The sequence below is a fragment of the Yersinia sp. IP36721 genome (genome assembly GCF_003634395.1).
In the GTDB taxonomy this organism is placed as follows: Bacteria; Pseudomonadota; Gammaproteobacteria; order Enterobacterales; family Enterobacteriaceae; genus Yersinia; species Yersinia entomophaga.
In genome coordinates this window covers 230,687-288,357 of sequence record NZ_QCZL01000004.1, presented here as the reverse complement: position 1 = coordinate 288,357, position 57,671 = coordinate 230,687, and the positions used below count along the sequence as shown (strand labels likewise).

Genomic DNA, 57,671 nt, shown 5'->3' with positions numbered 1-57,671 from the left:
ATCATCCCATCGCGCACGGCTTCATATAGCCCAACTTTGACCTTCGCCACTTTGTCACCGGGCAACGCCATCAGTACGTCAAAAAGCTCATCGGGATCGCCGTTACACAACGGGGCTTTACGATAATCCGCCTGTATCGGCAACGTCTGATTCAGCTCAGCCAGCGCACAGCTCAGGCCAAAAGCCACTGAAGGCAAAGGACTTTCCGCCGGTTGCTCTCCGCCCAGCCAAGCCTGTAACCATCGCTGTGTCACCGCTTCGGCTTCGGCCAGCGTTTCCTGACTGAATTCCGGCAGTGGGGAGATTTCCCCCCAGCCGCTGTTTTCACCTTCGCTCAATTCCACCAATAGCCCATCGCGACTTTTCAGCCGTTGGTTGCGCAGAATCACGCCCGCCTCCATAGGCAGACTAAAGCGATATAAACTCGCCCGACGCATTACGGATTACGCTTGAATTTGCTGAAGTCCGGCTGGCGTTTTTCGTTGAACGCGTTACGCCCTTCCTGACCTTCATCTGTCATGTAGAACAGCATGGTGGCGTTACCCGCCAGCTCTTGCAGACCAGCCTGACCGTCGCAGTCAGCATTCAGCGCCGCTTTGAGGCAGCGCAGCGCCATTGGGCTGTTTTCCAGCATCTCACGACACCAACGTACGGTTTCTTTTTCCAGATCGGCCAAAGGCACCACGGTGTTAACCAGCCCCATGTCCAACGCCTGTTTAGCATCGTACTGGCGGCACAGGAACCAGATTTCACGCGCTTTTTTCTGCCCTACGATACGTGCCATATAGGCCGCGCCCCAGCCGCCGTCGAAAGAACCGACTTTCGGGCCAGTCTGACCAAAAATGGCGTTGTCTGCGGCTATGGTCAAATCACACATCATATGCAATACATGTCCACCGCCAATGGAATAGCCTGCAACCATGGCCACAACTGGTTTTGGACAGGTGCGGATCTGGCGCTGGAAATCGAGCACATTCAGATGATGCACACCGCTGTTATCCTGATAGCCGCCGTAGTCACCGCGCACTTTCTGATCGCCACCGGAACAGAAGGCTTTATCCCCTTCGCCTGTCAGAATAATCACGCCGATATGATCGTCATAACGGGCATCGGCCAGCGCCTGAATCATCTCTTTGACCGTCTGAGGACGGAACGCATTGCGTACCTGAGGGCGGTTAATGGTGATCTTGGCGATACCATCACGGGATTTATGATAACGAATATCTTCAAACCCGGCTGAGCAGTCCTGCCATTCAATGGCGGCGTACAATTGTTCTTCGCTCGGATACAGCATATTAAGCATTCCTTTAACGGGAGAGTGATAAGAATAAACGCACCTGCTCGGCAAAAGCATCGGGATTGGCCCGATGGGCATTATGGCCAGCTCCGGCAAGGGTGTGTAACGGCAACCGGTTCTGGCGCGCCAGTTGCTGAAATTTAAGGTCTCGCTCACCGCACAGGTAGGCAAAAGGTATAGCCAACTGGTGCAGTGCAGGCAGCAGATAAGGCTGGCGACCCAAAGAGGTGGATTCAAGCATAGCAGCTACTGTGAAACCCTGATTGACCGAGCGCAAATCTATGAACTCTTGCCGCTGACTGGCGGTTAAATCAGCGAAAATCGGCTGTAAATACCAGTCAGCCAGAACCTGCGTCATGGGTTCCTGACGAAAACGCTGCGCCCAATGGGTATCACGTAGCAGACGCGCTCGCCGCAGTTCTTCGTTTTCCAGGCCGGGATTTCCCCCTTCGACCAACAAACCACGCAGCCCGGTATGTTCACCGCAGCAAGCGTGATACATGGCAATGCGCCCACCCAGCGAGTAGCCTATCAACCAATAATCCTGAATATTTTGCGCCGCCAATGTCGCATTTAGCTGACGGCTGACCTCGGCAAAATCACCGGGCGCTTGAGCAACCGAACCGCCGTGGCCCGGAAGATCGACAAACAGCGAGGGAAATTCGGTACAGCGCCCGGCTACCTCTGACCAATCTTCGCCATTGCCCAACAGACCGTGCAGCCAGACCAGCCAGGGTTTCGTGCCAGTGTGCGAATTGACGGTGCGGCAGGCCAGCGTCACAGTTCCGCCACCCGCTGCGCCAGATATTGCAACGTTTCCGCCCCTTCACTAGCCGGAACCTTTAGCTCAATCAGCGTCATACCGCCCTGTTGCCAGCTTTGCTGCACCTCTTCGTGCAGTTTCTCCCAACTGGACAAACAGGCATATCGCAGGCCAAACATAGCGGCAGCATGATCAAAACTGACGTTCTGCGGCATGCAGTAGAAGCGCTGGCGATCTTCTTCCGGCGTTGGCAACAGGGAGAAAATCTGTCCGCCGTTATTGTTCACCACTAACAGTACCGTCGGAGCCGAGCATTGGCGCAGTAACGCCAGGGCGTTCAGATCGTAGAGCGCAGAAAGATCGCCGACGATAGCCAGAGTCGGTTTGGCGGTAGCGCGCTGCACACCGGCGGCGGTGGAAAGCAGGCCGTCGATGCCGCTGGCGCCGCGATTGCTGTAAACCGGATAGCCAGCGGGAAGCTGGCCTAGCGCATCCACTAAACGCACGATCAGGCTATTACCGACAAAAAGCTGCCCGTTTTCCGGCAGTAATTCCGCCAGTCGATGGGCCACCGTGGCTTCACCAAATTTGTCGTTCAGATATTCTGCCACGCAGCCTTCGGCGCTGTCGGACCACAAAGCCAGCTCTCCGGCCCAAGGGGCTCGCGGCTGCGCCGGATGTAGCTCCAACCATTCGTCGATATTGGCTAACAACCGCCGCCCGCGGTGGTTAGCCGGATCGAGGCGACCCGCTAAATGATCCACCAGCCAGTATTCTTCCGGTTGACACTGAGCCTGCCATTGCAATAACTGTTTGCCCGTCAGGCTGCTGCCGAATTGCACCACCACCTGCGTCTGCTGTAACAGTTTTTGCGCCTGCGGATGCCCTAGCCATAAATCCGCACAGGGCAGCGGCTGGCCGGTTTGAGATAGCACATCCCCCAATAGCGGCCAGCCCAATTGCTGCGCCCACTCAGCAACCTGAATACCTTCTTCTGCGCTCATGCGTCCGGCAATAACAACGCCGCGTTTTTGGCGCCAGAAATACCAATCAGACTGAACGGCATGGCTAACAGGATATGAGGATTTTAACCAAGGCTCGCGGCGTTCCCACCAGTCTCCCAGCGCCGCGGACCATTCGGCATATTGGCTATCATCACCGCCGTACAATGGCTCGGCAAAAGGACAATTGATATGCAATGCCCCTTGCTGTAACTGCGCCATCGCGTTATCCAGGCTGGAAACCAGCCAACTTGCGGGAATATCCGGCGTAGGGCGTGGCAGATTGAGACTCGCATTGGGATGGCTGGCGAACATACCGGGCTGACGAATCGCCTGATTTGCGCCGCAGTCAATTAGTTCTGGCGGGCGATCCGCCGTCAGAAAGACCAGACGCTCGCCGGTCAGCCCGGCTTCTATCAGCGCGGGATACAAATTGGCCGCCGCCGTACCGGAAGTGACAATCACCGCCACCGGCTGAGCCGAAGCCTTAGCCAGCCCTAGCGCCAAATGCCCCAAACCGCGTTCATCAAAATGGGTATGGCAAACCAGCGACGGATTCGCCGCCGCAGCCAGCGTTAAGGGCGTAGAGCGAGACCCTGGGGCAATGCAGATATGACGCACACCGTGGCGGGTCAATGCCTCCAGTAGCAAGGCCGCCCAACGGCGGTTAAAGACGCTTGTCGACATGGTTCGCTCAACAGTCAGTTAACAGGCTGATAGCCTAAATAAATATTTTTACTCGGCAGCGAAGGAAAAGCCCTGCGCTAGGCCAAAGTTTTACCGATGAATAACGGCGATATAGTTTACACCTGCCGAATCAACGCCACAATCCGCCCTCATAGGCGGTAGGGGTAATTACCCACTATTAGTTAGTGGTTATCGACTAAGGGCTTATTTTTCCAACAGACTGCGTAATCCAGCGGATTTATTTTCGATTTCCTGCCATTCCATTAATGGGTCAGAACCGGCGACGATGCCAGCGCCAGCATAAATCTGAACCTGATCGCCCTCGATTTGCGCCGAGCGCAGCGCCACCGCGAATTCCGATTGCGCCAATGAAAAATAGCCTGAGGAACCGGCGTACCAGCCGCGAGAAAACGGCTCTGCATCGAGGATAAACAACCGCGCTGGTTCACGTGGCAATCCCGCCACTGCTGCCGTGGGCTGCAAACGCTGTAGACAATCGGCATCAGTGACATTCGGCTGTAATTGCGCCCGAATCCGACGGCGCAAATGCTGCACTTTGCGCAGACGAATCACCTCGGCAGGCATCACATCCACCGCTGAAACCCCGCCTTGCAGGCGCTGGCAGATATCGTCTACCACCAGCAGGTTTTCCCGCTGATTCTTATCGTCACCGGCTAACCAATGGGCTAAGCACGCGGCTTTGGCATCATCCTTATCATTCGCCACGGTTCCCGCCAGCGCCTCGGTTTCCAACTGTGATTGCTGACGGCGATACAGACGTTCCGGACTGGAGCCCAGAAACGCCCGCCGATCGTCAAAACGCAGCATAAAGTGGAAACACTGGTGATTAACCTGACGACTGGCGGCCATAAATGCCGGGCTGAATAAGGTTTCCCGCAGGGTCAGATGAGTCATGCGCGCCAGTACCACTTTTTCCATCTGCTGGTTGGCAATGGCCCGTAATGCCTGTTCCAGCAGTTGGCACCAGCCTTTTTGATCGGGCTGGTGAACAAGAGTTTCAACGCTGACCGTCAGTTCAGGAATTGGCCGCGGAGCGAGTAATTGCTCGATGAAATCCAGCGCCAGACAAACATCCTGTTGCAGGGAGGTTTCACTGGCTAAATTGAGCGTCAGGCTAATTTCTCCACCGCGACGCAGCAATTGCAATCGCGGTAGAAAAAAGAAAGCGGAGGAAATGTCTGTTTCATTGGCGATAGCCGGAAAGGGTTCAAAGGCATTCAGCCCCCAAATACGTAATCCGGCATGATTTTTATATTGCCGGATAAATTCATCGGCGGCAGACATATCACGGAATAAACGCACCTGACCACATACCGCAGCCTCTTCATGTCCATCGCGGTGACGCCAGTAAAACTGCGGAAAAACAGGCTGCGTTGCCAACCATTCCAGCAATTGACTGCCAAGCACGGCAGGGGCTGGCAAAGCGATCTGTCGGACACCGGCCCGATCGGGAAAGTCAGCATCCAAAAGGTGCCGTAATTCTTCCAGCAAATCAGAGAGTTGTGTCACGCGCACCTCGGTATATCAACATAAAGAATGTGATTATACGGAGTGAACATCAGAAAAGAAGTTCTATTACACACTTAGCACCGGATACCGCGGATGCCATAAACAACATTGGCCTACATTAAGCTAAGATTATCCCTAAAAAAATACCCGCCAGAAGCGGGTATTCAGTGATTTTCAATATCCATTACGTTATTTCACTGCCTCGGCATTCAGAGACGCTAACTGTTTTAGTTTTACACTGTTCATTCCTGGCAATACAAATGGCTGCATTGCCGTATCCGCAGGAATTTGAGTTAAAGGTACAGTCGGTGAACCTACAGATAAGTCCCATTCGCCCATTAAAACATTATATTCAATGTTGGCCACATTATTGCTGGTAAGATCCAATAATACCGATGGCCCGGTCGCTTTAACAATCGCAGTACCAACGCCAAAGGCTGATCCGATTAGCGAAATCGTTACGGTCTGTAAGGGCTCCAGGAATAAATTAACATTCGGATTACACACAAAGGCTGCAATAGGTACGCCATTATCCCCTGCCAGACCGGCCACAATATTCACCCCGGGAGTTTGGTTGATGATACGGATCCCCGTAGGAATACCACCACCGGACAGTTTTGTTAGCTGTTTGGCCACAATACCAAAGCTGTCGCTTAGTTTCGCCGACATGGATTGCCCTACGGTAACACTGCCATCAGGAATTACCTGATCCACCAAAGAGTCATAAACCTGATAAGAAGGATCAAAAGTAACGTTTATCGGATTATTCGGAACAATATTGGTATTAGCCACGTTAAACCAAACAACCGGAACCCCATTAGTATTACTGGCACTTGCTCCACGGAATGCAGCAAGTGAGAAATTATTGCTTTTACAGAAATCGCTAAATTCCTGAGACACTTTAATTAATATTTGTTTCGGCATAATATATATCCTTCCAACATTAGTTTTTCGCTTTAGATAAAGCGCTGTGTGTAAAATAAAAAAATAAAACAAACTGCATTGCTACGTCTCGATATCGGCAATCAACACCGACCCAAGATTTAAAGTCAAAAATAAAATCTCTATTTTAATTACAAGAATAAATAAGAGTGAAAACGTCAACAAAACAAAAGAAAATATTATGGGTGAAAAAAAATTAGCGAAGACCAGCCCCTGAACCACATGAGAAAGTAAAGAAAAAATCAATATTTACATAGAGATAATAAAATTAATTCAACATTTCCAGTGAATACATTAATTGCCATTTCATTAGTATTCCGGAAGTAAGATTAAGGTTAGTTTATATACTCAAGCCTTCAAATACGTTTTTTTGTTTTTTCCATTTAGCGTGACGCTCATCACACTTTTAAAATCGCAAAATAATTGACGATTCCGAATTCCTCCAACTGATCAGTAGGTTATGAGCCAATAAAAATATCTATTAATTTTAAAGAAAACAAAACGGCTCATCCGCTAGAAAAAAATAATACATTTTAAAAATAAACTCATACCTATGAATTACAGCGTCTTAATAAATTACAATATTTAGTTTATATAATCGCCACAAACCTATTAATCATTGTTATAGATGAAATTAAACAAACCTAAATACATAAGATGATAATAGTAATATGATTTATGTTGCCCTGGTAAAAATAACACATGAAAAACTAATCATTAGTCGCACACGTAACTATTTCCGTGGATTTCTGACTGAAAAAACGCAATATGCTGGCCAAAAAAAACGGCTCATACATAAATGAGCCGTTGAGTCACTCCATCAGATTTATCGCTAGCGACGAGCCAATAACAATCCGACGATCAGGCCAACGGTAGCGCCGATACCCACGCCGTGCCAGGGTTTTTCGCGCACGTATTCATTGGTACGACAGGCCGCCTGCTTGGCGCGTTCCATATAGCAATCAGTGGTGCCATTCAGGCGATCTCTTACTGCTTTCAGCGCATTTTCAGCCCGGGCTTTCACAATCTGATAACCATCGTCACCCATATCGCCGGATGACCGCAACACCTCTTCCAGCGTGTCGGTCAACATGCTCAAGTCGTCATCTAACGAGGTTTGTTGAGGGTCATTTACTCTGCTCATGTGACTTCTCCGTGATTAAAAAATCAATTACACCCTATAACCTTTCCCTACTAACCATAGCTTATAATCGGGCTTACCATTTTGATCCTGATGAAGATTGGCACTAAATTCCCTCACCGACGCGCCACGAATTAGGATTGTTAAAAACCGTGCAAATTATCAACAAATAGTTAGACACCTAATCAATCTTATTGAAAATTGTTTAATAGCTTGTTAATTTACCGCTCATTGAAGAGTGATGATTTCCTTGGTGAATGACACTCTCACACTGTATTTGCCCACTCTGCGGCCATATAACCTCTAAAAAACGCTACATAAAATAACAATAATTCATTTTCAAAGCTGACGTTCAGCACCACACCCGATCCAAGAGAGACTCTCGATGGAAAAGATTTCATCTCGCAATGTTATTGAGCCGGAAAAAAATGGAACCGGTTTCACCCGCCGGGAACTGCTGTTTGGCGTGGCCTCCGCGATGGTGGCAACCTCACTTTTAGGTTACCCATTTTTGACTAAAGCCGAACAGGCCACCGCCGCTGCCAACCCACTGGCTTTCGCTCGCTTCTTCAAATTGTCTCAGGCACTGACCGAACATAAAGATATCGATCAAGGTATGTCGGCACGGATTTTTACCGCACTACACAACAGTGACGCCCAGTTTGCCGACCAAATAATCCAGCTCACCACATTGATGCAGCCAGAACAACGCGCCCAGCAACTGTTGGCTGCGGCTAGTGGCCATAATCTGCAAAAAGTGGTCAGTAACATCATGGCAGCCTGGTACACCGGCACCGTAGGACACGGCCAGCAGGCGGTGTTAATCGCCTACAAAGATGCGCTGATGTACCGCCCTGCCAGCGATAGCCTGATCGTGCCAACCTACTGCGGTAACGGTCCGCTGTGGTGGACCGCCGCCCCACCTGATATCAATTTGCCTAAGCCTGACAATGTGAGCCATTCCTAATGAAAAAACCTATTTTTAGCGCCAATGGTGACGCCTCTGCCGACGTTATCATCGTTGGCTCCGGTATTGTCGGTGGCATGATGGCCGACCAATTAGTCAGCCAAGGCTACTCGGTATTAGTATTGGAAGCCGGTCTGCGCATCAGCCGCGGTCAGGCCGTAGAAAACTGGCGTAATATGCCGTTTGATAACCGTGCTGGCTCGGATTATCAAGGGCTTTATCCGCAGTCAAAATATGCCACCGCGCCGCTGTATTTCCCGGAAAATAATTACGTCGAACTCAGCGGCCCAAGCGCCGGTAGCTTTAAACAAGGCTATTTACGCACCGTGGGCGGCACCACTTGGCATTGGGCCGCATCTTGCTGGCGTCACGTTCCCAACGATTTCCAGATGAAAACGCTATACGGCGTGGGGCGCGATTGGCCGATTTCTTATGACGAACTGGAACCCTACTATTGCCGTGCAGAAGACGAAATTGGCGTAGCCGGGCCGAACGATCCGGCTAAACAATCTCCGTCTGAACGCAGTAAACCTTATCCGATGGATAGTGTGCCTTGGGCTTACGGCGATACTCGCTTTGCCGAAGTGGTTAACCCTCACGGCTATAATTCGGTGCCCATTCCGCAGGGACGCAGTACCCGCCCGTGGGAAGGCCGCCCGACCTGCTGCGGTAACAATAACTGCCAACCGATCTGCCCAATTGGTGCCATGTATAACGGTATCCATCACATCGAACGCGCAGAAATGAAAGGCGCGGCGGTACTGGCGGAAGCGGTGGTCTACAAAATTGATACCGATGAGGATAATCAGGTTACCGCCGTACACTGGCTGGATAACCAGAAACAATCTCATAAAGCCACGGGGAAAACCTTCGCATTAGCCTGTAACGGGATTGAAACGCCCCGACTACTGCTGATCGCGGCGAATGAGAAAAACCCGAACGGTATCGCCAACTCTTCCGATCAGGTCGGCCGCAACATGATGGACCACTCCGGTTTTCACTGTACGTTTTTGGCCAAAGAACCGCTGTGGCTAGGCCGCGGCCCGGCGCAAAGCAGTTGCCTGGTTGGCCCACGGGACGGCGAGTTCCGTAAAGATTATTCGGCCAACAAGATGATTCTCAACAATATCAACCGGGTTTTGCCTGCGACTCAGCAAGCGCTGGAGATGGGCCTAGTCGGCAAGGAACTGGATGAGGAAATCCGCCGCCGAGCGGCTTACGGCGCTGATTTGTCGATCAGCCTGGAACCGCTGCCCGATCCGGAAAACCGTCTGACACTGAGCAAAACCCGCACAGATGCCCACGGCTTGCCGTGCCCGGATATTTATTACGATGTCGGTGACTACGTACGTCAGGGTGCCGAGGCTGCGCACAAACAGCTGGAGCATATCGGCCAACTGTTTGAAGCCGATGAATTCAAAATCACCACCAGTCTGAATGCCAACAACCATATTATGGGTGGAACAATTATGGGCAGCGATCCGAAGGATTCGGTAGTGGATGGAAACTGTCGAACCTTCGATCACGCCAACCTATGGTTACCGGGCGGTGGCGCCATTCCCTCTGCCAGCGTGGTAAATAGCACCCTGACTATGGCGGCGCTGGGTTTGAAAGCAGCCGACGATATGGCTCGTTCAATGGCGGGCAAATGATGAAAAAACGAATCGGCGCTTTCTTGCTTTCTCTCTCTTTCATCAGCGCAGCGGCGCTGGCAGCGGACAATGCTTCTCTCAGCCAGCAGGAATGGATTCACAAGGGCGAGCAAGTCGCCATTGCCTCTGACTGTCAGGCTTGCCACACCAAGCCCGAAGGCGGTACACCTTACGCCGGCGGCTACGGTATCAGCTCGCCGATGGGCGTGATTTACTCCACCAATATCACGCCGTCCAAAGCTGCCGGTATTGGCAACTACACCGAAGAACAGTTCGCCCGAGCAGTACGCGACGGCATTCGGTCTGACGGTAGTCATTTGTATCCCGCCATGCCTTATACCTCCTACACACGCCTGAGCGGCGAGGATATTAAGGCGCTGTACGCCTACTTTATGCACGGCGTTGCAGCGGTGGATGAGGAAAATATCCCGACGGAATTGCCTTTCCCGTTCAATATGCGCTTTGCCATGATCGGCTGGAACATGATGTTCCTCGACAAAGGCCGTTTTGAACCTGACGCTAGCCAAAGTGAACAATGGAATCGCGGCGCTTATCTGGTGAACGGCCCCGGCCACTGTGACACCTGCCATACGCCTCGTAATCTGCTGATGGGCGAAAACCACGGCAAAGCTTTCGCCGGTGGCATGGTTGGGCCTTGGTATGCGCCAAATATTACTTCAGATCCAGTGAGTGGTATTGGCGGCTGGAGCAATGAGCAGCTCGTGGAATATTTGGCTACCGGTCGCACCAAGGGTAAAAATCAGGCGGCGGGTGGCATGGCGGAAGCGGTACAAAACAGCCTGCAATATTTACCCAAAGAAGACCTGCTGGCGATTGCGGTTTACCTGAAAAGTACCAAGCCGGTACGCGACCCGCTGGATAAGCAGGCGGCAGACCAGTTTGGCCAACCGGTTAATGTGGAGGAAGGATTGCGCGGCCTGCATCCGGCGACCGCCAATCATACGCAGGATACCGGTGCGACATTATTTAGCGGTAACTGCGCCAGTTGTCATCAACCGGACGGTAGCGGCAGCAAAAATCAGGCTTATCCATCCCTGTTCAATAACACCGCTACCGGTTCCAGCAATCCGGCGAACCTGATTTCTGCCATGTTATTCGGTGTCGATCGAAAAGTGGGAAATGAACATGTGTTGATGCCTAACTTTGGCCCGGAATCCTACGTCAATTATTTGAATGACAAAGAGATTGCGTTGATTGCCAATTACGTTTTACAGAATTACGGCAATCCGCAGGTGAGCGTTAGCGAGGCTGATGTCGCTGAGTTGCGCGCCGGTGGGCCGGTTCCGCTGCTGGCGAAACTACAGCCTTATATGGCCCCGGCTATGGTTGTGGGCGTATTGGTGTTAATCGCGCTGATTTTTGTATTAGGCCGAAAACGCAAAATCACAAAATAACCGCATCAGGACAGAGATAAAGCTGTTTCGCATTGAATAACAATCCGTTAACGCTCGCCATGCGTGACGGGCAATCAGCTGCGACCACGGCAAAACGGCGAAGGTGATAACGCGCACTCGCCGTTTTTTATTGCTAAAACCGAATACAACAGGCTCCCTGCTCGGCACCGGATAAGCTTTCCCGTAACGCACCGAACAGCTCGCGCCCGCAGCCAAGATGAAAGCGGGATAAATCTGGCTCCTCGGGTTGGCGTCTCTCCAACTCGGATTCATCGACCAACAGCGTTAGCTCACCGGTATGCCCGTTCACTCGTACTCGATCGCCGCTGCGGATTTTTGCCAACAGTCCGCCACAGTAGGCCTCCGGCGTAACGTGAATCGCCGCAGGGACTTTCCCGGATGCGCCAGACAATCGACCATCGGTCACCAAAGCCACTTTAAAGCCGCGATCCAATAACACGCCCAGCGGTGGCATCAATTTATGTAATTCCGGCATTCCTACCGCTTTTGGCCCTTGATAACGCACCACCACCACGCAATCCTGATTGAGCAATCCCGCATCAAAGGCAGGCTGTACCTGATGCTGACTATCAAATACTAGCGCTGGCCCTTCAATAACCTGATATTCCGCAGGAACCGCCGAGGTTTTCATCACCCCTCTTCCCAGATTACCGCTCATCACCTTGGTACCACCGTGAATGGCGAAAGGCTGCAATAAGTCAGCAATCACCGCTCGATCCAGAGATTTTGCCACACCTTCACGCCAAAACAGTTCTCCCGCGGAGAGATAAGGCTCTTGGGTATAACGCCGTAGGCCAAAGCCCGCCACGGTTTCAACGTCAGGATGCAGCAAACCGCCCTGCAGTAGTTCCCGCACTAAAAGCGCGACGCCACCTGCAGCCTGAAAATGATTAATATCCGCCGGGCCATTGGGATAAATTCGGCAAAGCTGAGGAATACAGTTCGACAAATCGGAGAAATCATCCCAATTAATGATGATCCCCGCCGCCCGCGCCATAGCCACCAAATGCAAGGTGTGGTTTGTCGACCCGCCGGTCGCTAACAAAGCCACAATGCCGTTGACGATAACCTTTTCATCCACCAATTTTCCCAATGGTAAATACTGCCCGCTGACTTCGGTTAGTCGCGTAATTTGCCGTGCCGCCGCTGCGGTCAAGGCTTCGCGCAAAGGATCGTCCGGCTGGATAAAAGACGCCCCAGGCAAATGCAGCCCCATAACCTCCATCACCATCTGATTGGAATTAGCAGTACCATAAAAGGTACAGGTACCGGCACCGTGATAAGACGCCGCCTCAACTTCCAACAGAGCCTGCCTATCCGTTTTCCCCTCGGCGTAGAGCTGGCGAATACGCACTTTCTCTTTATTCGGTAAACCGCTTCCCATCGGCCCCGCCGGGACAAAAATCGCTGGCAGATGACCAAAAGACAACGCCGCCATCAGCAGGCCAGGCACAATTTTATCGCACACCCCCAGATACAGTGCGCCATCGAACATATTGTGAGAAAGCCCCACGGCAGCAGACATGGCAATCACATCCCGGCTCATCAGGGAAAGCTCCATGCCATCCTGCCCTTGAGTGACGCCATCACACATCGCCGGTACGCCACCCGCCACCTGCCCCACCGCACCCACCTGATGCAAAGCAGCTTTGATCTGACTCGGGTAATCGGCATAAGGTTGATGGGCGGACAACATATCGTTATAAGACGTAATAATGGCGATATCGCTGCTTAGCTGATTTTTTAGCGCAGTTTTATCCTCCGGCTGGCAGGCTGCAAAACCGTGAGCCAGATTGCCACAGCCCAGCAGAGAACGGCGTACTCGGCACTCCTTTGCCGCCGCTATGCGCTGCAAATAGGCGCTTCGGGTAGCCAGAGAGCGAGCGGCAATTCGCTGAGTAACTCGTTCCACCGTTGGATTTATCGTCATAGCGTATTCTCCAGCTCGCGAAGAAATTCCACGCTGCCCGCAGGCAAACCGATAAACTCAGATAGCGTCAGCAGGAGGAACTCATGATCATCCAGATGCGGGGCGCCCGATACATTGATGCTGCCAATCACGCCCGATTGCCTAATCTGCAAGGGAAAACCACCACCCAGTGCGGCATAATCCCGTGGATTAACGCCGTAGCGCTCGCTAAGCGTGGTTTGCCGCTGTTGCAACATCAGCCCGGCCTCGTAAGAGCTGATATTCAGTAACTCCACCACATTCCGTTTCCGGCGCAGCCAGTCCTGATTTTCCGGCGTGGTTCCTGCCATGGCATAACTGAAAATACACTGATGATTCACATTGATTTCTATCGCCAGCGCAAGATGTTGCCGCTCGGCGCGTTGCCTGATGCTTTCGCCTAGCGACCAGGCTAGCTGATGGTTGAAATGGGAAAACTGCAGTACCTGTAAGTGTTGCTGACATAAGGCAATTTGTTGGGATAAGTTCATAGTCATCTCCGGCAGCAGGTTGGGCACTCTCAGCGCCCAATCCGCCTGATTCAAACGGTTTTCACTTTAGCTAACGCGCTATCGACAGGTTTTTTTTCCTTGGGAGCCACATTCAAATCGCAGTCTTTTGGCAGGGATAGCGTAATCAAACCGGCAATGACCAGCGACCCCGCCAGCATGCAAACCGCCGCGCTTTGACCGTAGAAAAACATCATGACGCCCACCAGATACGGGCCGCAGAATCCCCCCAAATTACCTAAACCATTAATCACTCCACGCGCCCCACCGGCCACTTCCGGAATAGCAATTCGGCCGGGGATAGACCAGAACGGGCTGGTCGCGGCTTTAAGGAAGAAACCGCAGAACACCAGGGACAGATAGGACACCATCACGTTATGGCGGAATATGACCGACGTGATTAATCCAGCGGCAAAACAGAACAGGGAAAGCATAATAAACAAACGGCGCTTACCGGTTTTATCCGATAGATAGGAAATAGCGTAAATACCTAAAGTTGTCGCAATAAAAGGCAATATGGCTAATACGCCAACCGACGCCATATTTCCACCGGTCAGATTTTTTAATATGGTAGGTAACCACAGGGTATAACCATAATCACCGGTTTGGTAAAAGAAATTAAGTGCCACCAGTTTCATTAGACCTTTATTCTGAAATACGGCTTTCAGCGGCGCATGGGTGACCAGTTTATTATGCATCTTTTCGGCGCGTTCACGGGCTAATTCAGTCACCAGATAATCGCGCTCTTTTTCAGAGAGCCACTTAGCCTCTTCCGGGCGATCGCTAATCACAAACCACCACATCACTAATACAATAGCGGATAGCGTGCCTTCCAGAATAAATAACCAGCGCCAGTCCAATATATTAATGATATAGCCAGAAAGCGGCGCGGTGAACATGCCGCCGATAGGTGCAAACATCATCACAAAAGCGTTAGCTCGGCCAATTTCACGCTCGGGAAACCAATTACTCACCATGGTCAGTACCACTGGCAACATGCCGCCTTCAGAGACGCCCAGAACAAAGCGTAGGAATAATAACTGATAATGATTGGTCACAAATCCGGTCAGAATGGATACGACCGCCCAGGCGCACAGGGAATAAGCGATAAATTTACGCCCGCTGCCGTGTACCGCAATACGCCCTCCAGGGACTTGCAGAAATAAATAACCAATAAAGAAGATGCCGCCGGCTAAACCAGCCATCTGGCTGGTAATACCCAGGTCGCTTTCCATTCCACCGGGTAATGCGAAGCTGATATTAACCCGGTCCATAAAGGAAATAATACAGGCAATCATGATGGGAACAATAATGCGGAACCAACGGGCATTAGGAATCTTACTGTCCATATTGAACACGCCTCTTCTATAGCAATATTTACTCTGCGATTCGGATGGCTGGCGCAGAGAATACCGTCAGCAAATTAGAATTAATTTGCCAGTTATTTTAAAATGCACGATGTGATAATTTATTTTTATTATTATTTCGAGAGGGCTAAATTAATTAACCCTGATACGAATCAACTCAAACTAATGAATACTTAATCGCCGTCGGTACCGGTTGCTCAGAGAAATAAGCAGAGATATTAGAAAATACCATGTCGCTCATTTGCATACGCGTTTCAACGGTGGCGCTGGCAATATGTGGCAATAGCACCACGTTTTCCAACTCGATTAATGCCTGCGGCACATGAGGTTCGTTAGCGAACACATCCAATCCGGCTCCGCCGATAGTTTTTTGCTGTAGCGCCGCAATCAGATCATCCTGATTCACCATATTGCCACGGGCAATATTAATCAGAATGGCATGTTCCGGCATGGCGGCAAACACTTTGGCATCAATCAGACCGCCGCTGTCTTTCCCTCCGGAAATGGCAATCACCAAAATATCGCTTTGACGCGCTAAATCGATCAGGTCGGGCACAAACTGATAAGGCAATTCACGATCGTGAGTATTATCGGTATAGGCAATTTGCATGTCGAAACCGGCGGCACGGCGCGCAATAGCGCGGCCTATGCGTCCCATGCCAAAAATCCCCAGGCGCTTGCCGGTTACTTTTGTCGACAGCGGCAAACTGCTTTTCGGCCACTGCCCAGCACGCAGGAATTTATCGGCCTGACAGAAACGGCGGCAGGTGGTGATAATCAGCCCCAAAGCGGTGTCTGCGACGTCATCAGTCAGCACGCCTGGCGTATTGGTCACAATAATATTTCGCTCGCGAGTATATTCCAAATCGACGGCATCAGTACCGACGCCAAAGATTGAGATAATCTCTAAATTAATCAGTTGCGCCATAACTTCATTGCTTATTCCAATATCACCGCGGGTTACCACACCTTTGATATTCCCTCCCTGTTCACGCAGAAAACTGGCGGCATCATCCAATAGATACAGTTTATGAACGGTAAAGTTAGCGTCCAGTTTATCGGTCAGATAATCCATTACTGGAGCAATAATCAGCACGGCCGGTTGTTTTTTTTTCATCATTGAGCACCTGACAGTAAAATAAAATAAAAAATAACCGAAGCAGTTAGCCATTATTAAACAATGATTGGATGATTTAATTACATCGCTGTTCTTAATGTTTTTAATCATCCACGGCTAATTTCTTTCTGTTCCGTTTATTTTGTCGATGCCGTTATAAAACCTTTTTTCAATACTTTATTTTGTGATACTGGTCACTGTAAATCATGTTAAGAAAACGTGTTACCTGCAACGTGAGCTGGCTATCATTGCGTCGGTATAATATTTCCATTCAACGAATTCCTTTAACCATAAATCAATTTATTCGCTTGCAATATTATCAATTGCCAGATAATCAGTAGCCAATAACCAACGTGGCGATACCACTACATACCCACGGTTATCGGACATGATTCGGACTGAAAGCATTTAACGGGTTCAGGCAGCAATGATTATCGCGGATATCAAATAGTCCCACCCAGAGAAATGCGATAATGAAGATCCACCTGTTCGATAGTAGGAATACTTTTGATTTTCTTGATTAAGATTTCTGCGGCTACTTTACCCATTTCATAGCGCGGAGTAGTCACGCTGGCCAAAACGGGCGTAGTTGCCTGACCAATATCCAACCCGTGAAAGCCGGAAATCGCCATTTCAGCCGGTATCGCGATACCCAGCTTCAGGCATTCCTGTAACACGCCAACCGCCATATCATCGTTAGTACAAAAGATCGCATCCATCTGCGGATACATTTGTCGCGCCAATGCCAACATGCCAGAACCTATAGATACCGATGACACTTTGTTAGGAGTGATATGCAAAGGTGATAGCTGCGCGTCTTCCATCGCCTGGCTGTATCCCTGATAACGTTTACGATCACGTACATCCGACATCGAACCAAACCAGACAATATGCTGTTTACCACTGGCAATGAGCGTGGAAGTCATATCATAGGCGGCCTGATAATTATTAAAACCAACTGTAATTCGATTAGGTTGAGGCTCTAAATCCATCACCTGCGCAATAGGAATTTCAGCAGCATTCAAATATTTATCTGCACGTAAAGTATGTTCAGAATCAGTCAAAATCAGGCCGGATATCTGGCAGGAAAGCAGGTTGATGATCTGTTCTTCTTCACGATCTTTATTATAGTTATAGTTAACCACCAACGTTTGATAGCCATTTCCGGCGGTGACAGATTCAATACCCGCCAGTAAATCGGAAAAAATCTGGTTATTAAAGGAAGGTACCAAAATACCGATGCGAGGATTATGCTGGTTAGCGCGCCCCTCGCCTTCATGACCATCGGCATAGTTCACTTCAACCATGACCTGCGCAATGCGGGCAGCGGTCTCAGGCGCGACCTTTTTCGGCGTGCGCAGGTAACGGCTAACGGTCATTTTCGTCACTCCTGCCAGTAACGCAATGTCTTGTAACGTAACACGCTGATTTTTCATGGGAGATACCTGACGGAATAAGGCGAATGGAGTTGAATCGATTATGCCCTGTTAGCTGGGGTAATGAAAAGCATGTTACTGGCTTAAAATGGCATAACAGATAGGATTTTTATTATTAAGCCAACGTTTTATCAATAGGTTAGTTTCATTACCCACCATCTTCCCTTCCTCAATCCTTATCTTTCCAGCCTTTTTGTTTAGCCAAAAGGGATAAAGCTCACGTAAAGAGTAACAGCTCGGCGTAACATAATTTAAAGTGATCTTAATCACGGTTTACCCTGCTAAAAAACGGTTTGATGATGACAGATTTCAAACCATCACCAGATAAATAAATACCTTGGTCAAATGAAAGGAATTCAATTTTCAGGTCAAATAACAATACTGAGCTAAAACAATACCGAACTGTGAATAATAATGTCGCCTGAAGGCAGGCCGCGTTGATTTATATAAATCAACTTATTCACGGCTACGGATAATTTAACAAAAACTTTCTGTCTATTTACCAGAAAAATAAAACCGGTTACTCAACCTCGCCGTTGGCGAAACCCTTTACCGAATAATCGCGCTCACGGCGCTATCAGGAATGCACCATGAAAAACTTATTCTCATTGGAAAATCGTAAGGTGTTAATCACCGGTTCCGCCCAAGGCATTGGTTTTTTATTAGCTAAAGGGTTAGCCGAATTTGGTGCTGAGATAATTATTAACGATATTACTACGGAGCGCGCTGAAAGCGCCGTGGCGCAGCTGCGTGACGCCGGTTTCATTGCCCACGCCGCAGCCTTTAACGTCACCGACCACGATGCGGTGAATCAGGCCATTGAGCAAATAGAAAATCAGATAGGTGCTATCGATATATTAATTAATAATGCCGGAATTCAACGCCGTCATGCTTTTACCGAATTTCCAGAAAAAGACTGGGATGACGTCATTGCGGTCAACCAAAAATCAGTATTTCTGGTTTCTCAGGCCGTTTCTCGTTATATGGTCAAACGCCAAAGCGGAAAAATCATTAATATTTGCTCAATGCAAAGTGAATTAGGCCGCGACACTATTACGCCTTACGCAGCGTCTAAAGGCGCAGTGAAAATGCTGACCCGCGGCATGTGCGTGGAGTTGGCTCGTCATAATATTCAGGTGAATGGCATTGCTCCGGGATATTTCAAAACCGATATGACTAAAGCCTTGGTGGAAGACAAAGCCTTTACCGACTGGCTGTGTAAACGCACTCCTGCCGCCCGTTGGGGAAATCCGGAAGAACTAATTGGCGCGGCGGTTTACCTGTCGTCCAAAGCCTCCGATTTCGTCAACGGTCATTTACTTTTCATCGACGGCGGTATGCTGGTCGCGGTTTAAGCCGACTGGCCTCAGTGAATGTGACTTGCGGTGGTGCCTAAGCCACTGGGAATGAGTGACAGGGGAAAATGATGACAGGCAAATGCATTATTGTTATGGGCGTTGCAGGAACCGGTAAATCCTGCGTCGGTCAGGCGCTGGCCTTACGGCTGAATGCCAAATTCATCGATGGTGACGATTTACACCCACGCGCCAATATCCAGAAAATGGCCTCGGGCCAGCCGCTCAACGATCAGGATCGCGCTCCCTGGCTAGAACGTTTGAGTGACGTGGCTTACAGCCTGCAACAGAAAAATGAAACCGGTTTTTTAGTCTGTTCCTCTCTGAAAAAGCAGTATCGTGACCGACTACGCGCTGGCAATCAGGATATTCAATTTCTATGGTTAACCGGCGATTATTCGCTGGTGCTGGCCAGAATGCGGCAGCGCGCCGGACATTTTATGCCGGAAAGTCTATTACAGAGCCAGTTTGCCACTCTGGAAGCCCCAGGCGCCGCGGAGCGGGACATCATCAAGATTGATATCACCCCGCCGTTGGCTGGCGTCGTGCAAAACTGCATCACAGCATTAGAGTAGGCCGACACCGCCCACTGCCACGCCTGAATTTCACATTACTAAAAAAGAAGGCTTATTATGATATTGGATGAACTGAAGAGTGCCGCCAATAACCCGCTTTATCCGGCGGTTATTCGCCGCACGCTGACCCGCCTCTGCCAGATGGATTTAGCGGCTCTACCCGCTGGGGAATTGGATCTGGAAGGCCGCGAAATCTATCTCAATCACATTATCGGTCAGACTAAGCCCCTGGCTCAGCAACTGCCTGAATTGCACCGTTATTACATTGATTTGCATATTCTGCTGGAAGGAAGCGAAGTGATTGGGGCGGCGCCGGGTACGCAAGAGCAGCGCCCTACTATGGATTTTGATTGCGAGAAAGATTACGGCCTGTTCGAAGGTATCACGCAAGAAACCCTGCTGACGCTGACACCCGGCGATGTGGTGATGCTATTCCCAGGAGAACTTCACCGCCCGATGGGAACCTTAAGCGAACCGGCACCACTGCGTAAACTGGTGATCAAAGTCGCAAATCATTTACTGTAAATTCCAGCAAAAAGGGCGGATAGTCGCCCTTTTGTTTTAACTGCCCCGATGACCGACTTTTCAGCTTTCTGGCTCGATATCCATTGCCCTTGGCTGCTTGTCTTCATTCTTTAGTTTCTCTCTTTTCGCCGCCAGCCATAGCCCGCTGTTCTTCATGGCATAGCCAAATATCAATCCAATTAATAATGAGGCTGAAACTAGCTTCCAATCGCCGCCACCGGCAAAAGTCGCGCAGGCGCCGATAAAGGTTCCAGGTACAAAAGACAGCCATTGCTGGCAGGCCTGAATGCACATTAAAAATGCGACGACGCCGGTCAACAGGTAGCCAAGTATCGTCCACTCTGGCCGTAATGCGCTGCCCTGAATAATCATCATTGCCCAAAAGATGCCGCTAGCGCAGGTCAGCAAACTGATAATCAATCCTTTTATTCCACCCTGTGGGCAGGCGAAATAAGCGGTACAGCCCAAAAAACCCGCCCAACTGAGCAAACCCAAGGTGACAGCAACCCAGCCCCAAATGCCGGAAAGCACGCCGGTAGTGATAGCAATCATCAGGATAATGTTCATCAGGATTCACTCGCGATAAAGTTCGGTTCAATAAACGGGAGGTAGCAATGAGCGCATTTTACCCGAATCGGTGAATTTTATAGCGATTCAAATCACGCTTATTATGGTAACAATGCAATAAAATAAATCATATCGTGACTTGAATCACAAAACATCACTCATGAGCGAAGAACGCGGCGCGTTTTATCCCCCATGCCAGCAACAAACAAACCGGCGAACTCAGACAGAACAGAAGATTAGCTGCTGATAATAATCCGTGGCGATCTATCATCCATCCCAATGCAACGGGAACCCAGTTAGCGGTGTATGCGATCACATAAAATAACGACAGCAAGGGGGCATGGCTGGCTTTAGGTGAAATTAAATTCACCAACGCGGCACTGCCGACAAAGATGGCGCCAAAGGCGTAGCCGGTCACGACCATGCCGATGCCACCCAAAAGCAATGAATGAAAATACAACGCAGCGGCAAAGGTCATCACCGCAACCGCCTGAGCCAGACAGCCGGTATACAGGGAAATACGGCTAGGAATACTACGGCTGACCAACTGACAGATACCCGCAATCAGCAGATAGACCGCAATCACATAGCCAAATCCGCCTTGCCCCGGTAAATACAACAGTTGCTTTGCAATCGCCGGGCCGATAGCCAGAATACTGGCGGCAACCACCCAAGAGACAAACAGTGCACCGGCGCATAAGAAAAACCGCATTCCCGTAGCGGTGAGACCACTGAGTAAACCGCCGGCAGGTTTCACTGCACCACTGGCCCCGCAAGTTAGCTTTATGTTCTTATGCCGCAAGGCGCGTGTTTCCGGCCAGCCCAATGTGAGTCCTGCCGCTGCCAACGCGGCCATAGCAATAATCAAAATAAAAGGGAGCACCGTAGGATGAAAATGGGTTTGTAACGCTACACCACTAAATATCGGCCCCAAGGCCAACCCAGCGGTAAAAGAAAGCGTGGCAATTAACGCCGCCCGCTTGCCGCCATCCGGCGGACAAAAACGGATCAGCGCCAGGTTCGCCGCACCGGTTAGCGCGCCAGTGCCAATTCCAGCCAGCAATCGCGCCACAAACAGGCGACCAAAAGTATCAGCAATAGCAAACAGCCAGGCTCCAGCCAGTACCGTGACCAGAGCAGGCACAATCATCATTCGAAGGTCCCGAATCTTTCCCGCTAAATTCCCTACCGCCAATAGCGAAATCAATACGCCAGCGGCATAAGCGGCGTACACCATTGTCAAACTGACCGAATTGAGCCCCAGTTGCTGCTGATAGAGCGGGTAAAGCGGCGTTGGCGCGCTGCTATTCAGTAATGCCGCAGTCAGCGCCAACGCCAGAAAGCACAGCACCGGGAAATAACGGGCAGCAGGGGCAACTCCCACAGACATAAATGGCTCCTAAAACGATGAAACAACAAGGGAATACCTTGTCACAGACAACAAAAGAAGCTCTGGATTATACGCCTGCAAAATTGCATCAAAACAGACATAAATGCATCATCTTGATGCATTTATACATTAAACTTACAGGCATAAACGAACTGATACCGAAAGGAAAAGTTGATGAACTGGGATGACGCACGATTCTTTCTCGCCGTGGCGCGTGCCGGAACTCTGCGCCAGGCAGCACGTGAGCTACATGTCGATCAGGCTACCGTCGGGCGTAGAATTTCAGCGTTGGAACATGCCTTAAATTCAAAGCTATTTATTCGCACACCAAAACATTTCACTCTTAGCTTATTGGGTGAGCAGCTTCTAACCGATGCTGTTGCTATGGAAAGGGCGGCAGAGGCGATTAATCGTAAAGCGGCCAACGGCGACGACCGGTTACAGGGCACGGTTTCTCTTGTCACCACGGATACGCTGGCCGAAGTATTTGTTCTTCCCGCGTTGAAATTGCTACGTCAGCAGCATCCAGATATCAGTTATAGCGTCGCAACCAGCATTAACATCACCAATATGGCGCATCACGGCGCCGATCTGGCCATTCGCGGCGATAGACCTGAAAATAATGAGTTAATCATTAAGCGGCTGGCGACGATCAATATGGGTTTATATGCCGCCCATGAATATATTGCTGTGCGAGGCGTCCCTCGACCCGGCGAACACTTTCGCGGTCACGATCTCTTGCTGTTCCCTCAACAAGACGTTCCTCGCCACTGGCAAAGTTTATGCGGTGAAACGCTGGTTCAACCCAATGTCGTCTTGCAAAGCAACTCGCAAATATTACTGCGTTCCGCCACGCAAAAAGGGTTAGGCATTGCGCTGCTTTCCTGTTTTCTGGCGGATAACGATGAGGATCTGGTACGAATCTGGCCTGAACGGCAGGATCCCGTGGATATCTGGCTGGTTTTACATCCAGACGTACAACGGGCAGCACGCGTGCGTGCGGTGATCAATAGCCTCGAAAACACATTCCATTCTTTATCCGAAAAATAAAGATTGCTGATCAAATACGACCATATTCTGGCATAAGAATATTAATAAACATGATTTAACGTCATTTTATCTCGGCGGTACCTAGGTTTGGCCGCATCGGTTAGCGTGCCCTCTTCTGTCCTGAATCCTCTAGCAGAAAACTCCGTTCGAGGCAGGGCACCTGCCGTACACCCGCCAGCCAACTCTCTGAAACAGAAAAATTAAGAGACTGTTATTTCTCAGCCTTCGGCCATCGGGAAAACCCAATCAGGTTTTAATTTATCGACGAGATGTAGACATTCCCCCCAAAAAGCAAAACCCCTTGCCAGAAATTCGGCAAGGGGTTTTATCTCAGCATGTTAACCCACCGTTTGGCGGATTATTGCCGGACTCAGAACATCGGCTGAGCCATTTGTACCAGCGTAATCAACGGCTGCGGGTAGATACCGAGGAACAGTACCAGAATCGCAGAAATCAACACCACAACGCCACCGGCAGTTAAGGCCCAGTTGCTTGGAGTATCGCGCACCAGTTTCTCCGGTGGGCTGAGGAACAGGCTCACGGTGACGCGTAGGTAGTAATAAAGGCCAATGGCGCTCCCCAGTACTACAGCACCGGTCAGCCACCACAGGTTAGCGCTAACGCCCATCGCAATAACGAAGAACTTACCAATAAAGCCCAGCGTCATCGGGATACCGGCCAGAGACAGCATCATCACCGTCATTACCGCAGACAGAATCGGTTTATGCCAGAACAGACCGCGATAAGAGAACAGGGATTCCGCATCCGGCCCTTTATACGGGCTGGACATCAGGCTAACGACGCCGAAAGCGCCCAGACTGCTGAACAGGTAACCGGCCATGTAAACACCGACGGTTTCCAGCGCCAACTGATGAGTCTGCACCGCCACCAACGCAATCAGCAAGTAACCGAGGTGCGCAATGGAAGAGTAACCCAACAGACGTTTGATATTGCTCTGGCTGATCGCCATCAGGTTACCAAACAGAATAGAGGCAACGGCGATGATCGAGAGTACCAGACGAACCACTTCGCTGTCCGCCGCTGGAGCATACATAAACAGACGCATCACTACGGCGAAGATGGCGATCTTACTGGCAGTAGCCAAGAAGGTGGAAACCGGCGCAGGCGCCCCCTGATACACATCTGGCGTCCACAGCTGGAAAGGAACCAGCGACAGTTTGAAGCCCAGACCGACGATCATCATCCCCAAACCGGCCAGAATCAGCGGTTGATGGATAACAGAATCGCTCAGGCTTTTACCCAGACCGGCGAAGGACAGGCTACCGGATTCCGCATACAACAGCGCCATACCGAACAGTAGGAAGGACGATGCGGCCGCAGACAGCAACATATACTTAATACTGGCTTCCAGTGAACGCTTCTGGCGATAGGCATAGCCAATCAGACCAAACAGCGGCAGAGAAACCAGTTCGATACCCAGGAACAGCGAAGCCAAATGATTGGCACTGGCTAACAGAATGCCGCCCAAGGTGGCAATCAGCACCAGTAGGTAGAATTCTTCGCGGTTATCCGGATACCCTGCCAACCACGGATAGGCAAAGGTCGCCGTGGCCAGACTGGCGATAATCACCAGCCCGGTATAGAACATCGCGTAGCCGTCAACCCGCATCAGCGGCGTGACATCCATTGGCTCGACTTGCCCGACGAAATACAGAGACAGCAGCGCCAGGTTAAGCCCGATAACCGTCAGGGTGGCGTTCAGGAAATGATCGCGTCGCCACGCAATGGACAGCATCACAACCACCACCGTCAATCCGACGATCAACAGCGGTAGCATTGCGATCAGTTGTTGAGGAGTTATTGTCATGGCGAATTACGGCCTTGTTGTTATGTTTGGTGAAACTAGTGGTGATGAAGCGTTAAACCACTGCTGTACATTGCTCATCGCCGCATGAGAGGTATCCAGAATCGGTTGCGGGTAAAGGCCCAACAACACCAGTAATACCACCAGCAGCAACACGATCGACAGTTCTCGCAGGCTCATACCCGGCAAGGCTTCTTCCGATTTCGGCGCACCATAGTAAGCGCGCTGCATCATGATTAATGAATAAATCGACGCAAACACCAGCCCAAAGGTAGAGATGATAGTAATCACCGGTACGACCTGGAAGCTGCCAAACAAAATCATAAATTCGCCGACGAAATTACCGGTGCCAGGCATCCCCAGCGTCGCAACCGCGAAGAACAGGGAAAGCGCTGGTAGGTACTTAATCCGTCCCCACAGGCCGCCCATCTGACGCATATCGCGGGTATGCAGACGTTCGTATAATTGACCACAGATGATGAACATACCCGCGGCTGACAGGCCGTGGGCAATCATCTGAATCACTGCGCCCTGATAAGCCAACTGGCTGCCGGTGTAGATGGCAATCAATACAAAGCCCATGTGGGACACGCTGGTGTAAGCGATTAAACGTTTGATATCGGTCTGGCAGAACGCCATCCACGCACCGTAGAAGATACCAATAACACCCAGCCACATAGCGATAGGCGCAAACTCGTGGGAAGCATTCGGGAACAGCGGCAGGCTAAAGCGCAGCAAACCGTAAGCAGCGGTTTTCAACAGAATCCCGGCCAAATCCACCGAACCCGCGGTTGGAGCCTGACTGTGCGCATCCGGCAACCAGCCGTGCAGCGGCACCACCGGCATTTTCACCGCGAAAGCGATGAAGAAACCGAGCATCAACAGATATTCCACACCGTGGGACATCGGCGTTTTCAGTAGATTTTCATAGTTGAAAGTCCAGACGCCGGTGGCTTTGTAATGCACAAATACCAGACCCAGGATAGCAATCAACATGATCAGGCCGCTGGCCTGGGTATAAATGAAGAACTTGGTCGCGGCGGAGATACGCGTTTTACCGTCTGACGCTTTGTGACCCCACAAGGCAATCAGGAAGTACATCGGCACCAACATCATTTCCCAGAAGAAGAAGAACAGGAACATGTCGATGGCGAGGAACACGCCGATGACGCCACCCAGAATCCATAGCAGGTTCAGGTGGAAGAAACCCTGATAGCGCTGAATTTCACGCCACGAACAAAGAATCGCCAGTACGCCCAGCAGGCCGGTCAGCACCACCATCAGCAGTGACAGACCGTCCAGTGCCAAATGGAACTCAATGCCAAAGCGTGGAATCCACGGCAAGGAGAACTCCGACTGCCACTGCGGAATGCCCGCCGGATTAGTCAGTGAATAGCCGCCCTGCAACCACAGTTGCAGGGAAAGTACCAACGTCAGCCCCATCGCGATTAACGCTATCCAGCGCGGTACCTTGGTACCGAAGCGTTCAAACTGCCAGCACAGCAGACCGCCGATAAAGGGGATAAGAATTAGCCAAGGTAATAGCATGGCGTTTTGTGTCCCTAATTAAAGAGCCTATTCAGGCTTCTAAACGAAAAGCAACAGAGCCAGTATGACAACTGCACCCAGACCCATTGAGGCAACGTACCAACGCACCTGACCATTCTCACTGAACGTCAAACCGCGATTACCCAAGCGTGCAATCCATGCCGGCGTATTCATCAGTGAGTTCAGCGGATCGCGCTGTAGCAAGCGTGCAATCCACAGATAAGGTTTTACAAACAGGTTGTGATACAACCAATCGAAGCCCCATGCGTGGAACCACCAGACGGTGAAGAAACGGCCAATCGCGCTTTGCCCGATGCTGTTCACCCACTGACGTTTGCCCAGATACAGTGCCGCAGCCAGCAGAATGCCGATCACCACAATCACCCCGGAGAAGATCTCCAGCGGCATTTTGCCTTCTTCACCTAAATGAAGTTCTGGCAATACGCCCGCCAACGGTGGTGTGATCAACGCGCCGACAAAGGTAGACAGCACCAGCAGCACCAGCAATGGCAGGTTATGAGTCATACCTGTAACCGGATGGGCTTTGGTTTTTTCCTCGCCGTGGAACACGATAAAGATCATGCGGAAGGTATACAGCGCCGTCAGGAACGCCCCCACCAGACCGGCAACCATCAGGTTGATATGGCCGGTAGCCAGTGCGCCCCAGAGGATTTCGTCTTTACTGTAGAAGCCCGCGGTGACGATTGGCAATGCTGCCAGCGCCGCGCCGCCCACCAAGAAGCAGATATAAACCAGAGGGATTTTTTTACGCAGCCCCCCCATTTTGAAGATATTTTGCTCGTGGTGACAAGCCAGAATCACTGAACCGGAGGAGAGGAACAGCAAGGCTTTGAAGAAGGCGTGAGTCATCAGGTGGAAAATGGCTGCATCCCACGCCTGAACGCCCAGCGCCAGGAACATGTAACCGATCTGGCTCATGGTCGAATAAGCCAGAACCCGTTTGATGTCGGTTTGCACCAGCGCCGCAAAGCCCGCCAGTACCAGCGTAACCGCACCGATAATTCCCACCAGATGCAGAACGTCCGGCGCCATCAGGAACAGACCGTGAGTACGAGCAATCAGATACACACCGGCGGTAACCATGGTCGCCGCATGGATCAGCGCGGAAACCGGCGTCGGGCCTGCCATCGCATCGGCCAGCCAGGTTTGCAACGGCAACTGCGCCGATTTACCTACTGCACCGCCCAATAGCATCAAGGTCGCCCAGGTAATGGCGGTGGAGCCCATTTCCAACTGCTGCGGTGCCAGTACCATCAGTTCGCGAATATTCAGCGTACCCAATTCGTTGTAGAGGATGAACAGCGCAAAAGCCAAGAATACGTCACCTACGCGAGTCACGATAAAGGCTTTCATGGCCGCCGCGCCATTCGCCGGATTGGTGTAGTAGAAACCGATCAGCAGGTAACTGCACAGACCCACGCCTTCCCAGCCGAGATACATCAGCAGCAGGTTATCCGCCAATACCAAGACCACCATACTGGCGATAAACAGGTTGGTATAAGCGAAGAAGCGGGAATAGCCTTCTTCCCCACGCATATACCAAGAGGCATACATATGGATGAAGAAGCCCACGCCGGTCACTACCGACAGCATGGTCAGCGACAGGCCGTCCAGCGTCAGGGTCAATGGAATACTGAAGTCGCCAACGGACATCCAGTTCCACAGGGTTTGGTTAAACACCTGAACGCCCGTGGCTTTCTGGCTGAGGAAATCAACCGCAACGTAAGCGGTAACCAGCGCAGCCAGACCAATGGAGCCGACTCCGACGGTGGCGGAAGTATTTTCCGACCAGCGACCGCGGGAGAATGCCAACAGCAGAAAACCAAGCAGTGGCAGCAGAATTGTTAAATATAATAGGTTCATCCGCGCATCTCACTGACTGTATCAATATCCAGAGTATGACGGCGACGATACAGCTGAAGCAGCAATGCCAGGCCAATACTGGCCTCCGCCGCTGCCAGCGTAATCGCCAGGATATACATCACCTGTCCGTCAGCCTGACCCCAATAACTGCCCGCGACCACAAAGGCCAACGCCGCCGCGTTGATCATCACTTCCAAACTGATCAACATAAACAGTAGGTTGCGGCGTATCAGCAACCCAGACAGCCCTAGCACAAACAGAATGGCCGCCAGAATAAGGCCATGTTGTAGAGGGATCATGCTTGTTCCTCCGTTTTTCTTTTCGCTGAATCGCCGCTGCTCAGCACATCACCGGGTTTATGTTCCCGGCCAATGTGGAACGCAACAACCAGACCCGCCAGCAACAGCATTGAAGCCAGCTCAACCGCCAATACGTACGGACCAAACAGGCTGATACCTACGGCTTTTGCGTCAACCATCTCGCCGCTGATACCCTGATCGGATACGCTGCTGATGGCATAAATCAGTACCGATAACAGCACCAGCGCCAGCAAACCGGGGCCAATCCAGACGCTCGGTTTCAGCCAAGCACGTTCTTGCGCATCGACGTTGCCCAGGTTCAGCATCATCACCACGAAGACGAACAGCACCATAATGGCACCGGCGTACACGATGATCTCCAACGCACCGGCGAAATACGCGCCCAGTGAGAAGAACACAGCGGAAATCGCCAGTAGAGAGATAATCAGGTACAACAAGGCGTGTACCGGGTTGGTATGGGTAATGACGCGAATTGTCGCCACTACCGCTACCAATGCTGCTATATAAAATGCAAATTCCATGATCAACGGCTCCTTTAAGGCATCAGACCTTTAACGTCGATCGGTTTGGCTTCATTTTCGGCTTCGCCTTTCTGCTTGCCGTCAATCGCCATACCGGCCATCCGGTAGAAGTTATATTCCGGATATTTACCCGGACCCGAGATCAACAAATCTTCTTTTTCGTAGACCAAATCCTGCCGTTTAAACTCACCCATTTCGAAATCCGGCGTGAGCTGGATAGCGGTCGTTGGGCAAGCTTCTTCACACAGGCCGCAGAAAATGCAGCGGGAGAAGTTGATACGGAAGAATTCCGGATACCAGCGACCATCTTTCTGCTCAGCTTTTTGCAGAGAGATACAGCCCACCGGGCAAGCCACGGCGCACAGATTACAGGCTACGCAGCGCTCTTCGCCGTCCGGATCGCGGGTTAGCACGATACGGCCACGGTAGCGCGGCGGCAGGTAAACCGGCTCTTCCGGATACATTTGGGTTTCACGCTTGTGGAAGGCATGAAGGCCAATCATCCACAGGCTGCGCACTTGGGTGCCGAAACCAACCACTAACTCTTTCAACGTCATGGTTCATTCACCCCTTATTGAGCGTTGTACAAAATGACCGCGGCAGTCGCCAGCAGATTCAGCAGAGTCAACGGCAGGCAAATTTTCCAGCCGAATGACATCACTTGGTCATAACGTGGGCGCGGCAAAGATGCACGGATCAGAATGAACATCACCATGAAGAAAGCCGTTTTCAGCGCAAACCAGATAAATGGCGGCAGGAACGGGCCTTGCCAGCCACCGAAGAACAAGGTGACTATCAGTGCAGAGACGGTCACGATACCGATGTATTCGCCAACGAAGAACAAACCGAACTTCATACCGGAATATTCAATGTGGTAACCATCGGCCAGCTCTTGTTCCGCTTCCGGTTGGTCAAAGGGATGACGGTGACAAACCGCAACGCCCGCAATGGCAAAGGTCACGAAGCCAAAGAACTGCGGGATAACGTTCCAGACGTGTTCCTGAGAGTTAACAATATCCTGCATATTGAACGAGCCTGCCTGCGCTACCACGCCCATCAGCGATAAGCCGAGGAACACTTCGTAGCTCAGGGTTTGTGCTGACGCACGCATCGCCCCTAACAGAGAATATTTGTTATTACTGGACCAGCCGGCGAACAGTACCGCGTACACCGCCAGACCGGCCATCATCAGGAAAAACAGAATGCCGATGTTGAGGTCCGCAACTGCCCAGGTCGGACTGACCGGGACGATAGCGAAAGACAGTAGCAACGAGGTAAAGGCGATAACCGGTGCCAGAGTAAAAATTACCCGGTCTGCGAAGCGCGGTACCCAGTCTTCTTTGAAGAACATTTTGATCATGTCGGCCACCAGCTGCAGTGAGCCGCCCCAACCGACACGGTTTGGTCCGTATCGGTTCTGGAACAGACCCAGCAGGCGGCGCTCGCCGAAGCTCATAAACGCGCCGCAGGTGACAACCACCAACAGAATCACTACCGCTTTCAGGACGGAGATCAGGATCTCGATCAATTCAGGGGTAAACCAGCTCATAGCACCGCCTCCCGCAGGTTCTCAACGCGGGTACCCACCAATATAGGTGGAATGCCCGGTAAGCCAAGCGGCAAGCCGACCTGACCCTGAGCCAAAGTTTCACTCAAACGCACCGGCAGACGCAGCGTCTGACCAGAACAGTTGAACTCGACCAACATACCGAGGTTAACCCCCAGTTGCGCTGCGTCGGATGGATTGACCATCACATAAGGCGCTGGCATACGCTGTTGAATCACCGCTGAACGCTGAGACATTTCTTCGCTACCGAACAGATGGTAGTAAGGTGCCACACGCCAGCCGTCGGCATTTGCCGCAAAGGCTGCCGGTACGCCGGTGAAGTAAGCCAGGCTGCCCTCCCCAGCTTCGATCAGGCGCACGCCCGGATCGCCAAAGCGCAGTTTTCCACCCACTTCAGCCTGGAATTTATTCCACGCCTGCGGTGAGTTCCAACCTGGCGCCCAGGCAAACGGAATTTGCTGACGATCGGCCAATGGACTGTTGTTCCCTTCCATTGAGAAGGCAAACGGCGTATCGATGTCTTGCGGTTGACGCGGTTCGTGCACGCTGATGTTGGCGCGCATCGCAGTACGGCCACTGTAACGGTGCGGTGAACGCGCCAGTTTCTGACCGCGGATACGGAAAGTCGCGTCTGGCGCAGCTTCCACGATACCCTGCAACTGCGGCAATGCTTTGACACAGGCCTGAATCACGTGATCCAGCTGAGTCCAGTCTACGTGGCGGCTAGTGTAGGTCGAATGTAGAGAATGCAGCCAACGCCAGCTTTCCAACATCACCACGTTTTCGTCGTAGTAGCTTGGATCGTAAACCTGGAAGAAACGCTGCGCGCGACCTTCCTGATTCACCAGCGTACCATCGCTTTCAGCAAAGCTGGCCGCAGACAGAATCAAACTGGCTTTATCCATAATAGTGGTGCGCTGATGATCCAACACGATCAGGTTTTCCGCTTTGGCTAACGCCGCGTCAACCTGATCCGCCGCCGCATGACGATAAAGATCGTTTTCCATCACGATTGCGGTATCAGCTTCGCCGCTGGCTAACTGAGCCAACGCCTGATCCAGCGAACCGCCGCCGACCATCGCCAGCCCCATGCTATTAGCTGCTGCCGCGACGAAGGTAATGCCTACGTCAGATCCTCGGCCTTTCAGCGCCTTGGCGATGTTGGCTGCCGCTTCGATGATTGCATCGCTACCCGCGCTGCTACCGGTAATAATCAGCGGTTTTCTCGCGCCGGCCAATGCCTGCACGATGATATCCACTTTACCTTTCAGATCTTTTGACAGGTCTTCCACTGCCGGCGCGGACTCGTCCAGCGCGTGGGCAATAGCAAAGCCCAAACGTGCCTGATCGTCCACTGGCGCACGGTAGTTCCAGGCAGCGATATCATCCATACGGGTGTTATCAACGTTAGTGATAAACAGCGGATGTTTGGCATGCTGGCCAATGTTCATGATCGCGGCGATTTGCCAATCGGCAACTTTTTGCGCAGCGGCCATTTCACGGGCTTTGCCTTTCACAGCCTGACGCACAGACAGCGCAATGCGCGCGCCGGTTTGGGTCAAATCTTCACCCAGAACCAGTACCGCATCATAGCTTTCAATTTCACGCAGCGCCGGAGTGTGGATGCCGCCCTCAGTCAGCACTTTCAGCATCAATTGCAGACGCTGTTGCTCGCCCGCGGCGATGCCGGTGTAATAGTTTTCTGCCCCCACCAGTTCACGCAGCGCAAAGTTGCTTTCCAGACTGGCGCGAGGGGAACCGATACCGATGGTTTTCTTCGCCTGACGCAGGATATCTGCCGCCCCCTGCATGGCCTGTTCGGCGTTGAGAGCGATCCAATCGTTGCCACGGCGTTGCTGCGGCTGACGCGGACGATCTTTCAGGTTGACGTAGCCATAACCAAAGCGGCCACGGTCACACATAAAGTAGTGGTTTACGCTGCCGTTATAGCGGTTTTCGATACGACGCAGTTCGCCATAGCGCTCGCCTGGGCTGGTGTTACAACCGACGCTGCACTGCTGGCAGATGCTTGGGGCAAACTGCATATCCCACTTCCGGTTATAACGCTCGGAGTGGGTTTTATCGGTGAATACGCCGGTCGGGCAAACTTCTACCAGATTACCGGAGAACTCACTTTCTAAGGTGCCGCTTTCGGTACGACCGAAATATACGTTGTCATGCGCGCCATATACGCCGAAATCAGTGCCGTCTGCATAGTCTTTGTAGTAACGCACACAGCGGTAACAGGCGATACAGCGGTTCATTTCGTGGGAAATGAACGGGCCGAGATCCTGATTCTGATGAGTACGTTTACTGAAACGGTACTTACGGAAGCTGTGGCCGGTCATCACCGTCATATCTTGCAGGTGACAGTTACCGCCTTCTTCACAGACCGGACAATCGTGTGGATGGTTAGTCATTAACCATTCAACCACGCTTTCGCGGAACTGCTTTGCTTCGCCGTCATCGATGGAAATAAAGGTGCCATCGGTGGCCGGGGTCATACAGGACATAACCAAACGCCCACGGGTGTCATCGGCGTTTTGGTATTGCTTTACCGCACATTGGCGGCAAGCGCCGACGCTTCCCAGCGCCGGATGCCAGCAAAAATAAGGAATATCGAGTCCCAGGGAGAGACAGGCTTGTAACAGGTTGTCGGCCCCGTTTACATCATATTCTTTGCCGTCTACATGAATCGTAGCCATATCAGCATGCTTCCAAGTGGCTTGCGTCAGAACACATTCAAGGTCTGTTGCGCTCGGTGATACTTCGTCAAAAATCAGCCCGAAATGCTCTTTCTTACTGATTTCTGCCTCGTTTGACCGTCGCTCACGACGACCTTGAAACCGTTCTTTTTACAAGCGTTAATCAAAAAATTCTGACCCTTGCTGCTTATAACTGTTTGCTACTTATAACGATTTATAGATAGCAAGGGCATCAGTGCTACCAGCGCGCTTTTAACAGGTTAGGCTGAATACCGGCTATGGCTCGGGTATTGCCATAGTCCTTAGTCGCGATCCCGGCTTCAAATTCGTCCCGGAAATATTTAATCGCGCTTTGTAGTGGTTCAACCGCGCCCGGCGCGTGAGCACAGAAGGTTTTACCCGGCCCTAAGAAGCGGCAAAGCTGTTCCAGCGTTTCGATGTCACCCGGTTGGCCTTCGCCACGTTCCAGCGCACGCAGAATTTTGACACTCCACGGCAGACCGTCACGGCACGGAGTACACCAGCCGCATGACTCACGGGCAAAGAACTCTTCCAGATTACGTACCAGCGAAACCATACCGATTTCGTGATCCACCGCCATTGCCAACGCCGTACCTAAACGACTGCCCGCTTTGCCGATGTTTTCGAAATCCATAGGCAGATCCAAATGATCGGCGGTCAGGAAGTCGGTACCCGCACCGCCCGGTTGCCAGGCTTTGAATTTCAAACCGTCACGCATACCACCGGCGTAATCTTCCAAAATTTCACGAGCAGAAATACCAAACGGCAGTTCCCATAGGCCCGGATTTTTCACCCGACCAGAGAAGCCCATCAGCTTGGTACCCGCATCGTTACTTTTGCCAGCGGTGATTCCCTGATACCAATCCACGCCGTGCTCCAAAATTGCCGGCACGTTACACAGGGTTTCCACATTGTTGACGCAGGTCGGTTTGCCCCACACGCCGGAAGACGCAGGGAAAGGCGGCTTGGAACGTGGGTTAGCGCGGCGGCCTTCCAGTGAGTTAATCAGCGCGGTTTCTTCCCCGCAGATATAACGACCGGCACCGGTATGGACAATCAGCTCAAAATCGAAACCGCTGCCCATAATATTTTTGCCCAGCAAACCGGCTTCGGTCGCTTCGGCAATAGCGCGACGCAAATGCACCGCCGCTTCGATGTATTCACCACGCAGGAAGATGTAGCCCCGGTAGGCTTTCAGCGCGAAGGCGCTGATCAGCATCCCTTCCACCAGCAGATGAGGCAATTGCTCCATCAGCAGACGGTCTTTATAGGTGCCCGGCTCCATTTCATCGGCGTTACACAGCAGGTAACGGATGTTCATGCTTTCGTCTTTCGGCATCAGGCTCCACTTTAAACCGGTGGAGAAACCTGCGCCGCCGCGCCCTTTCAGACCCGCATCTTTGACCAGATTGACGACGTCCGGCGGAGCCATGCCTTTTAAGGCTTTTTCTGCTCCGACATAGCCATTTTTGCTGCGGTACTCATCAAGCCATACCGGCTGTTTGTCATCACGCAAACGCCAGGTCAGCGGATGCATTTCCGGGGTACGGATAATTTCACGAGTAAAACCTGAAGGATTTGTCATGGATATTGCTCCAGTAACTTTTCAATTTCTTCAGGCTTCAGGTAGCTGTGAGTATCGTCGTCGATCATCATCGTCGGACCACGGTCACAGTTACCCAAGCAGCAAGTTGGCAGCAGCGTGAAACGACCATCAAAAGTGGTCTGACCCGGCTTGATGCTGAGCTTTTTCTCGATAGCCGCCTGAATGCCCTGATAACCGGTAATGTGGCAAACCACGCTGTCACAGTAACGAATCACATGGCGACCAACTGGCTGGCGGAAAATCTGGCTGTAGAAAGTGGCTACGCCTTCAACGTCGGAAGCCGGAATACCCAGCACCTCAGCAATAGCGTGAATCGCACCGTCTGGCACCCAACCGCGTTTTTTCTGTACGATTTTCAGCGCTTCAATCGACGCGGCACGAGCATCTTCGTAATGATGCTTTTCATGCTCGATGGCATCGCGTTCTTCCGCGCTCAATTCAAAGGCTTCTTGTGCGGTGGCCGGCTGTTCAGCGACAGAGCGCTCAACGGCAGTAGACTGCGCTGCATCGACAGCCAGGTTCACCACATCAAGTTGATCTTTATGATCCTGGGTCTCTTTTTGATCACTCATAATTAGCGGTCCACATCAGACATTACAAAATCGATACTGCCCAGATAGACGATCAGGTCAGATACCAGGCTGCCACGGATTACCGATGGGATCTGCTGCAAATGGGCATAGCTCGGGGTACGTATCCGGGTGCGATAGCTCATGGTGCTGCCGTCACTGGTCAGATAGTAACTGTTGATCCCTTTGGTCGCTTCAATCATCTGGAATGACTCGTTAGCTGGCATCACCGGGCCCCACGAAACTTGCAGGAAGTGAGTAATCAGCGTTTCGATATGTTGAAGCGTACGTTCTTTCGGCGGCGGCGTAGTCAGCGGATGGTCAGCTTTGAATGGACCTTCTGGCATGTTTTTATAACATTGCTCCAGAATTCGCAGGCTTTGACGCAGTTCTTCCACTTTCAGCATTACGCGGTCATAGCAGTCACCGTTATTACCGATTGGCACTTCGAATTCGAAGTTTTCATAACCGGAATACGGGCGCCATTTACGCACATCAAAATCGATACCGGTGGCACGCAGGCCAGCACCAGTGACGCCCCAATCCAACGCTTCTTTGGAATTGTAGGCAGCAACGCCAATTGAACGTCCTTTCAGGATACTGTTCTGCAAAGCAGCTTTGACGTAGGAATCCAGACGTTTGGGCATCCAGTCAAGGAAATCGCGCAGCAAACGCTCCCAGCCGCGTGGCAGATCGTGAGCCACGCCACCAATACGGAACCAGGCTGGATGCATACGGAAGCCGGTAATCGCCTCAATCACATCGTAGACTTTCTGACGGTCGGTAAAGGCGAAGAACACCGGGGTCATCGCACCCACGTCCTGGATAAAGGTACTGATGTACAGCAGATGGCTGTTGATGCGGAACAGTTCAGACAGCATCACGCGGATGGTATCAACCTTCTCCGGCACTTTAATCCCGGCCAGTTTTTCAACGGCCAGCACATACGGCATTTCGTTTACACAGCCACCGAGATACTCGATACGGTCAGTGTAAGGAATGTAGCTATGCCAGGATTGACGCTCGCCCATCTTTTCCGCGCCGCGGTGGTGATAACCCACGTCTGGCACGCAATCGACAATTTCTTCGCCATCCAGCTGCAATACAATGCGGAAAGCACCATGAGAAGACGGATGGTTAGGACCGAGGTTAAGAAACATGAAGTCCTCATTTTCGGTTCCACGCTTCATACCCCAATCTTCTGGTTTGAAGGTGAGAGACTCCATCTCCATATCTTCTTTCTGCTTGGTCAGCACGAAGGGATCGAATTCCGTGGCGCGAGCAGGGTAGTCTTTACGCAGCGGATGACCTTCCCAGCTTTGCGGCATCATAATGCGCGTCAAATGCGGGTGGCCATCAAAGGTAATACCGAACATTTCCCACGTTTCCCGCTCATACCAGTTGGCATTCGGGAAAATCTTGGTTGCTGTGGACACGTGCATGTCTTTTTCAGACAGTGCCACTTTCAGCATAATGTCGCGGTTACGCTCAATAGAAAGCAAATGATAGAAAACAGAGAAATCCGCATCAGGCAAACCTTGGCGGTGAGTACGCAACCGCTCATCCACCCCATGCAGATCGAACAGCATAACGTAAGGCTTAGGCTGTTTTCTTAAAAACGACATTACTTCCAGCAATTGTTCACGCTTCACCCAGACTACCGGCATGCCGGTACGGGTCGCCTGAACAACAAAGGCCTCTGGCCCAAAACGGTTCGACAACTCACCTATTACCGGATCATCGAGATGATCGCGGGTTTGCCATGCGGGCTGGGCGCTGTCGGTCGTTGTATGATCTGTCATAATTTTTTTTCACCACAACTTTTTTGATCACTACCGGGGTCATTTCGTGGTCAGTGCGCCGCGAATTTAGCTGTCGTACCTAGATTGACTGTCAAATCGACAGAATCAAATCTCGTCAGGAGTACGCAGGTTAGTGACCGCAATACGCTCAGCGTGTTTACGCTCGCGTTCTGGCTGCATATTGGCGCGATAAACGCCCTGATCGCCGACAACCCAGGAAAGTGGGCGGCGTTCTTTACCAATGGATTCCTGCAACAGTAACAGCGCTTGCATATAAGCTTCAGGACGCGGTGGGCAACCTGGGATATACACATCCACCGGCAGGAATTTATCTACGCCCTGCACCACGGAGTAAATGTCATACATGCCGCCGGAGTTGGCGCAGGCACCCATTGAGATAACCCATTTCGGTTCAAGCATCTGTTCGTACAAACGCTGAATAACCGGAGCCATCTTGGTGAAGCAGGTTCCTGCAACCACCATGAAGTCAGCCTGACGCGGTGAGGCGCGCAATACTTCAGCCCCGAAACGCGCCACGTCATGCACAGCGGTAAACGAGGTCACCATTTCTACGTAACAGCAAGAAAGACCGAAGTTATACGGCCAAAGTGAGTTTTTACGTCCCCAGTTCACCATGTCATGCATCGCGTGCTCAAGTTTACCCATGTACACGCTACGATGGATGTCTTGCTCGAGCGGATCGCCGCTGATGGTTTCCTGTGTTTGTAGGGGATAACGGTCATTTTCACCGTTGGGGTCTATGCGGGTTAGCGTATAGTCCATGTTAATGCCTCGCTGTATTTATTGGCGCAAATCGGGCGGAATACCTTTGGAATTTGTGACCGTGCTCGGTTTGCTCACGCGGCGGTTCGACCGCCCAGGAGTCCAATCCAGAGCACCGATGCGCACCAGATAAACCAAACCAGCCAGCAGCACCAAAATGAAAATGGTGGCTTCGATGAAACCTATCCAGCCGCTTTCGCGAATGGAAATCGACCAGGCATACAGGTACAAGGCTTCAACGTCGAAAATAACGAAGAACATGGCGACCAGATAGAACTTGGCCGACAGGCGCATACGCGCAGAGCCAACCGAGTCGATACCGGACTCATAGGGTACGTTTTTGGCACGGGCCCGAGCTCTCCCACCCAGGAAGAACGCACCTAGCAGCATGAAACCGCACAGCCCGATAGCGCCAATGAGGAATACAGCGAACGCCCAGTGATGAGCGATAACTTCAGTGGTTGTTGACATACTCATTGCTTACTCATCAAAAGTGGCGTCGAACGTTCTGCTCTTGTGTCGGCAGTTGTGCACCACATCGATTCAAGGGAAGGATAATAACCACACAAAGACACTGTCTTTACAACTATTTAGCCAGTGTTTTACTGTGGGCTTTTTACTCCTTTCAATAACCTTTTGTCAACTTTGACAAAAGTAACTACACATTAATTTACAAACGCACGATCTTGCTTAACATTTGGTGCGACCTCGAAAGCTAAATCGAGTCAGTCATTTGTTGAGTTCTATCATGCACATATAAAGCAACGTGGATCTTTCGTTTTTACTATACCATTGTCGCAGGAATAACCTGTTCTTCCACTCACTAGCTAGGGGTATTTTTTTGATCCAGAACACGTTTTGAGTGTTATTAGGCAGTTTCTTAACAAATAAAAAGCTGTTATTGAAACTAAAAATAGTGAAACATCGTTTTGAGTCAATTGAAGACGTGTTAACGAAAAGAAAAAAAATACTGCGGGGAGCTATATGGATATCAGTCTAGACTGCAGCCTGACTGTCTTGGGCTATACCCCAAAATAAGTGTGGGAAACGCGCCTTTAGTCACGAAATATCAACAAAACGGTAATAAATAGGTTTTTACTGTCTTAGAAACGAAAAATCCCCTGTTTAAACAGGGGATTAACGAAACACTAGATGTTAAATAATTCTTATTAATTATCGATATACAATTCGGAACCCTGGGATGGTTCTGTTCCGGTCAGCAATGAAGGCTGATAACCATTTTGCAAGGCACTAAAAATCGCCAATGCTAACTCATTTTCACATGCATCATCTTTGCACAGCGCATAATGGGTTTCAGGCAACCGAGGTAATCCTTCTGTTTCGCCTAATACCCGCAGGTCCGGACTCATCATTTCGATAGGTCTGGCGGTCACACCTAACCCTGCCCTCACCGCCGCCCTAATGGCCGAAAGCGAAGAAGCAACGTAGGCAATGCGCCACGGAATACCAGCCTGTGTCAGATGCTCTATTGCCATGTCACGAAATGGACTTGGCTCATTCATCACCACCAGCGGAATGGCCTCTCCAGGGACAAACTGATAGTCCGCAGAGCAATACCACAGCGTTGGGGAGGTTCTCAACATCAGATGGGGAAGACTTTCAACTGCTGCCGTGGTGATCGCTAAATCAACTTCACCACTGCTCAGCATCTCAGCAATTTCCGGCCCACGCTTGACCCGCACATCTATGGCTAAACGCGGATACAACGTTGCCACCCGATTCAAAAGAAAAGGGAGCAGCGTATCAGCGGTATCATCAGATGCACCAATGGTCAGCACGCCTTCTACATTGCTGTACATTAAAGAAGTGCAAGCTTCATCGTTAAAACGCAAAATTTTTCTGGCATAGCCAAGTAACTGGAGACCATGTTCAGTAAGTAACTTGTTGCGCCCATGGCGGGCAAACAACTCTTTACCAACCAACTGTTCTAACCGTTGCATCTGTTGGCTAACGGCTGATTGCGTTCGACATACTGCGGCAGCAGCGGCGGCGAAAGTATTCAGGTCAGCAACAGCGACAAAGGTTCTAAGCAGATCGAGGTCGAGATTAATTATCGGACGATTTGCATTTGTCATAGTGTATTCTTCACTTTTTTGAATTCTAATTACAAACTACCCTGGTGTTTAACTAACAACATTATCAAATGAGACAATGTTAAGTATGACAGTACCCCACTCATTAGAGTAGGGCAAAAAAATAACTTATATTTCGTTATCTTTATCTCTTTTTCAAAAACATCTTTTCCCAACCAGTCATCCAATTATATGAATAGCGTCACAAAAAACCGCTAAATCTTCGATAAATGAAGATTTTTTATGCTGGGGAACGCCATTTCTTGCCGCTAAATTTAATGCTTCTAATGTACTGTTTTTAATTAAATTCACCTTAATGGCCGCTTATTTTATATATAAAAAAACAACTTATCACCGAGATGGTGGTTTATCTTTTCAAAAAGATTTAACTAATGATTTTCTACTAAAGTGCGAGAATGAATCCCTTACATTAAATGTTCTTAATAGTTTTCCTATTTATAGTTTTTAGCTTCCCTGCCATTTTTAGACTGGCATCTACAATATGTATGATAAAAACATGAATATTTAGCTATCAACTTATTATATAAAAGAAATTGGCCAATATTTTATTGTAAAAATAGTAAGGGAACGCGTTAAGTTGATAAGTATTGCTGGATGAATATTATGCGTTACCGGTTGCTTTATCGCCGAAACACGTCATTTCGATCAGAAAATAGACAGCAAACACTTCATTTTATCTAATCATTAAGATTTTTATGATGAATGAAACAGGAAAAATGATAAGTCAGTTACCCTCGATAAACATTTGCAGTAAAGCGATGTATAGAACTTCAAAAATGTGCGGCAGCGGAGTACATTGAACACCTTGCCGTGTTCCAGGAACAGGACACGCTTTTACCAGTGAAAAGGCTCTGTTTTATGTCCCCCATTGAAAAATCCAGCAAACTGGACAACGTCTGTTACGACATTCGTGGCCCGGTGCTAAAAGAAGCTAAGCGTCTTGAAGAAGAAGGTAATAAGGTTCTGAAACTGAACATCGGCAATCCTGCCCCGTTTGGTTTCGACGCACCGGATGAAATTCTGGTAGACGTCATTCGTAACCTGCCCACGGCGCAAGGCTATTGCGACTCCAAAGGCCTATACTCAGCGCGCAAAGCCATCATGCAGCACTATCAGGCGCGGGATATGCGCGATCTGACGGTGGAGGACATTTACATCGGCAACGGCGTTTCCGAGCTGATTGTGCAATCCATGCAAGCCTTGCTAAATATTGGCGACGAAATGCTGGTACCGGCGCCGGATTACCCGCTGTGGACCGCGGCTGTTTCCCTGTCCAGCGGTAAAGCCGTGCACTATATGTGTGATGAGGAATCTGACTGGTTCCCCGATCTGGATGATATTCGTAGCAAAATCACTCCGCGCACTCGCGGCATTGTGATTATCAACCCGAACAACCCAACCGGCGCGGTATACAGCAAAGAGCTGTTGCTGGAGATTGTTGAGATTGCCCGCCAGAATGATTTGATCATTTTTGCCGATGAAATCTATGACAAAATTTTGTATGACGATGCGCAGCACCATTCGATTGCTGCATTAGCACCGGATTTGCTGACCGTGACCTTTAACGGTTTGTCCAAGACTTACCGCGTAGCCGGTTTCCGTCAGGGCTGGATGGTGCTTAACGGGCCGAAGAAGCACGCTAAAGGTTATATTGAAGGCCTAGAAATGCTGGCTTCGATGCGTTTATGTGCCAACGTGCCGATGCAGCACGCCATTCAGACAGCTCTGGGAGGTTATCAGAGCATCAGTGAGTTTATTCAGCCCGGCGGTCGTTTGTATGAACAGCGGGATCGCGCCTGGGAATTGATCAATCAGATCCCTGGGGTTTCCTGTGTGAAGCCTCGCGGTGCGCTGTATATGTTCCCGCGTATCGACGCCAAGCGTTTCAATCTGAAAGACGATCAGAAGCTAGTGCTGGATTTGCTGTTGCAAGAAAAAGTGTTACTGGTACAAGGCAGTGCCTTCAACTGGCCGTACCCGGATCACGTGCGCATCGTGACCTTACCGCGCGTAGATGAGTTAGAAATGGCGGTCGGGAAGCTAGGCCGGTTCCTAGAGACATACCATCAGTAATTGATTTGGGGGGACTACGCGCCCCCCCATTCTCCACGTCTTAACACTCCGCACCTCCGTACCTATCGCCTTCTCACGGCGTCGGTTCTCTTGCTCATCGCTTCGGCTGGCGGAATGCCGCAACTCGCTCTTCATTAGGCAGATCACATGTGCTGTGAAAGGGCCAGCTTGGGGTCAAAAACCCTATCAAGGGTGAAAGGCAAATAGCGATTCATAAAAATGGTTTTGATTTTAATAAGGCGCAATCAGGACGTGGGCCGGCAGCTGTTCAAAGCGCGCCTTGAGCCGCAGAGGCAGGAAGCATGGCATCCTGATAACGCCCGCAGCTGAATCTAGCGCTGGCTCGCCGGACGAAAAGTGTACGAGGAAAATTCGCAGAACCCCACTTTCGCACCAAGTACAGAGCTGGGGCGACTGTCAACCCTGCTCGCAAGCCTCCACGACGAGTGAGGGAAAAACCGAACAATAAGGCTTTCAAACCTGATCCGATACGAATTATCAGAAAGCTACGGCATAGCTCGAGACATTTTATCGCCGTCTCCGCGAGTGGGGAGCAACTGAACCGTCAGGCTTTCAAAACCCAACCCAGGTTATCTGGTCACATCATCGCTATCGCAGATGAGAAATTACAAAACCCGCCTCCTCTTCTGTTAGGCTATAAACCTAAAATTACCCCGACTCCCTGTTTGATTACCGATTTATCGTCGTAGAAAAAACAAAGAGAGAAAATTATGAGTCAGAGCCACTTCTTCGCCCATCTATCCCGCCTGAAACTGATTAATCGCTGGCCGCTGATGCGTAATGTTCGAACGGAAAATGTATCAGAACATAGCCTGCAAGTGGCCTTTGTCGCTCATGCGCTGGCAATCATCAAAAACCGTAAATTCAACGGTAATCTGAACGCCGACCGCATCGCGCTGTTAGCCATGTACCACGACGCCAGCGAAGTGATTACCGGCGATATGCCCACGCCTATCAAGTATTACAATCCGCAGATTGCCCACGAATATAAAAAAATCGAAAAAGTGGCACAGCAGAAACTGATCGAAATGTTACCCACCGAATTACAGCATGATTTCCGCTGCTTGCTGGATGAAAACTATTACAGTGAAGATGAGAAACTGCTGGTTAAACAGGCTGATGCCCTGTGCGCCTATCTGAAATGTCTGGAAGAGCTTTCGGCGGGAAATCACGAGTTTACCCAAGCAAAAACGCGATTGGAGAAAACTCTCGACCTGCGTAAAAGCCCGGAAATGGATTACTTTATGGAAGTCTTCGTGCCTAGCTTCAGCCTGTCTTTGGATGAAATCAGCCTCGATCCCTTGGAATAATCCCGATCCGTCGCTGACGTGAACCCATCCTAATGAGCTGGCTCACGTCAGTGCCACCAACCTCTCTTGGCACCAAGGACGAAAGCTAATCAGAATGGAAATAATAGCGGCACAACCATCACGCTAACGGCCATCACCAACAGCGTAAACGGCACGCCCATACGTACAAAATCGCCAAATTTATAACCACCAGGGCCTAATACCAAAGTATTGACCGGCGATGAAACCGGTGTCATAAAGGCAGCGGAAGCGGCAATACCGATAATCATGGCGAATGGGAGTGGTGATACCGACATTTCTCTCGCTGCCGCGATGGCAATGGGCGCCATCAATACCGCCGTGGCCGTATTAGAGATAAACAACCCAATCGTGGCGCAAAGCACGAACAGACACAGCAGCATTACTCGAGGCCCCGCGCCGCCCGCGACATCCATCAGGCCGTGAACAATAAGGTCTACCCCACCAGTTTTCTGTAGCGCCAGCGCAAAGGGCATCATCCCAATAATCAGAATCAAACTTGGCCAATGAATCGCGCGATAAGCGCTGTCCATATCAATACAACGAAAACGTCCCATAAGCAGGCAAGCGATCAACGCGGCAATCACGTTAGGCACCTCGTCGGTCAGCATCATCGCGACCATCAACGCCAGACAAAACAGCGCGTGAGGAGCCTGTGACAAAGCCGGAGCCACTTCGTCCACTTCTGCCGGTAAACTGAGTACGATAAAATCTTTGGTTTGAGACTGAAGCTGGCGAATCAGTTTCCAGTCGCCAATCACCAGCAAAATATCGCCGAACTGGAGTTTTTCATCCACCAGCTTTCCTTCCATCGCTTTACCGTGACGGCGAATTCCCACCACGTTCAGGCCATAACGACTGCGGAATGTCATGTCCCGTAGGCTTTTCCCGATCAAAGTGGAGTCAGGAATCAGAGAAACCTCGGCCATACCGACGTTTCGCGCCTGCTCAGAGAAATATTCCCCCCGCAGCACCATCGGTTCCAGCAATTGATCGCTACAGAATTCGCGTAAATCCACGTCACAATCGGACATATCGATCAACAATACGTCCCCTTCTCGTAGTTCGGAGTTACCGGTTGCGCTGACCATCACCCGGCGAAAACGCCGCCAGCGCTCAATCCCAACCACATTAGCGCCATAGCGAGCGCGTAAATGCAGTTCGTCCAGCGTATGCCCTATCAGTGGGGAACGTTGCCGAATTGCCAGACGACGCGCGCGGCCAGTGAGTCGATAATCCCGAATTAAATCGCGGAAAGTTCGGCGTTGCCACTTTTCCTTATCTGAGCGCGGTTCGTTGCTGCCTAGCCAGCGGCGGGCAATCAGCATATAGCCTACGCCCAACAGCAGAATAATAAGGCCAATTGGCGTGACGCCGAAAAACCCGAAACCCTGAATGCCTTCTCGCAGCAGTTCACTGTTCACCACCATATTGGGCGGCGTCGCCACCAGCGTCATCATGCCGCTGATTAATCCGGCAAAGCTCAGGGGCATCATTAAACGACTGGGTGATGTTTTCATTCGGCTGGCAACGCTTAGCACCACCGGAATAAAAATAGCCACTACGCCGGTGGAACTCATAAAGGCACCCAATCCGGCTACGGTAACCATCAGCAAAGCCAGCATTTTGGTTTCGCTATGCCCTGCCACCTTAACCAACCAATCCCCCACCTGATAAGCCACGCCGGTTCTTACCAAACCTTCGCCAATCACGAAAAGTGCGGCAATCAAAATCACGTTGGGATCGCTAAAACCACTGGTGGCCTCCGCCAGCGTCAGCGTGCCGCTCATCACAAAGGCAATAATCACCAACAGCGCCACCACGTCCATTCTCAATTTATTAGTGGTAAACAGTCCTATCGCTATCAGAAGTAAAGTTAATACCCACAATAGTTCGCTATTCAAAATGGCCTCGCTGGCAAATCGGAAATCAAAGATTGGGCATTATCAGTAAAGCATTAAACGCCGCGAGTTCAACTGCCTGCGATCAATATTGATTAAAAAATTGTCGCTTATCAGTCTTATACCGTTTTTATGGCGTATTTTTATCCAATTCATTGCCGATTTGCTGATTATTCGCCGGAAATGAGTCGTTTGTTCGTTAGTGATACATATCCATATTAATGGTGAGCATATCGGTGGTTTGGGCAACATCTGACTATACTAGATTGGTGGCAACCCGCCTGATTTGGGTGACTCCGTAAACGCGGCCGTATAACAGCCGCGTGACAGTTACCGCTGAAATTATCCCTAAGAGCAAGGTCGCTAAATGCTTAATATCACTAATTATCCGCTGGTTCTGTTTCTCCTGACTTTTCTGGTGCTGTGGGGCTGCGCCCTTATCGGCCAGGCGTTTTTTCGTCGCGGACAGACCATGGATGGCAACACTCAGGAAAACTTCACCGTTATTCAAGGTGCGACACTGACGCTACTCGGGCTGATTATCGGCTTCAGTTTTTCCATGGCTATCAGCCGGTACGATTTACGTAAAAATCAAGAAGAAGCGGAAGCCAACGCTATTAGCACTGAATATCTGCGTGCCGACCTGCTCTCGCCCGCCGCGCGAGATAAAACCAAAGACCTGCTGATACGCTACGTAGATCAACGAATTCTGTTTTATCGCACCCGCGATAAAGCCAGGCTGCTGGAAATTAACCAGCAATCCAATCAGCTACAGGATGAACTCTGGACTGTGCTGCTTGAACCTGCGGCGCAACAGCCAACGCCACCGATGGCGCTGGTACTGGCTGGAATGAACGATGTATTGAACTCAGCCAGTTACACTCAAGCGGCTTGGTGGAACCGTATTCCTCCGGCGGCATGGATGTTGATGAGTATTATTGCAATCTGCTGCTGCACGTTGGTGGGCTACGGTTTTAAAAACGGCAAAGGGCGAAAAATCATGTTGTTGATATTACCGCTGGTTATCTCTTTCTCGTTTATGTTGATTGCCGATATAGATAGTCCGCGCGGCGGCGTGATTAAGGTGATACCGCAAAATCTGGAGAGTCTGGCGGCCAGTTTTTCCCTTCCAGCCGGTTAAGTCGCAGCTGGGACTCGGTAAACGTAAAAAGAGCGCCTTAAGGCGCTCTTGGTTTTTATCGCAGATTCAATGAATAAGCAGGAAAGCTACTTAACCCGCTGAATCACCGCGCCGTTGAGCGTTTTCTCTATCGCGATTTGCTCAAGGGAGGTCAGAATCAAATCAACCTGATCCCGTTTTGGCGTGTCCGCTGGTGCGTTAACCGCAATCACTTTACAACCTGCGGCCAGACCGGAAAGAATCCCCGCGGGCGCGTCTTCCACCACCACGCAATCTTCCGGTTTCAGCCCCAGACGCTGCGCGCCCAGCAGATAGGCATCGGGCTGCGGTTTGCCGTGAGTAACCAGTTCAGCCGTGATAAACACTTCCGGTAACGGTAAATGAGCGGCTGCGCGACGGGCGGACGCAACGGGCACGGAACCCGAGGTAACAATCGCCCAAGGAATGTCCAATTGATTCAGACGCTCCAGTAACGCAACTGCACCCGGCAATGCGGTGACGCCTTCGGTATCTTCCGACTCGATTTTTTCCAACGTCAGAAACTCGGCCTGAATAGCCTCATCACTCTGCCCCGGCATAAAGTGGCGCAAGGAGGTAATAGCCTGTTTCCCGTGGATAAAGTCCAATACCACCGATGATTCGATACCGTGCCTGGCTCCCCAGCCAATCCATGCTCGCTCCACGGCGGGCAATGAATCTACTAGCGTTCCATCCAAGTCAAAAAGAAAACCTTTGCACTCCACAAGCACATCCTCTTGAAACCTAAATCATCAGGCTATTTATTGAGTTTAACGGCAAGCCCGGCCACAGAGCCGGGTCAACGAGAGGTTAATATACCTATGGGCACCTTAATGGACAAACCTCCACCGAGCCAATGGCCTATTCCCCCTCGTCTCGCTCGATCAGTCGCGGCTTTGCGGGTGATTAATCAGGCATTAATGATTTGCGAAATCTCAACCGCGCTCAAATGATATTGACGCGGGCAAGACTGCCAGATAGACAGCATGCGCTGATATTTATCCCACATTGGGGTTTGGGCATTGAAACCGTGAGTGCCGGAATCGAAATGGGTATAACGCCCTTCGGTATTCACCATAAAGCGCACGTAGCTCAGGTAGCGGGATTCGGTGGCAGCATCGAAACCGAGGAAAGCGATGCGGCGCCCGTCCAGATCTTGCTTATCTTTCAGATTGTCCCAAGACACCTGTAGCGCGTGGTGCATCTCCATAATATTAATAATGGTGCGGCAGGTCTCTTCGCTTAACTCACCAAAATCACGGTCCAACTCGCGCATTTGCAGACCAAAGCCGCGCTCGACAATGGTTTGCTGACGACGATAACGCTCGGCGTTATCCGGATCTAACATGGTCATCATTTTGTATTGGTTTGAAAGGATCAGCCGTTGGGCGTTAGTCATATCCATCATGATCTCCTGAAAGGCAAGTTAATGGTGAAATCATCGCATAGCGCATCTTTCAGTGGTACTACTAGCGGGCCATTCTTTGATTTGACAGGGGGTTTGGTGAAAGGATTCACCGAGAGCCGCTGCCGACTCTCGGATTTGTATTTAGTTATCGTTGCAAAAGTTATAAATCATCGAGAAAAGTTTTATCCAACTGTTTAAACGCCCGTTTCAGCAATTCAGCCAGCGACTGATAGGTCGGAGTTTTCTCTATAGGCGCAACCGCCTGCCCGGCGTCAGCCAGTTTATTGCGCACTTCGTGAAACCATTGCAACAAAGTCGGCGGCAACGGCGTAATAGAGCGCTTGCCCAGCCACCACAAACCTTGCAGCGGCAAACCACAGGCAAACAGTGCGGTAGCAATCGCAGGGCCAAGCTGCCCACCCAGCGCGATTTGCCAGGTCAGCGTGAAAATCGCCAGCGGCGGCATAAAGCGAATACCGAAGCGCGTCGCATTCACTACGCGATTTTCTGGGAACACCGGCGCCAGACGTTTGTCTGATGGCCAGGTTTTCATATAGTGCTGCCCGCGCTGGAGGACCTGAAACCAGCTAACGGAATCGGAAGGTTTGGATGTCATGGCTCACCTCAACTTCAAAGACAAAATTTAAAATTTTCTTGCAACCCACCAATGATAAATTGGATGGATTAAATATATTTTGTTTTTAGCGCGCGCTATCGGTATCCTAGCCCGGCCTTTTGGCCGCTAGAAGAAGACGCACAATATGTCAACTTTTAGCAGCAAATTAATCATTTTTGTTAAATCGTTGATGCATTTTAACCACCAGGTTTTAAACACTTGATCAGCGATTTTTCCACCATCATGCCTTTTTCATTTATCGCATGATGTTAATCATTAATGTCATCACCATTATGCGCTACGCTTGTGGTCAGATTGACGTTTTATTAACCACGTGTTTATTGCAAACACGACAATAAATAGGTACTTCCATGTCGAGTAAGCTAGTACTGGTTCTTAACTGCGGTAGTTCTTCCCTGAAATTCGCCGTGATCAACGCGACCAACGGTGAAGAACACCTGTCTGGTTTAGCCGAATGCTTCCATCTTCCAGAAGCCCGCATCAAATGGAAAATGGATGGCGGCAAACAAGAAGCAGCATTGGGTGCTGGTGCAGCGCACAGCGAAGCACTGAATTTCATTGTTAATACTATTCTGGCACAAAAACCAGAGCTTTCTGCCCAGTTGACTGCTGTCGGCCACCGTATCGTTCACGGCGGTGAGAAATTCACTTCATCAGTAATTATTGACGATGAAGTTATTCAGGGTATCAAAGATTCGATCCCGTTTGCACCACTGCATAACCCAGCGCACCTGATCGGTATCGCTGAGGCGTTGAAATCCTTCCCGAATCTGGCTAATAAAAATGTCGCGGTATTCGACACTGCATTCCATCAGACCATGCCAGAAGAATCTTACCTGTACGCCCTGCCGTACAGCCTGTACAAAGATCACGGCATCCGTCGCTATGGCGCACACGGTACTAGCCATTTCTTCGTTAGCCAGGAAGCGGCCAAGGCTCTGAACAAGCCAATGGAAGAACTGAACGTGATCACTTGCCACCTGGGCAACGGCGGTTCTGTTACCGCAGTTCGCAACGGTAAATGTGTCGATACCTCTATGGGTCTGACCCCGCTGGAAGGTCTGGTCATGGGGACTCGCAGCGGTGACATCGATCCAGCAATCATCTTCCATCTGCATGATGCAATGGGCATGAGCGTTGATCAAATCAACAAAATGCTGACCAAAGAGTCTGGCCTGATGGGTCTGACCGAAGTCACCAGCGACTGCCGTTACGTTGAAGACAACTACGACACCAAAGCTGACGCTAAGCGCGCGATGGACGTATTCTGCCACCGCCTGGCCAAATACATCGGTGCTTACACTGCACTGATGGACGGCCGTTTGGACGCGGTTATCTTCACCGGCGGTATCGGTGAAAACGCAGCTATGGTACGTGAACTGACTCTGGATAAACTGGGTCTGCTGGGCTTCGAAATTGACCACGAACGTAACCTGGCCGCTCGCTTCGGTAAATCCGGCACCATCACTAAAGATGGCAGCCGTCTGGCGATGGTAATCCCAACTAACGAAGAGTTTGTTATCGCACAAGACGCAGCCCGTCTGACTGCATAAGTCTCCTCAACACCGTCAGCCAAGGCTGGCGGTGTTGTTTTCGCCCGACAGCAGGCGAGAACCGTCGCCTGAGTGCAACCGTAAAGAGGTTTAGCCGTGTCCCGTACAATTATGTTGATCCCAACTGGCACCAGCGTGGGTCTGACCAGCGTCAGCCTGGGTGTCATTCGCTCCATGGAGCAAAAAGGCGTCCGCTTAAGCGTGTTCAAACCTATCGCCCAGCCGCGTTCCGGTGGCGATGCGCCTGACCAGACCACCACTATCATTCGCGCCAACTCCAGCATCACCGCTGCCGAGCCGCTGAATATGAACTACGTGGAAACTCTGCTGAGTTCTAACCAGCAGGACGTGTTGATGGAAGAAATCGTGGCGCGTTACCACGAAAATACCAAAGATGCCGAAGTGGTTCTGGTTGAAGGTTTGGTGCCAACCCGCAAACACCAGTTTGCCAACGCGCTGAACTATGAAATTGCTAAAACGCTGAACGCAGAAATCGTGTTCGTGCTGGCGCTGGGTAACGATTCTCCAGATCAGCTGAAAGAGCGTATCGAACTGGCTCGTTCCAGCTTCGGCGGCAGCAAAAACAAAAACATCACCGGCGTTATCATTAACAAACTGAATGCCCCGGTTGATGAACAAGGCCGTACTCGCCCTGACCTGTCTGAAATCTTTGATGATTCCACCAAGGCCAGCGTAGCGAAAGTCGATCCGACTCAGCTGTTTGCCAACAGCCCGCTGCCAGTTCTGGGCTGCGTGCCATGGAGCTTCGAGCTGATTGCTACCCGCGCAATCGACATGTGCAAACACCTGAACGCACGTATTATCAACGAAGGCGACATCAATACCCGCCGCGTTAAATCCGTGACTTTCTGTGCGCGCAGCATTCCTCACATGCTGGAGCATTTCCGTCCGGGTTCTCTGCTGGTCACCTCCGCAGACCGCCCAGACGTATTAGTTTCAGCCTGTCTGGCGGCGATGAATGGTGTTGAAATCGGCGCAATTCTGCTGACCGGTGGCTACGCTATCGACGAGCCAATCAAACAGCTGTGTGAACGTGCCTTCCAGACTGGCCTGCCAGTATTTATGGTTGACACTAACACCTGGCAGACCTCTCTGAGCCTGCAAAGCTTCAATTTGGAAGTGCCTGCGGACGACCATGAGCGCGTTGAAAAGCTGCAAAACTACGTTGCCAGCCATATCAACAGCGAGTGGATCGACTCACTGAGCGCCACCTCCGAGCGTTCACGCCGTCTGTCTCCACCGGCATTCCGTTACGAGCTGACCGAACTGGCACGTAAAGCCGGCAAACGCATCGTTCTGCCTGAAGGCGACGAGCCACGCACCGTAAAAGCGGCTGCAATCTGTGCTGAACGAGGCATTGCCGAGTGCGTGCTATTAGGTAACCCGGACGAAATACGTCGAGTGGCTGCCGCTCAAGGCGTTGAACTGGGTAAAGGTATCGAGATTGTTGATCCGGTTGCCGTACGCGAACGTTATGTTCCACGTTTAGTAGAACTGCGTAAGAGCAAAGGCATGACCGAAGTCGTTGCCCGCGAACAGTTGGAAGACAACGTGGTTCTGGGTACGCTGATGCTGGAACAAGGCGAAGTTGACGGTCTGGTTTCCGGTGCGGTTCACACCACTGCGAACACTATTCGTCCACCGCTACAGTTGATCAAAACTGCACCGGGCAGCTCGCTGGTTTCTTCCGTGTTCTTTATGCTGCTGCCTGACCAGGTTCTGGTTTACGGTGACTGCGCAATCAACCCGGATCCAACCGCAGAGCAGCTGTCTGAAATCGCAATTCAATCTGCTGATTCGGCGGCCGCTTTCGGTATCGAACCACGCGTTGCGATGATTTCCTACTCAACCGGTAATTCCGGCGCAGGTAGTGACGTTGAGAAAGTGCGTGAAGCGACCCGTCTGGCACAGGAAAAACGCCCAGATCTGATCATCGATGGTCCGTTGCAGTACGATGCGGCAATCATGGCTGACGTAGCGAAATCCAAAGCGCCTAACTCTCCGGTTGCAGGTCAGGCTACCGTGTTCATCTTCCCAGATCTGAACACCGGTAACACCACCTACAAAGCGGTACAGCGTTCAGCAGATCTGGTCTCTATCGGGCCAATGCTGCAAGGTATGCGCAAGCCGGTTAACGATTTGTCCCGTGGCGCACTGGTAGACGATATCGTTTACACCGTCGCTCTGACTGCTATTCAGTCTGCTCAGGCCGACGCGTCTTAATTTACGCTTCGGTTTGAATGATAAACGCCAGCCTTAGCGCTGGCGTTTTTTATGGTTTAAACGGTGAAATCTGCCCGCCTATCCTTAACTGCCTTAACTGCTTTGTCTTAACTCTAACTGGTAACTGAAGGTCTGCGTCCGAGGTTCTTCGTCATCATCACTATCATTGAGCATATCAATGAGTAGTTTCCCGGCCTCCCGCCCCATTTTTTTGTAATCAATACGAATAGACGTCAGGGTAGGATGCGTTTGGTCACAACTGTCTGAGCCATCCAGACAAGCCACGGCTATATCACCGGGGATCTTCAGCAAACGCCGCTGACATTCAAACATGATGCCCAACGCAATATCTTCATGGCTACAAATCACCGCATCCAGCTCAGGCTGACGCAACAGCATTTCCGTTAGCGCATAGCGGCCAAATTGCAGGCTGGCGGCTTCCGGAGTCGTCACAATCTGATCTGAATTCTGGTAGCGGCTCAGCATGGCTTTATGCCAACCATTGAGCAATTGCCGTTGCAAGCGGTTATCCATATGCGCGCCCACGTAACCAATATGCTGATAACCTTGATCCAGCAAATGATCCGTCAGTTTATGCGCGGCTTCAAAAAACGCCGCCTCCAGCGTGATTTCAGCTTTGCTGTAACGCGAGCCAACAACATTCACTGTAGGAATATTTGCTCGCTCAAGAATTTGATAGGTTTTCTCTGCCAGCTGAGAACCAAAAATAACCAGCGCAGCCGGATTACTCTGCAATAAGGTCATTAAAATTTCGGCTTCTTTGTGCTGATTGTGTTCGTGACAGCCTAGTAACAGCTGAAATTCGTTTTTATTCAGCACCTGCTGTAAAGCCTGCATAAAGCGCGAGCTGGACTTATCTGTCAGCGATGGAATCAGCACCGCTACGGTATTGCTATGCCCAGACGCCAGCGCACCTGCTGCCCGATTAGGGATATAGCCAAGCTCTTCAACTGCCTGTTCTATCTTTTCCCGTAACTTGTCAGAAACCTGCTCCGGGGTTCTCAATGCACGAGAAACGGTCATGGTTCCGACACCGGCGTAGTTGGCCACCTCTTGCAGCGTGACTCTCCCGGTGTTACGGCGCTTACGCGTTTTTTCCATTCTGGGTTCCCTGTCCGCTGAAACTCACCGTTTTCAGCCTGTCTGTTGCGCTCCGCCTACTATTAGCAGCGCAGATATCGAGTCGCATTGTATATGCCTGGGGCAGATTTAGCCAAAGACCAGGATCGGTTAAATGATAGCGCTATCACAATTATTGATAGCGCTATCAGGTAGCGCTATCAAATGCGATAAACATCACATTAATCAATGAGCGAAATATCTACTCTCATGTGAATTGTTATCGGGAGTGACTCATCTCATGTTAAAGACATTGTTAACGGCGAATGTCGTTCAGGTAGTAGAACAGGCCAAAGATTGGCGAGATGCTATCGCCATCTCATGTCAGCCATTGATTGATAATGGCTCCGTTGAACCACGCTACGTCGATGCCATTTATCGCTCTCACGAGGCAATAGGGCCTTACTACGTTGTTGGCCCCGGTATCGCCATGCCCCATGCTCGCCCAGAAGAAGGCGTCAATAAGCTTTCACTGGCGCTCACGGTCATTTCCTCCGGCGTCAATTTCGATGCCGAAGAGAACGACCCGGTAAAATTATTAATAGTATTAGCCGCGACGGACAGCAATAGCCACATTGAGGCTATCTCTCAACTCGCTCAATTGTTCGATAACGATAATGACGTAAGCAGCCTGTTAAACGCCAAAACGACGCAAGACATTTTATCTGTCATTGCGCGCTATTAATCCGCGATTAGCGAAGGTTTAACCACCGAAGCAATCGGGATCACCAATTCCAAGGGGAAATAAAATGAAAATCACAGTGGTTTGCGGTAACGGTTTAGGCACCAGCCTGATGATGGAAATCAGTATTAAAAACATTCTGAAAGAGCTGGCCGTCAGCGCTGAAGTCGATCATGTGGATTTAGGCTCAGCCAAAGGCACACCGAGCGATATTTATGTTGGCACCAAAGACATCGCCGAACAGCTGATCGCGCAATCCGTGACGGGCAAAATTGTCGCACTGGATAACATGATCGATAAAAAAGCCATGAAAGAGCGTTTGTCCGTTGCATTAACCGAATTAGGCGCGCTGTAAGCGGAGGTCAATATGGATTTCTTTCGTTTTCTGATGAGCGATGTGTTGTCCGAACCGGCGGTATTAGTCGGTTTTATCGCCTTAATCGGCCTAATCGCTCAGAAAAAACCCGTAACCGAATGTATTAAAGGCACTGTCAAAACCATCATGGGTTTTGTGATTTTGGGTGCCGGTGCCGGTCTGGTGGTTTCCTCTCTGGGTGATTTCGCTAACATTTTCCAGCACGCCTTTGGTATTCAGGGCGTCGTACCGAACAACGAAGCCATTGTCTCCGTGGCGCAAAAAAGCTTCGGTAAAGAAATGGCGATGATCATGTTCTTCGCTATGGTGATCAATATTCTGATCGCCCGTTTCACCCCATGGAAATTTATCTTCCTGACCGGTCATCACACGCTGTTTATGTCAATGATGGTGGCAGTGATTCTGGCAACGGCGGGCATGAGCGGTATTACGCTGATAGCCGTTGGTTCATTGGTCGTCGGCGTGGCAATGGTGTTCTTCCCTGCGATTGCTCATCCGTACATGAAAAAAGTAACCGGTTCCGATGACGTGGCTATTGGCCATTTCTCGACGTTATCTTATGTGCTGGCCGGTTTTATCGGCAGCAAATTCGGTAATAAAGAACATTCGACCGAAGACATGAACGTGCCGAAAAGCCTGCTGTTCCTGCGGGATACGCCAGTTGCCATCTCTTTCACCATGAGCATTATCTTCCTGGTAACCTGCCTGTTTGCCGGGGCCGATGTGGTGAAAGAACTGAGCGGCGGCAAAAACTGGTTTATGTTCTCTATCATGCAGTCCATTACCTTCGCAGCGGGTGTTTATATCATTCTGCAAGGTGTACGCATGGTGATTGCAGAAATTGTACCGGCATTTAAAGGCATTTCAGACAAACTGGTACCTAACGCCAAACCTGCGCTGGATTGCCCAGTCGTATTCCCTTACGCACCCAATGCGGTATTGGTCGGCTTTCTGAGCAGCTTCGCCGCCGGTTTGATTGGTATGTTTGCCCTGTACCTACTGAATATGACGGTGATTATCCCAGGCGTCGTTCCACACTTCTTCGTAGGTGCCGCTGCGGGCGTGTTCGGCAACGCGACCGGTGGTCGTCGCGGGGCGATTCTGGGGGCTTTCGCCCAGGGCCTGCTGATTACCTTCTTGCCGGTATTCCTACTGCCAGTGCTGGGTGATATTGGTTTTGCCAATACGACCTTCAGCGACGCTGACTTCGGCGCGCTGGGCATTCTATTGGGTATTATCGTTCGCTAAGATTTTACTCATATTCGATATGAAAAAGGCTCCGATTATTCGGAGCCTTTTGTTATTCATTGCCAGCAACACTTATTGATAACCGCGAGATTATCGGCGAAGTTAATCTTCCCGAACGGTAATCTTACCGTAATCCTGTTCGTTATTGCGGCTCAGCCACAAAGATAGCGCTTTCAGAGAATCCGGAGTGAATTCATCACAACGAGCGGTGATTTCTTCCGGCAACATCCAACGCACTTCATCAATTTCTTCCGCTTGCAGCGCAAAAGGCCCGTGAGAAACACAGCTAAATAATGCGCCCCACACGCGACAGCACTCCTCTTCAAAATAGAACAGGCCGTGCTCGGCAAAAGGCACGCCGGCAATACCCAATTCTTCTTCCGCTTCACGACGGGCGGATTCGAGGAAGTTTTCACCGCTCTGCACCACTCCCCCCGCCGTTGCATCGAGTTTACCCGGGTAGAAGTCTTTACTTTCAGTACGACGCTGTACCAGAATTTTCCCCATACCATCATGCACCACAATATAGGTAGCACGATGGCGCAGACGTTGAGCACGCATTTGTTGACGACTGGACTGAGCAATCACTTCATTTTGCTCATCAACAATATCAACCCATTCCGTGCTCACTGTTGGATTTTGCTCCACCATCCTCTGAAACCTTCTATCTGGGCGCGACGATAAGCGCGCATTTGTTGATCAAGTGTTTTTCAAAAACAACATTATAAGTATGTGTAAAACGCGTATTTTTAACCGACGATAACCCTCGGCGTTTAAAACTCATCGGTTAAAACCAACCGGGCAAGAGGTTTATCATCTTGTAGGGTCAAAACCTGCAACTCACCTTGATCCAACATGCCGTAGCTCGCTGGATTACCGCCTTTAGGAATACTGACCGAGCCGGGATTGAAACAAAAAACATCCCCCTGTAGCTGAGCCTGCGGCAGATGTGTATGACCATAAACCAAGACATCCCCGCAACGCAATGGAGGACGTTCCGCAGGATGATAAAGGTGACCGTGGGTTAAAAACAACCGTCTTTCCGGTAAAATAATCTGCTGCCAGGGTGCCATCATCGGAAAGTTGAGCAACATCTGATCCACTTCACTGTCACAGTTTCCCCGCACGGCAATAATCCGATCGGCGTAAGCGTTAAGTTGCTCGGCAACCTGCGCCGGCTGATAGCCTTCCGGCAAAGCATTACGCGGCCCGTGGTTGAGCAAATCACCTAACAAAACCAGCCACTGCGCACCGCTACGGTTAAAAATTTCCAATACTTTATCGGTTGCAGTAAGCGAACCATGTAGATCAGAAGCAAACATTAACTTCATGGCATCACCTTATTTTTGATCATCAGCAACGGCGTCTGGCAGGTTATCGC

At 50.7% G+C, this 57,671-nt stretch carries 50 protein-coding genes (1 of these 50 cut by a window edge); 15 read left to right on the top strand and 35 right to left on the bottom strand.

Annotated features, from left to right (window positions below):
- The 7 genes from menC to DBA33_RS06425 all read right to left on the bottom strand — a co-directional run.
- A protein-coding gene (gene menC / locus DBA33_RS06455; RefSeq protein ID WP_064517289.1) for an o-succinylbenzoate synthase crosses the window boundary here: on the bottom strand, positions 1 to 437 show its start. It extends 535 nt beyond the left edge of the window; 437 of the gene's 972 nt are visible here — the first part of the coding sequence; its start codon is at positions 435 to 437; its stop codon lies off the left edge, out of view.
- Positions 437 to 1,294, bottom strand: coding sequence for a 1,4-dihydroxy-2-naphthoyl-CoA synthase (gene menB, locus DBA33_RS06450; protein WP_049597052.1), 858 nt, complete (start codon positions 1,292 to 1,294; stop codon positions 437 to 439). Before menB ends, menC begins: the two co-directional genes overlap by 1 nt.
- Before the next feature lie 13 nt (positions 1,295 to 1,307).
- Entirely contained in the window at positions 1,308 to 2,078 is a 771-nt protein-coding gene (gene menH / locus DBA33_RS06445) for a 2-succinyl-6-hydroxy-2,4-cyclohexadiene-1-carboxylate synthase (RefSeq protein ID WP_064517286.1), read from the bottom strand.
- Entirely contained in the window at positions 2,075 to 3,748 is a 1,674-nt protein-coding gene (menD, locus tag DBA33_RS06440; RefSeq protein WP_064517283.1) for a 2-succinyl-5-enolpyruvyl-6-hydroxy-3-cyclohexene-1-carboxylic-acid synthase, read from the bottom strand. Before menD ends, menH begins: the two co-directional genes overlap by 4 nt.
- Before the next feature lie 204 nt (positions 3,749 to 3,952).
- Complete coding sequence (menF, locus tag DBA33_RS06435) at positions 3,953 to 5,278, bottom strand: isochorismate synthase MenF (protein WP_064517280.1); 1,326 nt, start codon at positions 5,276 to 5,278, stop codon at positions 3,953 to 3,955.
- Positions 5,279 to 5,467: 189 nt separating this feature from the next.
- Complete coding sequence (locus DBA33_RS06430) at positions 5,468 to 6,202, bottom strand: hypothetical protein (RefSeq protein ID WP_064517277.1); 735 nt, start codon at positions 6,200 to 6,202, stop codon at positions 5,468 to 5,470.
- An 850-nt stretch (positions 6,203 to 7,052) separates the two neighbouring features.
- Positions 7,053 to 7,364 (bottom strand): DUF883 domain-containing protein, encoded by a 312-nt coding sequence (locus DBA33_RS06425; RefSeq protein WP_064517275.1) that lies wholly within the window; start codon positions 7,362 to 7,364, stop codon positions 7,053 to 7,055.
- A 382-nt stretch (positions 7,365 to 7,746) separates the two neighbouring features.
- On the opposite strand from DBA33_RS06425, the gene DBA33_RS06420 reads away from it, so the two are divergent.
- Genes DBA33_RS06420 through DBA33_RS06410 form a run of 3 tightly spaced genes read left to right on the top strand, consistent with a single transcriptional unit; the run spans position 7,747 to position 11,395 of the window.
- A complete protein-coding gene (locus DBA33_RS06420; RefSeq protein ID WP_120805916.1) occupies positions 7,747 to 8,328 on the top strand; it encodes a sorbitol dehydrogenase family protein in 582 nt (193 codons plus the stop codon).
- Positions 8,328 to 9,980 (top strand): GMC family oxidoreductase, encoded by a 1,653-nt coding sequence (locus tag DBA33_RS06415; RefSeq protein WP_120805913.1) that lies wholly within the window; start codon positions 8,328 to 8,330, stop codon positions 9,978 to 9,980. Before DBA33_RS06420 ends, DBA33_RS06415 begins: the two co-directional genes overlap by 1 nt.
- Entirely contained in the window at positions 9,980 to 11,395 is a 1,416-nt protein-coding gene (locus DBA33_RS06410; RefSeq protein WP_162975171.1) for a cytochrome c, read from the top strand. Before DBA33_RS06415 ends, DBA33_RS06410 begins: the two co-directional genes overlap by 1 nt.
- A 133-nt stretch (positions 11,396 to 11,528) precedes the next feature.
- On the opposite strand, the gene edd is transcribed toward DBA33_RS06410, so the two are convergent.
- The 5 genes from edd to DBA33_RS06385 all read right to left on the bottom strand — a co-directional run bounded on the left by edd (position 11,529) and on the right by DBA33_RS06385 (position 17,793).
- Entirely contained in the window at positions 11,529 to 13,340 is a 1,812-nt protein-coding gene (edd, locus tag DBA33_RS06405; protein ID WP_201030834.1) for a phosphogluconate dehydratase, read from the bottom strand.
- A 2-nt stretch (positions 13,341 to 13,342) separates the two neighbouring features.
- Complete coding sequence (locus DBA33_RS06400; protein WP_120805936.1) at positions 13,343 to 13,855, bottom strand: heme-degrading domain-containing protein; 513 nt, start codon at positions 13,853 to 13,855, stop codon at positions 13,343 to 13,345.
- Positions 13,856 to 13,905: 50 nt separating this feature from the next.
- Positions 13,906 to 15,222: an MFS transporter gene (locus DBA33_RS06395; protein WP_120805909.1), complete on the bottom strand. Its 1,317-nt coding sequence runs from the start codon at positions 15,220 to 15,222 to the stop codon at positions 13,906 to 13,908.
- Positions 15,223 to 15,397: 175 nt separating this feature from the next.
- Positions 15,398 to 16,357, bottom strand: a complete 960-nt coding sequence (locus DBA33_RS06390) for a 2-hydroxyacid dehydrogenase (protein ID WP_120805907.1) — start codon at positions 16,355 to 16,357, stop codon at positions 15,398 to 15,400.
- A 443-nt stretch (positions 16,358 to 16,800) separates the two neighbouring features.
- A complete protein-coding gene (locus DBA33_RS06385) occupies positions 16,801 to 17,793 on the bottom strand; it encodes a substrate-binding domain-containing protein (RefSeq protein ID WP_120805905.1) in 993 nt (330 codons plus the stop codon).
- A gap of 590 nt (positions 17,794 to 18,383) precedes the next feature.
- Here DBA33_RS06385 and idnO point away from each other — a divergent pair.
- From idnO to DBA33_RS06370, 3 genes are all read left to right on the top strand, one after another.
- Positions 18,384 to 19,148, top strand: coding sequence for a gluconate 5-dehydrogenase (idnO, locus tag DBA33_RS06380; RefSeq protein WP_064517256.1), 765 nt, complete (start codon positions 18,384 to 18,386; stop codon positions 19,146 to 19,148).
- A 71-nt stretch (positions 19,149 to 19,219) separates the two neighbouring features.
- A complete protein-coding gene (locus tag DBA33_RS06375; protein WP_120805903.1) occupies positions 19,220 to 19,723 on the top strand; it encodes a gluconokinase in 504 nt (167 codons plus the stop codon).
- A 57-nt stretch (positions 19,724 to 19,780) separates the two neighbouring features.
- Positions 19,781 to 20,248, top strand: coding sequence for a YhcH/YjgK/YiaL family protein (locus tag DBA33_RS06370; RefSeq protein WP_120805901.1), 468 nt, complete (start codon positions 19,781 to 19,783; stop codon positions 20,246 to 20,248).
- Positions 20,249 to 20,308: 60 nt separating this feature from the next.
- Here DBA33_RS06370 and DBA33_RS06365 read toward each other — a convergent pair whose 3' ends face one another.
- Together DBA33_RS06365 and DBA33_RS06360 are read right to left on the bottom strand one after the other, a co-directional pair.
- Positions 20,309 to 20,815, bottom strand: a complete 507-nt coding sequence (locus DBA33_RS06365) for a DUF1097 domain-containing protein (protein ID WP_120805899.1) — start codon at positions 20,813 to 20,815, stop codon at positions 20,309 to 20,311.
- 154 nt (positions 20,816 to 20,969) lie between these two features.
- A complete protein-coding gene (locus DBA33_RS06360) occupies positions 20,970 to 22,205 on the bottom strand; it encodes an MFS transporter (protein ID WP_064517245.1) in 1,236 nt (411 codons plus the stop codon).
- 171 nt (positions 22,206 to 22,376) lie between these two features.
- Between DBA33_RS06360 and DBA33_RS06350 the strand changes: the two genes are divergently transcribed.
- On the top strand, positions 22,377 to 23,255 hold the full coding sequence (locus DBA33_RS06350) for a LysR family transcriptional regulator (protein ID WP_064517239.1): 879 nt from the start codon (positions 22,377 to 22,379) through the stop codon (positions 23,253 to 23,255).
- A 370-nt stretch (positions 23,256 to 23,625) separates the two neighbouring features.
- Here DBA33_RS06350 and nuoN read toward each other — a convergent pair whose 3' ends face one another.
- The 14 genes from nuoN to rovM all read right to left on the bottom strand — a co-directional run bounded on the left by nuoN (position 23,626) and on the right by rovM (position 40,502).
- The gene (nuoN, locus tag DBA33_RS06345) at positions 23,626 to 25,083 is read right to left on the bottom strand and encodes an NADH-quinone oxidoreductase subunit NuoN (protein ID WP_049597039.1); all 1,458 of its coding nucleotides are present in this window, start codon (positions 25,081 to 25,083) and stop codon (positions 23,626 to 23,628) included.
- A 6-nt stretch (positions 25,084 to 25,089) separates the two neighbouring features.
- On the bottom strand, positions 25,090 to 26,628 hold the full coding sequence (nuoM, locus tag DBA33_RS06340; protein ID WP_064517235.1) for an NADH-quinone oxidoreductase subunit M: 1,539 nt from the start codon (positions 26,626 to 26,628) through the stop codon (positions 25,090 to 25,092).
- Between the two features lie 39 nt (positions 26,629 to 26,667).
- Positions 26,668 to 28,512, bottom strand: a complete 1,845-nt coding sequence (gene nuoL, locus DBA33_RS06335) for an NADH-quinone oxidoreductase subunit L (protein ID WP_064517232.1) — start codon at positions 28,510 to 28,512, stop codon at positions 26,668 to 26,670.
- Positions 28,509 to 28,811 (bottom strand): NADH-quinone oxidoreductase subunit NuoK, encoded by a 303-nt coding sequence (nuoK, locus tag DBA33_RS06330; protein WP_038244227.1) that lies wholly within the window; start codon positions 28,809 to 28,811, stop codon positions 28,509 to 28,511. The genes nuoL and nuoK overlap by 4 nt, the downstream gene beginning before the upstream one ends.
- Complete coding sequence (gene nuoJ / locus DBA33_RS06325; RefSeq protein WP_049597036.1) at positions 28,808 to 29,353, bottom strand: NADH-quinone oxidoreductase subunit J; 546 nt, start codon at positions 29,351 to 29,353, stop codon at positions 28,808 to 28,810. Before nuoJ ends, nuoK begins: the two co-directional genes overlap by 4 nt.
- A 14-nt stretch (positions 29,354 to 29,367) precedes the next feature.
- Positions 29,368 to 29,910 (bottom strand): NADH-quinone oxidoreductase subunit NuoI, encoded by a 543-nt coding sequence (gene nuoI / locus DBA33_RS06320; protein WP_049597035.1) that lies wholly within the window; start codon positions 29,908 to 29,910, stop codon positions 29,368 to 29,370.
- A gap of 14 nt (positions 29,911 to 29,924) precedes the next feature.
- Positions 29,925 to 30,902, bottom strand: coding sequence for an NADH-quinone oxidoreductase subunit NuoH (gene nuoH / locus DBA33_RS06315; RefSeq protein WP_064517229.1), 978 nt, complete (start codon positions 30,900 to 30,902; stop codon positions 29,925 to 29,927).
- Positions 30,899 to 33,625 carry an NADH-quinone oxidoreductase subunit NuoG gene (gene nuoG, locus DBA33_RS06310; RefSeq protein ID WP_120805893.1) on the bottom strand — a complete coding sequence of 909 codons (2,727 nt, stop codon included), beginning with the start codon at positions 33,623 to 33,625 and terminating at the stop codon, positions 30,899 to 30,901. Before nuoG ends, nuoH begins: the two co-directional genes overlap by 4 nt.
- A 238-nt stretch (positions 33,626 to 33,863) precedes the next feature.
- Positions 33,864 to 35,231: an NADH-quinone oxidoreductase subunit NuoF gene (gene nuoF / locus DBA33_RS06305; RefSeq protein ID WP_064517223.1), complete on the bottom strand. Its 1,368-nt coding sequence runs from the start codon at positions 35,229 to 35,231 to the stop codon at positions 33,864 to 33,866.
- Positions 35,228 to 35,824 (bottom strand): NADH-quinone oxidoreductase subunit NuoE, encoded by a 597-nt coding sequence (gene nuoE, locus DBA33_RS06300; RefSeq protein ID WP_235600984.1) that lies wholly within the window; start codon positions 35,822 to 35,824, stop codon positions 35,228 to 35,230. Before nuoE ends, nuoF begins: the two co-directional genes overlap by 4 nt.
- A 2-nt stretch (positions 35,825 to 35,826) precedes the next feature.
- A complete protein-coding gene (gene nuoC, locus DBA33_RS06295) occupies positions 35,827 to 37,623 on the bottom strand; it encodes an NADH-quinone oxidoreductase subunit C/D (RefSeq protein WP_064517220.1) in 1,797 nt (598 codons plus the stop codon).
- Positions 37,624 to 37,728: 105 nt separating this feature from the next.
- Positions 37,729 to 38,406: an NADH-quinone oxidoreductase subunit B gene (locus tag DBA33_RS06290; protein WP_049597030.1), complete on the bottom strand. Its 678-nt coding sequence runs from the start codon at positions 38,404 to 38,406 to the stop codon at positions 37,729 to 37,731.
- Between the two features lie 18 nt (positions 38,407 to 38,424).
- Positions 38,425 to 38,883 (bottom strand): NADH-quinone oxidoreductase subunit NuoA, encoded by a 459-nt coding sequence (gene nuoA, locus DBA33_RS06285; RefSeq protein ID WP_049597029.1) that lies wholly within the window; start codon positions 38,881 to 38,883, stop codon positions 38,425 to 38,427.
- 692 nt (positions 38,884 to 39,575) lie between these two features.
- Positions 39,576 to 40,502: a virulence transcriptional regulator RovM gene (gene rovM / locus DBA33_RS06280; protein ID WP_049597028.1), complete on the bottom strand. Its 927-nt coding sequence runs from the start codon at positions 40,500 to 40,502 to the stop codon at positions 39,576 to 39,578.
- 876 nt (positions 40,503 to 41,378) lie between these two features.
- Here rovM and DBA33_RS06275 point away from each other — a divergent pair.
- Positions 41,379 to 42,593 (top strand): pyridoxal phosphate-dependent aminotransferase, encoded by a 1,215-nt coding sequence (locus DBA33_RS06275; RefSeq protein WP_049597027.1) that lies wholly within the window; start codon positions 41,379 to 41,381, stop codon positions 42,591 to 42,593.
- Positions 42,594 to 43,324: 731 nt separating this feature from the next.
- A complete protein-coding gene (gene yfbR, locus DBA33_RS06270; protein WP_064517217.1) occupies positions 43,325 to 43,924 on the top strand; it encodes a 5'-deoxynucleotidase in 600 nt (199 codons plus the stop codon).
- A gap of 89 nt (positions 43,925 to 44,013) precedes the next feature.
- Here yfbR and DBA33_RS06265 read toward each other — a convergent pair whose 3' ends face one another.
- Positions 44,014 to 45,849, bottom strand: coding sequence for an SLC13 family permease (locus DBA33_RS06265; protein ID WP_306423362.1), 1,836 nt, complete (start codon positions 45,847 to 45,849; stop codon positions 44,014 to 44,016).
- 361 nt (positions 45,850 to 46,210) lie between these two features.
- Between DBA33_RS06265 and DBA33_RS06260 the strand changes: the two genes are divergently transcribed.
- Positions 46,211 to 46,984, top strand: a complete 774-nt coding sequence (locus tag DBA33_RS06260) for a hypothetical protein (protein WP_064517212.1) — start codon at positions 46,211 to 46,213, stop codon at positions 46,982 to 46,984.
- An 86-nt stretch (positions 46,985 to 47,070) separates the two neighbouring features.
- Here DBA33_RS06260 and DBA33_RS06255 read toward each other — a convergent pair whose 3' ends face one another.
- From DBA33_RS06255 to yfbV, 3 genes are all read right to left on the bottom strand, one after another.
- Positions 47,071 to 47,727 carry a sugar phosphatase gene (locus DBA33_RS06255; protein ID WP_064517209.1) on the bottom strand — a complete coding sequence of 219 codons (657 nt, stop codon included), beginning with the start codon at positions 47,725 to 47,727 and terminating at the stop codon, positions 47,071 to 47,073.
- A gap of 185 nt (positions 47,728 to 47,912) precedes the next feature.
- A complete protein-coding gene (locus tag DBA33_RS06250; protein ID WP_064517208.1) occupies positions 47,913 to 48,407 on the bottom strand; it encodes a YfbU family protein in 495 nt (164 codons plus the stop codon).
- A gap of 163 nt (positions 48,408 to 48,570) precedes the next feature.
- Positions 48,571 to 49,026 (bottom strand): terminus macrodomain insulation protein YfbV, encoded by a 456-nt coding sequence (gene yfbV / locus DBA33_RS06245; RefSeq protein ID WP_064517205.1) that lies wholly within the window; start codon positions 49,024 to 49,026, stop codon positions 48,571 to 48,573.
- 371 nt (positions 49,027 to 49,397) lie between these two features.
- On the opposite strand from yfbV, the gene ackA reads away from it, so the two are divergent.
- Both ackA and pta read left to right on the top strand, forming a co-directional pair.
- Entirely contained in the window at positions 49,398 to 50,600 is a 1,203-nt protein-coding gene (gene ackA / locus DBA33_RS06240; protein WP_064517203.1) for an acetate kinase, read from the top strand.
- Positions 50,601 to 50,711: 111 nt separating this feature from the next.
- Positions 50,712 to 52,844 (top strand): phosphate acetyltransferase, encoded by a 2,133-nt coding sequence (pta, locus tag DBA33_RS06235; protein WP_064517200.1) that lies wholly within the window; start codon positions 50,712 to 50,714, stop codon positions 52,842 to 52,844.
- A 93-nt stretch (positions 52,845 to 52,937) separates the two neighbouring features.
- On the opposite strand, the gene DBA33_RS06230 is transcribed toward pta, so the two are convergent.
- Positions 52,938 to 53,966: a LacI family DNA-binding transcriptional regulator gene (locus DBA33_RS06230; protein WP_064517197.1), complete on the bottom strand. Its 1,029-nt coding sequence runs from the start codon at positions 53,964 to 53,966 to the stop codon at positions 52,938 to 52,940.
- Positions 53,967 to 54,225: 259 nt separating this feature from the next.
- Here DBA33_RS06230 and DBA33_RS06225 point away from each other — a divergent pair, with 259 nt between their 5' ends.
- The 3 genes from DBA33_RS06225 (at position 54,226) to DBA33_RS06215 (ending at position 56,290) form a co-directional block, all read left to right on the top strand.
- Positions 54,226 to 54,669 carry a PTS sugar transporter subunit IIA gene (locus DBA33_RS06225; protein WP_064517194.1) on the top strand — a complete coding sequence of 148 codons (444 nt, stop codon included), beginning with the start codon at positions 54,226 to 54,228 and terminating at the stop codon, positions 54,667 to 54,669.
- A gap of 64 nt (positions 54,670 to 54,733) precedes the next feature.
- Entirely contained in the window at positions 54,734 to 55,021 is a 288-nt protein-coding gene (locus DBA33_RS06220) for a PTS sugar transporter subunit IIB (protein ID WP_049597017.1), read from the top strand.
- Between the two features lie 12 nt (positions 55,022 to 55,033).
- Positions 55,034 to 56,290 (top strand): PTS ascorbate transporter subunit IIC, encoded by a 1,257-nt coding sequence (locus DBA33_RS06215; protein WP_049597016.1) that lies wholly within the window; start codon positions 55,034 to 55,036, stop codon positions 56,288 to 56,290.
- 102 nt (positions 56,291 to 56,392) lie between these two features.
- On the opposite strand, the gene yfcD is transcribed toward DBA33_RS06215, so the two are convergent.
- Positions 56,393 to 56,941, bottom strand: coding sequence for an NUDIX hydrolase YfcD (gene yfcD / locus DBA33_RS06210; RefSeq protein WP_064517193.1), 549 nt, complete (start codon positions 56,939 to 56,941; stop codon positions 56,393 to 56,395).
- A gap of 122 nt (positions 56,942 to 57,063) precedes the next feature.
- The gene (gene yfcE / locus DBA33_RS06205; RefSeq protein ID WP_064517191.1) at positions 57,064 to 57,621 is read right to left on the bottom strand and encodes a phosphodiesterase; all 558 of its coding nucleotides are present in this window, start codon (positions 57,619 to 57,621) and stop codon (positions 57,064 to 57,066) included.
- Positions 57,622 to 57,671: the final 50 nt, after the last annotated feature.

Coding starts and splice junctions, on each gene's coding strand:
- menB (WP_049597052.1), bottom strand. CDS start 1,294: ATGCTGTATCCGAGCGAAGAACAATTGTACGCCGCCATTGAATGGCAG.
- menD (WP_064517283.1), bottom strand. CDS start 3,748: ATGTCGACAAGCGTCTTTAACCGCCGTTGGGCGGCCTTGCTACTGGAG.
- DBA33_RS06430 (WP_064517277.1), bottom strand. CDS start 6,202: ATGCCGAAACAAATATTAATTAAAGTGTCTCAGGAATTTAGCGATTTC.
- DBA33_RS06425 (WP_064517275.1), bottom strand. CDS start 7,364: ATGAGCAGAGTAAATGACCCTCAACAAACCTCGTTAGATGACGACTTG.
- DBA33_RS06420 (WP_120805916.1), top strand. CDS start 7,747: ATGGAAAAGATTTCATCTCGCAATGTTATTGAGCCGGAAAAAAATGGA.
- DBA33_RS06415 (WP_120805913.1), top strand. CDS start 8,328: ATGAAAAAACCTATTTTTAGCGCCAATGGTGACGCCTCTGCCGACGTT.
- DBA33_RS06410 (WP_162975171.1), top strand. CDS start 9,980: ATGAAAAAACGAATCGGCGCTTTCTTGCTTTCTCTCTCTTTCATCAGC.
- DBA33_RS06400 (WP_120805936.1), bottom strand. CDS start 13,855: ATGAACTTATCCCAACAAATTGCCTTATGTCAGCAACACTTACAGGTA.
- DBA33_RS06395 (WP_120805909.1), bottom strand. CDS start 15,222: ATGGACAGTAAGATTCCTAATGCCCGTTGGTTCCGCATTATTGTTCCC.
- DBA33_RS06390 (WP_120805907.1), bottom strand. CDS start 16,357: ATGAAAAAAAAACAACCGGCCGTGCTGATTATTGCTCCAGTAATGGAT.
- DBA33_RS06385 (WP_120805905.1), bottom strand. CDS start 17,793: ATGAAAAATCAGCGTGTTACGTTACAAGACATTGCGTTACTGGCAGGA.
- idnO (WP_064517256.1), top strand. CDS start 18,384: ATGAAAAACTTATTCTCATTGGAAAATCGTAAGGTGTTAATCACCGGT.
- DBA33_RS06375 (WP_120805903.1), top strand. CDS start 19,220: ATGACAGGCAAATGCATTATTGTTATGGGCGTTGCAGGAACCGGTAAA.
- DBA33_RS06370 (WP_120805901.1), top strand. CDS start 19,781: ATGATATTGGATGAACTGAAGAGTGCCGCCAATAACCCGCTTTATCCG.
- DBA33_RS06365 (WP_120805899.1), bottom strand. CDS start 20,815: ATGAACATTATCCTGATGATTGCTATCACTACCGGCGTGCTTTCCGGC.
- DBA33_RS06360 (WP_064517245.1), bottom strand. CDS start 22,205: ATGTCTGTGGGAGTTGCCCCTGCTGCCCGTTATTTCCCGGTGCTGTGC.
- nuoN (WP_049597039.1), bottom strand. CDS start 25,083: ATGACAATAACTCCTCAACAACTGATCGCAATGCTACCGCTGTTGATC.
- nuoM (WP_064517235.1), bottom strand. CDS start 26,628: ATGCTATTACCTTGGCTAATTCTTATCCCCTTTATCGGCGGTCTGCTG.
- nuoL (WP_064517232.1), bottom strand. CDS start 28,512: ATGAACCTATTATATTTAACAATTCTGCTGCCACTGCTTGGTTTTCTG.
- nuoK (WP_038244227.1), bottom strand. CDS start 28,811: ATGATCCCTCTACAACATGGCCTTATTCTGGCGGCCATTCTGTTTGTG.
- nuoJ (WP_049597036.1), bottom strand. CDS start 29,353: ATGGAATTTGCATTTTATATAGCAGCATTGGTAGCGGTAGTGGCGACA.
- nuoI (WP_049597035.1), bottom strand. CDS start 29,910: ATGACGTTGAAAGAGTTAGTGGTTGGTTTCGGCACCCAAGTGCGCAGC.
- nuoH (WP_064517229.1), bottom strand. CDS start 30,902: ATGAGCTGGTTTACCCCTGAATTGATCGAGATCCTGATCTCCGTCCTG.
- nuoG (WP_120805893.1), bottom strand. CDS start 33,625: ATGGCTACGATTCATGTAGACGGCAAAGAATATGATGTAAACGGGGCC.
- nuoF (WP_064517223.1), bottom strand. CDS start 35,231: ATGACAAATCCTTCAGGTTTTACTCGTGAAATTATCCGTACCCCGGAA.
- nuoE (WP_235600984.1), bottom strand. CDS start 35,824: ATGAGTGATCAAAAAGAGACCCAGGATCATAAAGATCAACTTGATGTG.
- nuoC (WP_064517220.1), bottom strand. CDS start 37,623: ATGACAGATCATACAACGACCGACAGCGCCCAGCCCGCATGGCAAACC.
- DBA33_RS06290 (WP_049597030.1), bottom strand. CDS start 38,406: ATGGACTATACGCTAACCCGCATAGACCCCAACGGTGAAAATGACCGT.
- nuoA (WP_049597029.1), bottom strand. CDS start 38,883: ATGAGTATGTCAACAACCACTGAAGTTATCGCTCATCACTGGGCGTTC.
- rovM (WP_049597028.1), bottom strand. CDS start 40,502: ATGACAAATGCAAATCGTCCGATAATTAATCTCGACCTCGATCTGCTT.
- DBA33_RS06275 (WP_049597027.1), top strand. CDS start 41,379: ATGTCCCCCATTGAAAAATCCAGCAAACTGGACAACGTCTGTTACGAC.
- yfbR (WP_064517217.1), top strand. CDS start 43,325: ATGAGTCAGAGCCACTTCTTCGCCCATCTATCCCGCCTGAAACTGATT.
- DBA33_RS06260 (WP_064517212.1), top strand. CDS start 46,211: ATGCTTAATATCACTAATTATCCGCTGGTTCTGTTTCTCCTGACTTTT.
- DBA33_RS06250 (WP_064517208.1), bottom strand. CDS start 48,407: ATGGATATGACTAACGCCCAACGGCTGATCCTTTCAAACCAATACAAA.
- yfbV (WP_064517205.1), bottom strand. CDS start 49,026: ATGACATCCAAACCTTCCGATTCCGTTAGCTGGTTTCAGGTCCTCCAG.
- ackA (WP_064517203.1), top strand. CDS start 49,398: ATGTCGAGTAAGCTAGTACTGGTTCTTAACTGCGGTAGTTCTTCCCTG.
- pta (WP_064517200.1), top strand. CDS start 50,712: ATGTTGATCCCAACTGGCACCAGCGTGGGTCTGACCAGCGTCAGCCTG.
- DBA33_RS06230 (WP_064517197.1), bottom strand. CDS start 53,966: ATGGAAAAAACGCGTAAGCGCCGTAACACCGGGAGAGTCACGCTGCAA.
- DBA33_RS06225 (WP_064517194.1), top strand. CDS start 54,226: ATGTTAAAGACATTGTTAACGGCGAATGTCGTTCAGGTAGTAGAACAG.
- DBA33_RS06220 (WP_049597017.1), top strand. CDS start 54,734: ATGAAAATCACAGTGGTTTGCGGTAACGGTTTAGGCACCAGCCTGATG.
- DBA33_RS06215 (WP_049597016.1), top strand. CDS start 55,034: ATGGATTTCTTTCGTTTTCTGATGAGCGATGTGTTGTCCGAACCGGCG.
- yfcD (WP_064517193.1), bottom strand. CDS start 56,941: ATGGTGGAGCAAAATCCAACAGTGAGCACGGAATGGGTTGATATTGTT.
- yfcE (WP_064517191.1), bottom strand. CDS start 57,621: ATGAAGTTAATGTTTGCTTCTGATCTACATGGTTCGCTTACTGCAACC.